The organism is Achromobacter sp. FW305-C-30-7, from assembly GCF_058783105.1.
Genome location: NZ_JBYSYI010000012.1, coordinates 108,954 through 165,046, shown reverse-complemented (window position 1 = coordinate 165,046; position 56,093 = coordinate 108,954). Strand labels below are relative to the sequence as shown.

General features: G+C 66.6%; 53 protein-coding genes and 1 pseudogene (1 of these 54 only partly in view). 35 read left to right on the top strand and 19 right to left on the bottom strand.

Going from position 1 to position 56,093, the window contains the following annotated elements; genetic code table 11:
• A protein-coding gene (locus AC3WOB_RS28630) for a ferritin family protein (protein ID WP_492276887.1) crosses the window boundary here: on the bottom strand, window positions 1–602 show its 5' portion. The gene continues 13 nt to the left of window position 1, outside the view; the window shows 602 of its 615 coding nt (coding positions 1–602); its start codon is at window positions 600–602; its stop codon lies off the left edge, out of view.
• Window positions 603–892: 290 nt separating this feature from the next.
• Here AC3WOB_RS28630 and AC3WOB_RS28625 point away from each other — a divergent pair, with 290 nt between their 5' ends.
• The 8 genes from AC3WOB_RS28625 (at window position 893) to AC3WOB_RS28590 (ending at window position 10,545) form a co-directional block, all read left to right on the top strand.
• Window positions 893–2,500 (top strand): PepSY-associated TM helix domain-containing protein, encoded by a 1,608-nt coding sequence (locus tag AC3WOB_RS28625; RefSeq protein ID WP_492276886.1) that lies wholly within the window; start codon window positions 893–895, stop codon window positions 2,498–2,500.
• Window positions 2,497–2,847, top strand: coding sequence for a DUF3325 domain-containing protein (locus AC3WOB_RS28620; protein WP_492276885.1), 351 nt, complete (start codon window positions 2,497–2,499; stop codon window positions 2,845–2,847). Before AC3WOB_RS28625 ends, AC3WOB_RS28620 begins: the two co-directional genes overlap by 4 nt.
• 120 nt (window positions 2,848–2,967) lie before the next feature.
• Complete coding sequence (locus AC3WOB_RS28615) at window positions 2,968–4,962, top strand: ribonucleoside triphosphate reductase (protein WP_492276884.1); 1,995 nt, start codon at window positions 2,968–2,970, stop codon at window positions 4,960–4,962.
• Between the two features lie 73 nt (window positions 4,963–5,035).
• Window positions 5,036–5,218, top strand: coding sequence for an anaerobic ribonucleoside-triphosphate reductase (gene nrdD, locus AC3WOB_RS28610; protein WP_013393551.1), 183 nt, complete (start codon window positions 5,036–5,038; stop codon window positions 5,216–5,218).
• The gene (locus tag AC3WOB_RS28605; RefSeq protein ID WP_492276883.1) at window positions 5,184–5,996 is read left to right on the top strand and encodes an anaerobic ribonucleoside-triphosphate reductase activating protein; all 813 of its coding nucleotides are present in this window, start codon (window positions 5,184–5,186) and stop codon (window positions 5,994–5,996) included. The genes nrdD and AC3WOB_RS28605 overlap by 35 nt, the downstream gene beginning before the upstream one ends.
• 89 nt (window positions 5,997–6,085) lie before the next feature.
• Window positions 6,086–7,243 (top strand): NAD(P)H-dependent flavin oxidoreductase, encoded by a 1,158-nt coding sequence (locus tag AC3WOB_RS28600; RefSeq protein ID WP_013393549.1) that lies wholly within the window; start codon window positions 6,086–6,088, stop codon window positions 7,241–7,243.
• 81 nt (window positions 7,244–7,324) lie between these two features.
• Window positions 7,325–7,975, top strand: coding sequence for a TetR/AcrR family transcriptional regulator (locus tag AC3WOB_RS28595; RefSeq protein WP_492276882.1), 651 nt, complete (start codon window positions 7,325–7,327; stop codon window positions 7,973–7,975).
• Window positions 7,972–10,545, top strand: coding sequence for a PEP/pyruvate-binding domain-containing protein (locus AC3WOB_RS28590; protein ID WP_492276881.1), 2,574 nt, complete (start codon window positions 7,972–7,974; stop codon window positions 10,543–10,545). Before AC3WOB_RS28595 ends, AC3WOB_RS28590 begins: the two co-directional genes overlap by 4 nt.
• A 46-nt stretch (window positions 10,546–10,591) precedes the next feature.
• Here the strand turns inward: AC3WOB_RS28590 and AC3WOB_RS28585 are convergent, their stop codons facing one another.
• Together AC3WOB_RS28585 and AC3WOB_RS28580 are read right to left on the bottom strand one after the other, a co-directional pair.
• Window positions 10,592–12,064: a sensor histidine kinase gene (locus AC3WOB_RS28585; protein WP_492276880.1), complete on the bottom strand. Its 1,473-nt coding sequence runs from the start codon at window positions 12,062–12,064 to the stop codon at window positions 10,592–10,594.
• On the bottom strand, window positions 12,061–12,789 hold the full coding sequence (locus AC3WOB_RS28580) for a response regulator transcription factor (RefSeq protein WP_492276879.1): 729 nt from the start codon (window positions 12,787–12,789) through the stop codon (window positions 12,061–12,063). The genes AC3WOB_RS28585 and AC3WOB_RS28580 overlap by 4 nt, the downstream gene beginning before the upstream one ends.
• A 150-nt stretch (window positions 12,790–12,939) precedes the next feature.
• Here AC3WOB_RS28580 and AC3WOB_RS28575 point away from each other — a divergent pair, with 150 nt between their 5' ends.
• The 5 genes from AC3WOB_RS28575 to msrA are packed head-to-tail and all read left to right on the top strand — an operon-like array spanning window position 12,940 to window position 16,066.
• The gene (locus AC3WOB_RS28575; RefSeq protein ID WP_492276878.1) at window positions 12,940–13,572 is read left to right on the top strand and encodes a cytochrome b/b6 domain-containing protein; all 633 of its coding nucleotides are present in this window, start codon (window positions 12,940–12,942) and stop codon (window positions 13,570–13,572) included.
• A gap of 10 nt (window positions 13,573–13,582) precedes the next feature.
• Complete coding sequence (locus AC3WOB_RS28570) at window positions 13,583–14,374, top strand: molybdopterin-dependent oxidoreductase (RefSeq protein ID WP_492276877.1); 792 nt, start codon at window positions 13,583–13,585, stop codon at window positions 14,372–14,374.
• 34 nt (window positions 14,375–14,408) lie between these two features.
• Window positions 14,409–14,783: a pentapeptide MXKDX repeat protein gene (locus AC3WOB_RS28565; RefSeq protein WP_492276876.1), complete on the top strand. Its 375-nt coding sequence runs from the start codon at window positions 14,409–14,411 to the stop codon at window positions 14,781–14,783.
• Between the two features lie 34 nt (window positions 14,784–14,817).
• Window positions 14,818–15,318, top strand: coding sequence for a peptide-methionine (R)-S-oxide reductase MsrB (gene msrB, locus AC3WOB_RS28560; protein ID WP_207467615.1), 501 nt, complete (start codon window positions 14,818–14,820; stop codon window positions 15,316–15,318).
• Window positions 15,319–15,361: 43 nt separating this feature from the next.
• A complete protein-coding gene (msrA, locus tag AC3WOB_RS28555; RefSeq protein ID WP_492276875.1) occupies window positions 15,362–16,066 on the top strand; it encodes a peptide-methionine (S)-S-oxide reductase MsrA in 705 nt (234 codons plus the stop codon).
• 54 nt (window positions 16,067–16,120) lie between these two features.
• Here msrA and AC3WOB_RS28550 read toward each other — a convergent pair whose 3' ends face one another.
• Window positions 16,121–16,858, bottom strand: a complete 738-nt coding sequence (locus AC3WOB_RS28550; RefSeq protein WP_492276874.1) for a TrmB family transcriptional regulator — start codon at window positions 16,856–16,858, stop codon at window positions 16,121–16,123.
• Window positions 16,859–17,223: 365 nt separating this feature from the next.
• Between AC3WOB_RS28550 and AC3WOB_RS28545 the strand changes: the two genes are divergently transcribed.
• The 9 genes from AC3WOB_RS28545 to AC3WOB_RS28505 all read left to right on the top strand — a co-directional run bounded on the left by AC3WOB_RS28545 (window position 17,224) and on the right by AC3WOB_RS28505 (window position 25,314).
• Window positions 17,224–18,507 (top strand): ABC transporter substrate-binding protein, encoded by a 1,284-nt coding sequence (locus AC3WOB_RS28545; protein ID WP_492276873.1) that lies wholly within the window; start codon window positions 17,224–17,226, stop codon window positions 18,505–18,507.
• Window positions 18,508–18,518: 11 nt separating this feature from the next.
• Window positions 18,519–19,418, top strand: coding sequence for a branched-chain amino acid ABC transporter permease (locus tag AC3WOB_RS28540; protein WP_492276872.1), 900 nt, complete (start codon window positions 18,519–18,521; stop codon window positions 19,416–19,418).
• Between the two features lie 2 nt (window positions 19,419–19,420).
• Window positions 19,421–20,371 carry a branched-chain amino acid ABC transporter permease gene (locus tag AC3WOB_RS28535; protein ID WP_492276871.1) on the top strand — a complete coding sequence of 317 codons (951 nt, stop codon included), beginning with the start codon at window positions 19,421–19,423 and terminating at the stop codon, window positions 20,369–20,371.
• On the top strand, window positions 20,368–21,117 hold the full coding sequence (locus AC3WOB_RS28530) for an ABC transporter ATP-binding protein (RefSeq protein WP_492276870.1): 750 nt from the start codon (window positions 20,368–20,370) through the stop codon (window positions 21,115–21,117). Before AC3WOB_RS28535 ends, AC3WOB_RS28530 begins: the two co-directional genes overlap by 4 nt.
• Window positions 21,114–21,785 (top strand): ABC transporter ATP-binding protein, encoded by a 672-nt coding sequence (locus AC3WOB_RS28525; RefSeq protein ID WP_492276869.1) that lies wholly within the window; start codon window positions 21,114–21,116, stop codon window positions 21,783–21,785. Before AC3WOB_RS28530 ends, AC3WOB_RS28525 begins: the two co-directional genes overlap by 4 nt.
• Window positions 21,782–22,714: a carbon-nitrogen hydrolase family protein gene (locus AC3WOB_RS28520; RefSeq protein ID WP_492276868.1), complete on the top strand. Its 933-nt coding sequence runs from the start codon at window positions 21,782–21,784 to the stop codon at window positions 22,712–22,714. Before AC3WOB_RS28525 ends, AC3WOB_RS28520 begins: the two co-directional genes overlap by 4 nt.
• Before the next feature lie 81 nt (window positions 22,715–22,795).
• Window positions 22,796–23,992, top strand: coding sequence for an MFS transporter (locus AC3WOB_RS28515; RefSeq protein WP_492276867.1), 1,197 nt, complete (start codon window positions 22,796–22,798; stop codon window positions 23,990–23,992).
• 46 nt (window positions 23,993–24,038) lie between these two features.
• Window positions 24,039–24,662 (top strand): LysE family translocator, encoded by a 624-nt coding sequence (locus tag AC3WOB_RS28510; RefSeq protein ID WP_013393538.1) that lies wholly within the window; start codon window positions 24,039–24,041, stop codon window positions 24,660–24,662.
• A 151-nt stretch (window positions 24,663–24,813) separates the two neighbouring features.
• Window positions 24,814–25,314 carry a hypothetical protein gene (locus AC3WOB_RS28505; RefSeq protein ID WP_013393537.1) on the top strand — a complete coding sequence of 167 codons (501 nt, stop codon included), beginning with the start codon at window positions 24,814–24,816 and terminating at the stop codon, window positions 25,312–25,314.
• Window positions 25,315–25,363: 49 nt separating this feature from the next.
• Here the strand turns inward: AC3WOB_RS28505 and AC3WOB_RS28500 are convergent, their stop codons facing one another.
• Window positions 25,364–25,915 (bottom strand): Dps family protein, encoded by a 552-nt coding sequence (locus AC3WOB_RS28500; protein WP_013393536.1) that lies wholly within the window; start codon window positions 25,913–25,915, stop codon window positions 25,364–25,366.
• A gap of 225 nt (window positions 25,916–26,140) precedes the next feature.
• Here AC3WOB_RS28500 and AC3WOB_RS28495 point away from each other — a divergent pair, with 225 nt between their 5' ends.
• On the top strand, window positions 26,141–27,328 hold the full coding sequence (locus AC3WOB_RS28495; protein ID WP_013393535.1) for an MFS transporter: 1,188 nt from the start codon (window positions 26,141–26,143) through the stop codon (window positions 27,326–27,328).
• Between the two features lie 45 nt (window positions 27,329–27,373).
• Here AC3WOB_RS28495 and AC3WOB_RS28490 read toward each other — a convergent pair whose 3' ends face one another.
• Window positions 27,374–27,586, bottom strand: a complete 213-nt coding sequence (locus AC3WOB_RS28490; protein ID WP_013393534.1) for a YbdD/YjiX family protein — start codon at window positions 27,584–27,586, stop codon at window positions 27,374–27,376.
• A gap of 18 nt (window positions 27,587–27,604) precedes the next feature.
• The gene (locus AC3WOB_RS28485; RefSeq protein ID WP_013393533.1) at window positions 27,605–29,686 is read right to left on the bottom strand and encodes a carbon starvation CstA family protein; all 2,082 of its coding nucleotides are present in this window, start codon (window positions 29,684–29,686) and stop codon (window positions 27,605–27,607) included.
• Window positions 29,687–29,998: 312 nt separating this feature from the next.
• On the opposite strand from AC3WOB_RS28485, the gene AC3WOB_RS28480 reads away from it, so the two are divergent.
• From AC3WOB_RS28480 to pdxR, 7 genes are all read left to right on the top strand, one after another.
• Entirely contained in the window at window positions 29,999–31,417 is a 1,419-nt protein-coding gene (locus AC3WOB_RS28480) for a cache domain-containing protein (RefSeq protein ID WP_013393532.1), read from the top strand.
• The gene (locus AC3WOB_RS28475; RefSeq protein ID WP_013393531.1) at window positions 31,414–32,061 is read left to right on the top strand and encodes a response regulator; all 648 of its coding nucleotides are present in this window, start codon (window positions 31,414–31,416) and stop codon (window positions 32,059–32,061) included. The genes AC3WOB_RS28480 and AC3WOB_RS28475 overlap by 4 nt, the downstream gene beginning before the upstream one ends.
• 112 nt (window positions 32,062–32,173) lie before the next feature.
• A complete protein-coding gene (gene folE / locus AC3WOB_RS28470) occupies window positions 32,174–32,719 on the top strand; it encodes a GTP cyclohydrolase I FolE (protein WP_013393530.1) in 546 nt (181 codons plus the stop codon).
• A gap of 223 nt (window positions 32,720–32,942) precedes the next feature.
• Complete coding sequence (gene tauA / locus AC3WOB_RS28465) at window positions 32,943–33,971, top strand: taurine ABC transporter substrate-binding protein (protein ID WP_013393529.1); 1,029 nt, start codon at window positions 32,943–32,945, stop codon at window positions 33,969–33,971.
• Window positions 33,972–34,061: 90 nt separating this feature from the next.
• On the top strand, window positions 34,062–34,895 hold the full coding sequence (locus tag AC3WOB_RS28460) for a taurine ABC transporter ATP-binding protein (protein WP_013393528.1): 834 nt from the start codon (window positions 34,062–34,064) through the stop codon (window positions 34,893–34,895).
• Window positions 34,888–35,715, top strand: coding sequence for an ABC transporter permease subunit (locus AC3WOB_RS28455; protein ID WP_013393527.1), 828 nt, complete (start codon window positions 34,888–34,890; stop codon window positions 35,713–35,715). Before AC3WOB_RS28460 ends, AC3WOB_RS28455 begins: the two co-directional genes overlap by 8 nt.
• Window positions 35,716–35,823: 108 nt before the next feature.
• Complete coding sequence (gene pdxR, locus AC3WOB_RS28450) at window positions 35,824–37,401, top strand: MocR-like pyridoxine biosynthesis transcription factor PdxR (RefSeq protein ID WP_013393526.1); 1,578 nt, start codon at window positions 35,824–35,826, stop codon at window positions 37,399–37,401.
• Here the strand turns inward: pdxR and AC3WOB_RS28445 are convergent.
• The 12 genes and pseudogenes from AC3WOB_RS28445 to xsc form a co-directional block, all read right to left on the bottom strand.
• Window positions 37,381–38,784 (bottom strand): NAD(P)/FAD-dependent oxidoreductase, encoded by a 1,404-nt coding sequence (locus AC3WOB_RS28445; RefSeq protein ID WP_202798617.1) that lies wholly within the window; start codon window positions 38,782–38,784, stop codon window positions 37,381–37,383. The genes pdxR and AC3WOB_RS28445 overlap by 21 nt on opposite strands.
• Window positions 38,785–38,830: 46 nt before the next feature.
• Window positions 38,831–39,223, bottom strand: a complete 393-nt coding sequence (locus AC3WOB_RS28440; RefSeq protein WP_013393524.1) for a nuclear transport factor 2 family protein — start codon at window positions 39,221–39,223, stop codon at window positions 38,831–38,833.
• 196 nt (window positions 39,224–39,419) lie between these two features.
• On the bottom strand, window positions 39,420–40,160 hold the full coding sequence (locus AC3WOB_RS28435; RefSeq protein ID WP_013393523.1) for an SDR family NAD(P)-dependent oxidoreductase: 741 nt from the start codon (window positions 40,158–40,160) through the stop codon (window positions 39,420–39,422).
• Between the two features lie 151 nt (window positions 40,161–40,311).
• Window positions 40,312–41,283 (bottom strand): CobW family GTP-binding protein, encoded by a 972-nt coding sequence (locus AC3WOB_RS28430; RefSeq protein WP_013393522.1) that lies wholly within the window; start codon window positions 41,281–41,283, stop codon window positions 40,312–40,314.
• Between the two features lies 1 nt (window position 41,284).
• Window positions 41,285–42,940: an amidohydrolase gene (locus tag AC3WOB_RS28425; protein ID WP_013393521.1), complete on the bottom strand. Its 1,656-nt coding sequence runs from the start codon at window positions 42,938–42,940 to the stop codon at window positions 41,285–41,287.
• A 28-nt stretch (window positions 42,941–42,968) separates the two neighbouring features.
• A complete protein-coding gene (locus AC3WOB_RS28420) occupies window positions 42,969–43,991 on the bottom strand; it encodes an ABC transporter ATP-binding protein (protein WP_013393520.1) in 1,023 nt (340 codons plus the stop codon).
• Complete coding sequence (locus tag AC3WOB_RS28415) at window positions 43,988–44,977, bottom strand: ABC transporter ATP-binding protein (RefSeq protein ID WP_013393519.1); 990 nt, start codon at window positions 44,975–44,977, stop codon at window positions 43,988–43,990. The genes AC3WOB_RS28420 and AC3WOB_RS28415 overlap by 4 nt, the downstream gene beginning before the upstream one ends.
• A complete protein-coding gene (locus tag AC3WOB_RS28410; protein WP_013393518.1) occupies window positions 44,974–45,876 on the bottom strand; it encodes an ABC transporter permease in 903 nt (300 codons plus the stop codon). Before AC3WOB_RS28410 ends, AC3WOB_RS28415 begins: the two co-directional genes overlap by 4 nt.
• Complete coding sequence (locus AC3WOB_RS28405; protein ID WP_013393517.1) at window positions 45,873–46,841, bottom strand: ABC transporter permease; 969 nt, start codon at window positions 46,839–46,841, stop codon at window positions 45,873–45,875. Before AC3WOB_RS28405 ends, AC3WOB_RS28410 begins: the two co-directional genes overlap by 4 nt.
• Window positions 46,842–46,853: 12 nt before the next feature.
• A complete protein-coding gene (locus tag AC3WOB_RS28400) occupies window positions 46,854–48,431 on the bottom strand; it encodes an ABC transporter substrate-binding protein (RefSeq protein WP_492276866.1) in 1,578 nt (525 codons plus the stop codon).
• Window positions 48,432–48,564: 133 nt separating this feature from the next.
• Window positions 48,565–49,518 (bottom strand): annotated as a pseudogene (locus AC3WOB_RS28395) (bifunctional enoyl-CoA hydratase/phosphate acetyltransferase); the annotation flags it as partial.
• A gap of 53 nt (window positions 49,519–49,571) precedes the next feature.
• On the bottom strand, window positions 49,572–51,383 hold the full coding sequence (gene xsc, locus AC3WOB_RS28390; RefSeq protein ID WP_492276865.1) for a sulfoacetaldehyde acetyltransferase: 1,812 nt from the start codon (window positions 51,381–51,383) through the stop codon (window positions 49,572–49,574).
• A 160-nt stretch (window positions 51,384–51,543) separates the two neighbouring features.
• Between xsc and AC3WOB_RS28385 the strand changes: the two genes are divergently transcribed.
• The 5 genes from AC3WOB_RS28385 to AC3WOB_RS28365 form a co-directional block, all read left to right on the top strand.
• The gene (locus AC3WOB_RS28385; protein ID WP_013393513.1) at window positions 51,544–52,302 is read left to right on the top strand and encodes an IclR family transcriptional regulator; all 759 of its coding nucleotides are present in this window, start codon (window positions 51,544–51,546) and stop codon (window positions 52,300–52,302) included.
• Between the two features lie 189 nt (window positions 52,303–52,491).
• On the top strand, window positions 52,492–53,880 hold the full coding sequence (gene dbpA, locus AC3WOB_RS28380) for an ATP-dependent RNA helicase DbpA (RefSeq protein ID WP_492276864.1): 1,389 nt from the start codon (window positions 52,492–52,494) through the stop codon (window positions 53,878–53,880).
• Window positions 53,881–54,047: 167 nt separating this feature from the next.
• Window positions 54,048–54,455 (top strand): DoxX family protein, encoded by a 408-nt coding sequence (locus AC3WOB_RS28375; RefSeq protein ID WP_492276863.1) that lies wholly within the window; start codon window positions 54,048–54,050, stop codon window positions 54,453–54,455.
• A gap of 230 nt (window positions 54,456–54,685) precedes the next feature.
• Entirely contained in the window at window positions 54,686–54,850 is a 165-nt protein-coding gene (locus AC3WOB_RS28370) for a hypothetical protein (RefSeq protein WP_013393510.1), read from the top strand.
• A 31-nt stretch (window positions 54,851–54,881) separates the two neighbouring features.
• The coding region (locus tag AC3WOB_RS28365) for an adenylate cyclase (protein ID WP_492276862.1) at window positions 54,882–56,093 on the top strand (1,212 nt) is incomplete at its 3' end.

The window sequence follows — 56,093 nt, the reverse complement described above, 5'->3', positions numbered from 1 at the left end:
ATCTTGCCGCGCGCCTGCTCGGCCCGAGACGCGCCAATGGCGCTCTCTACCTGCTTGACCTCTTCGGGAGGCGGCAGCACCGCAGGGAATCCCAGGGACTGGATCCACAACTCGCGCGACCAGCCTTGCGTGTGATAGAGGTGATGGTCCTCGTCCGTGGCGACGGCGTCGTACGCCTGCTTGAGCACCTTGGCCTGGTCGCCGCTGTGCTGTTCGGCAATCACGCCGATCAGGGACCAGTTGGCGTGGTCCTTGGTCTCGGCCAGCACCACGCATTCGGTGGCCACCAGTTGGGCCGCGTCCGGGTCGCCGGCGTTGATCGCCATCTTCATGGCCTTGACCAGCGATTCGCCGATATGGCGCACCACCTGCCTGCCCGGGGGTTGCGCCTCCGGATCCAGGCGCAACTGCTCGAATACGGTCAACAGTACGCGGCGATGGGTGCGCGTTTCTTCCAGGTAGCCAAGCCATTCCTTCTTCAGATCCTCATTCACCGCGCAGGTCACGGCGGTTTCATAGACGGCCAGGCCGCCTATCTCGGTCTCCAGGGCCTGGTACAACAATTCCTCGATTTGCGAGGTATTTCCGGCTTTGCGTTTCATTGGGCGCTCCTCTTTCGTTCACATGGGGCATCCGCGCATGCCCGCGGCGGATATGCGGATGGAGCGCCTACCCAGCAATTGCCATGCCCGGTCCGTGCTCGCTCGCGCTATGTCCAGGGCGCCCCGCGCCGGTTACCGCCTGCGGCACGGAAAATACAAGGCGACGACGCGGTCTGCCTCGTCCCCATTTAGACTAGAATTGGAACTATTCTCAATAAAATCAGACCGTCCGGCTCGCGGCGGCACCAACAAGAAAGAGGCTCGTCCTGAAATCCGGTTTCCGCCTGTCCATGGCCTGGCTCCACACCTGGGTCGGCCTGTGGTTTTCCTGGCTGCTGTTCACCGTCTTCCTGACGGGCTCGCTGGCCGTTTTCTCCGAACCCATCACGCACTGGATGACCCCCGAGCACCAGGAGGCGGAAGCACGGGCCGCGCAAAAGGAAAGCGTCCCGGTAGACCGCGCCCGCCGGCTGGAACTGGCCGTGGACTACATGGCGCGCAACCATGCGGGCGCGGGCATGTGGGAAATCTGGCCGGTCGACCGCTTTCACAACAACGGGCTGACCGCCTATTGGTTCGACAAGAACGGCCAGTATGCCGACGCCGAACTGGACCCCGACACCGGCGCGGAACTTGACGACCACCACGAGGCCGAAGCCCGCGCAACGCAGGGCGGCTCGCATTTCGTGGATTTCCACTACACCTTGCACGACGCCGGCCTGGGCCTGTGGATTGTTGCCTTCGCCAGCATGGCCATGCTGGTCGCCCTGATTTCGGGCGTGGTCACGCACAAGCGCATCTTCAAGGACTTCTTCACCTTCCGCGCGAAGAAGGGCCAGCGCTCCTGGCTGGACGCGCACAACGCGGTGGCGGTCCTGACACTGCCTTTCCAGTTCATGATTGCCTACACCGGCATCGTGATATCGAGCGCGATATTGATGCCCGCCCCCGTCGCGGCAACCTATGGCGCCGATCCGCGGGCCAGCCGCCTGTTCCTGGCCGAACTGTCCGGCGAGGACCGGCCGGCGCGCACCGGCGTGGCTCAGGGCATGCCGGCGCTGGAACCCATCGTGGCCCGCGGCGAGCAACTGATCGGGCAGACGGCGCGCGCCATCGTCATCAACAACCCCGAAGACAGCTCCATGCGCATCGGCGTCTATGGCTGGAATGAAGCCACCGACGACGCCAGGAACCTCAGCGCCACCACCGGCATGGCCGAGTTTTCCGCCAGCGGCGAACTGCTGCGCGTACGGCCCCCAGGCGGGGTCCACGGCGGCGCGCCTTCCCTGACATTCCAGGTGATGAGCGGTCTGCATATGGTCAAGTTCGGCGGCCTGGCCATGAAATGGCTGTACTTCATCTGCGGCCTGGCCGGCGCGGCCATGATGGGCACGGGCGCGCTGTTGTTCATGGTCAAGCGCCGCGCGAAACATGGCGGCGAATTCGGCAGCGCGACGGCGCGCGTGTACCGGTTGATAGAAGGCTTGAACGTGGCCGCGCTGGCCGGACTGGCCATCGCCTGCATCGGCTACTTCTGGGCCAACCGCCTGCTGCCCGTAGCGCTGGAAAACCGCGCGCTGTGGGAGCTGCGTTGCTTCTTCGCGATATGGGCGCTGACCCTGGCGCATGCCTGGCTGTGCAGCCCGCGCCGCGCCTGGATCTCGCAACTGGCCCTGCTGTCGGCGCTGTGCCTGCTGCTGCCGGCGCTGTCGCTCGTCACCCTGGGCGACCATCCCCTGGCGCAGATCGCCCGCGGCGACTGGGAAAGCGCGGGCGTCGAACTGACGTCCGTCGCGTTCGGCGTACTATCGGGCTGGGCGGCCCTGTTGTTGTGGCGACGGCCCGCAAGCGCGCCCGCCCGGCGCAATCCCCGCAGTGACGCAGAGGCGGCCGCATGAACATCAACGACCTGTACGCAATTTCCATGGCGCTGCTGCTGACCTACTCGGGCATGGCTTGCCTGAGCCTGGCCATGCCGCGCCATTACGACCAGATCTGGGGACGCGATCCGTCCGCCGGCCACACCCGCGTGCTGCGCGGCGCCGGCGTGCTGCTGCTGGCGCTGGCCTTGCTGCCCTGCGTCGGGCTGTGGGGCAATACCGTGGGCGTGGTGGCATGGCTGGGCTGGCTCTCGGCCGGCGCCCTGCTCTGGGTCGGCATGCTGTCCTGGGCGCCCCGCCCGGCCGCCGGCACCGCCGCGCTGGCCGTGGCGATATCCCTGGCCGGGGTCGGCATCGGCTTCTGAAGCTTCCGAAGCGCGCGTTTGATGCGCATCAAGCAAGACTGACATCCCAGCCGCGCGAGGCGATACGCGCACCATATGTGGTGGTAGAGTTTTCACACCCTACTACATATGGTGTCAGTCATGCATATTCAGCACATCCTCAAGCGCGACGGCCGGGTCGCGGCGTTCGACCGCGACAAGATCGCCCAAGCCATGGCGGCGGCCGGCCAGAGCACCGGGGAACTGGACTTGGCGGGCGCACAAACGCTGACCGACGGCGTCATCGCCGCGCTGGCCGGCAACCCTTGCCCCGGCGTCGAAACCATCCAGAACCGCGTCGAGGAAGCCCTGGTCCAGGCGGGCCACTGGCGCACCGCGCGCGCCTACATCGTGCACCGCGAACAGCACGCCCGGCTGCGCTCGCTGCGCCACACGCTGGTGGACGTGGAAAGCGCCATGGAGGAATACCTGGACCAGCGCGACTGGCGCGTCAACGCCAACGCCAACCAGGGCTACAGCCTGGGCGGCCTGATCCTGAACGTGGCGGGCAAGGTCACCGCCAACTACTGGCTGTCCAACGTGTTTGCGCCCGAAGCCGGCCGCGCCCACCGCGAAGGCGACATCCACATCCATGACCTGGACATGTTGAGCGGCTATTGCGCCGGCTGGTCGCTGCGCCAACTGCTGACCGAAGGCTTCAACGGCATCCCCGGCAAGGTGGAAGCGACGCCGGCGCGCCACATGTCGGCGGCCATCGGCCAGATCGTCAATTTCCTGGGCACGCTGCAGAACGAATGGGCCGGCGCGCAGGCGTTCAGTTCCTTCGACACCTACATGGCGCCCTTCATCCGCCGCGACGCCATGACGTACGCGGAAGTGAAGCAGTCCATGCAGGAACTCATCTACAACCTCAATGTGCCCAGCCGCTGGGGCACGCAGACGCCCTTCACCAACCTCACGTTCGACTGGACCTGCCCGCCGGACCTGAAGGAGCAGATCCCGTACATCGGCGGCGAGGAAATGCCGTTCTCCTACGGCGAACTGCAGACCGAGATGGACATGATCAACCGCGCCTACATCGAGGTCATGATGGCCGGCGATGCCAAGGGCCGCGTGTTCACCTTCCCCATCCCGACCTACAACATCACGCCCGACTTCGACTGGGACCATCCCAACACCGAGCGCCTGTTCGAGATGACGGCGCGCTACGGCCTGCCCTATTTCCAGAACTTCCTGAACTCGGACCTGGAACCGCACATGGTGCGCTCGATGTGCTGCCGCCTGCAGCTGGACCTGCGCGAATTGCTCAAGCGCGGCAACGGCCTGTTCGGCTCGGCCGAGCAGACCGGCTCGGTCGGCGTGGTCACGGTCAACTGCGCGCGCCTGGGCTATACCTGCCGCGGCGACGAAGCGCGGCTGATGCAGCGCCTGGACCACCTGCTGGAGCTGGGCCGCGATGTGCTGGAAACCAAGCGCAAGGTGGTGCAGCGCTATATCGACCAGGGTCTCTATCCCTATACCCGCCGCTATCTGGGCACTCTGCGCAACCACTTCAGCACGCTGGGTGTGAATGGCATCAACGAGATGGTCCGCAACTTCACGGACGACACCGAGGACATCACCTCTGCGGCGGGACACGCCCTGGCCGTGCGCCTCCTGGACCGCGTGCGCGCCCGCATGACCGAATTCCAGGAAGAGACCGGCCACCTGTACAACCTGGAAGCCACGCCGGCCGAAGGCACCACCTACCGCTTCGCCCGCGAAGACCGCAAGCGCTATCCCGCCATCCTGCAGGCGGGCAGCGAGGCTCAGCCCTACTACACCAACTCCAGCCAGTTGCCGGTGGGCCACACCGACGATCCCTTCCATGCGCTGGAGCTGCAGGAAACGCTGCAAGGCAAGTACACCGGCGGCACCGTGCTGCACCTGTACATGAACGAGGCCGTGTCTTCCGCCGCCGCGTGCAAGCAGCTGGTGCGCCGCGCGCTGTCGAACTTCCGGCTGCCCTACATCACGGTCACGCCGACTTTCTCCATCTGCCCCAACCACGGCTATCTGGCGGGGCACCACGAGTTCTGCCCGAAATGCGATGCCGAGCTGCTGGCCAAGCAATCGGCATGCTGCACCCCGGCCTAGGACCTGGTCACCACGACAGGCCCCGACCGGACCGCCGGGCAGCCGCCCGGCATTCACTCCCTGAGGAACCGCCATGCAAACCTTGATCGCTCCCGAAGTCACCACCGCTCCCGCCCTGCGGCTGGACGACAGCCAGCGCGTGCGCTGCGAAATCTGGACCCGCGTCATGGGCTACCACCGCCCCGTCGCTTCCTTCAACACCGGCAAACAGGGCGAATTCAATGAACGCCGCTTCTTCGTCGAACGCAGCGCCTGAAGGCGCGCCACAAGCCGCCGCGTCCACCCCGGGCTGCGGCCCGGGCACGCGGCGGCTGACGGCGCGGCCGGCCTACCCGGCGCCGCCGCAACCGGTGGCCCAGCCTCTGCCGCGGCATTCGCCCGCGGTCGGCGGGCTGGTGCCTTTTTCCACCGTGGACTGGCCGGGGCAACTGGCCGCGGTCGTGTTCATCGCGGGCTGCCCCTGGCGCTGCCACTACTGCCACAACGTCGAACTGCAGACCCGCGCCGCGCGCTACGACTGGCGCGAGACGCGCGCCTTCCTGGAAACGCGCAAGGGCCTGCTCGACGCCATCGTATTTTCCGGCGGCGAACCCCTGAGCGAGCCGCGCCTGCCGCAGATGATCCGCGACGTCAGGCGCATGGGTTACCGCGTCGGACTGCATACCGCCGGCATCTACCCCCTGCGCCTGGCCGACGTGCTGCGCCACCTCGACTGGGTCGGCCTGGACATCAAGGCCGACGCCCAGGGCTATGACGACATCACCGGCCGGCGCGATTCGCAGCGCCCTGCGCTGGCGTGCCTGGCGCAGCTGCTGGCTGCCGGCATCGACTTCGAATGCCGCATCACCTGGCATCCGGACTGGCTGGACGAAACCCGGCTGCTGGCCCTGGCGCGCGAGCTTGCGCGCCGCGGCGTGCGCCGCTTTGCCGTGCAGGGCGCGCGCCGCTCGCCCGACGCGCCGCCGGTGCGCGCGCTCGGCGCGCCGGCCCTGGCGCTGCTGATGCAATGGTTCGAGGAGTTCGCCTATCGCTGAGCGGGGTGCTGCTCCGCTTGATCCTGCGCAAGGCGACCCGCTCCCCCTTGCTCTAGCCTCTGTCCACTTGAAAAGAGGAAAGACTCATCATGACGTGGTTCAAATCACTCACCCTCGCCGGACGCGAATTGCTGCCCATCGTCCAGGGCGGCATGGGCGTCGGCGTATCCGCCCATCGCCTGGCCGGCGCGGTCGCCAGCCAGAACGCCATGGGCACCATCGCCAGTGTGGATTTGCGCCATCACCATCCCGATCTGATGGAAAAAACCGAGCGCTGCCATGACCGCGACGTCATCGACGGCGCCAACCAGGTAGCCCTGGACCGCGAAATACGCGCGGCGCTGGACACGGCGCAAGGCCGTGGCCTGGTGGCCGTGAACGTGATGAAGGCGGTGCGCGACCATCCCGCCCTGGTGCGCCAGGCCTGCGAAAGCGGCGCCCATGCCATCGTCATGGGCGCCGGCCTGCCGCTGGACCTGCCCGAGATGACGGCCGACTATCCCAAGGTGGCGCTGGTGCCGATCCTGTCCGAGGCGCGCGGCGTGGCCGTGGTGCTGAAGAAATGGATGAAAAAGGGCCGCATGGCCGACGCCGTGGTGATCGAACACCCCGGCCACGCCGGCGGCCATCTGGGCGCAGCCCGCCTGGACGACATCCACAGCGAACGCTTCGACTTCCAGCACGTGCTGGCCGATTGCCACAAACTGTTCCAGGAACTGGCGCTGGGCTCCGACGCGCCGCGCCTGATCGTGGCGGGCGGCGTCGGCAGCCACGAGCAGGTGCGCCATTGGCTGGCCAACGGCGCCGACGGCGTGCAGGTCGGCACGGCCTTTGCCGTCACCCAGGAAGGCGATGCGCACGAGAACTTCAAGCGCGTGCTGATCGACGCCGATCCGGACAAGCTGGCCGAATTCACCAGCGTGGCGGGCCTGCCCGCCCGCGCCGTGGAAACGCCCTGGCTGACGCGTTATCTGCGCCAGGAAAAAACGCTGCAGGCCAACACCCGCTGCGACGCGCGGCGCTGCAGCCAGCGCATGGACTGCCTGACGCAATGCGGGTTGCGCGACGGCCTTTCGCGCTTCGGCCAATTCTGCATCGACCTGAAACTGGCGGCCGCCATGCGCGGCGAAGTCAGCCGCGGGCTGTTCTTCCGCGGCGCCTCCAAGCTGCCCTTCGGCAGCGCCATGCGCTCCGTGCGTGAATTGATGGACTACCTGCTGCACGGCGAGATGCCCGCCACAGCTTGAGACCGACGGCTTTCGGGCGGGCTTCCTGAAAATAATTGAACGACGTACAATATTATTCGTCGTTCAATTATTTCCGCCACCATGGACTCTTCCGCCTTTCCCCACTCCGAATCCACGGCCCCCGAAGCCGGGCGTCGCGAGCGCAAGCGCCAGCAAACCCTGGACCATCTGGCGCAAACCGCCTGGCGGCTGTTCGAAACCCTGGGCTATGACGCGGTCACCATGGAACAGATCGCCGCCCAGGCGGACGTGTCCAAGGGAACGCTCTACAACCATTTTCCCGTCAAGGAAGCCCTGCTCGCGCACCGCTTCCATGAGGAACTGGCCGCCAGTGTCCACGCGCTCCAGCCCGGGCTGCGCGCCCTGCCTTCCCTCGCGCAGCGCCTGACGCGGCTGCTGCATGCCTCGGCGCACTGGTCCGAATCGCACCGCGCCTATCTGGGTCCCTACCTGCGCTACCGGCTGTCGACGCTGCAGCCCGGCACACGCGACGACGACCGCTATCCGCGCAGCGGCATGCAGGCGCTGTACAGCGCGCTGATCGAAGAGGCGCAGGCCGCTGGCCAGGCCCGGACCGATCTTGCCGCCAGTCAACTGGCCCACCAGCTTCAATTCCTGTATCTGGGCGCGATGCTGCGCTGGCTCGACCTGCCCGGCGCCAGCCTGAAGGCGGAGTTCGACGCCGCCATCAGCCTCTTCGTGCGCGGCGTGGCGCCCGCGGCCGCGCCATGACTGCCGCCGTGCTGGATTGGGCCGGCGCAGCGCTGGCCGGCCCCCAGGCCGCGGGCGGCAAGGGCTGGCAGCTGGGCCGCATGGCGCAATTGGGCGTACCTGTGCCGGACGGCTTCGTGCTGCCCGCCACGCTCAGCCTGAACCGCGAGCCGGGCCAGGCGCCGCTGCCCGCCGTGGCCCAGGCTCTGCGCGATGAACTCGCCGCGCGCGGCTGGCTCGAGCGGCCGTTGGCCTTGCGTTCGTCCGCCCCCCAGGAAGACTCGGCGGGCGCTTCGTTCGCGGGCATCCATCTGTCCTGCCTCAACGTGCGCGGCGCCAAAGCAGCAATCGACGCCGTCCGGCAGATCTGGGATTCGCAATGGACGCCGCAGGCCTGCGCCTACCGGCAGAAGCTGGGACTGAACCCCGCCGGCATGGCGGTAGTCGTCATGCCGCTGATCGACGCCGCCGCCTCCGGCATCGCCTTCACCATCGACCCAGTTTCGGGACGGCATGACGAGATACTCATCCACGCCAACTGGGGCTTGGGCGAATCGCTTGTGGACGGCGAGGCAGACGGCGACGAATATCGCCTGCGCGAAGACTATCTGCGCCAGGCATGGCCCCTGGCCGGGCGCCGCATCGGCGCCAAGCGCCACCTCAGCCAGCCCGCCGGCGCCTCGGGCACCGTGCTTGCACCCACGCCCGCCGCGCGTGCGGCCGAGGCCGTGCTGACCGACATGCAGGCTGAAGCCCTGGGCGACATCGTGCGCGACGCAGCGCGCGCCCTGGACTATGCCGGCGGCGGCTACGACATCGAATGGGTCTGGGACGGGCGACGCTTCTGGATCGTGCAGGCCCGCCCAGTCACCGCGGCGGCGCGCCACACCTATCCAGCGCTGCGCGCGCAGCCCGCGTACTGGTCGCGCGGCAATACCCGCGAGGTCCTGCCGCTGGCCCTGTCGGCGCTGGAATGGGATACGGGCCGCGTCATGGCGCAACGCATGCTGACCACGGGTTTTGAACTTAGCGGCTACTCCACCCTGCCAGGCGTGCGGCTGGCGGCGCTGTTCCAGGGCCGGGTCTATCTGGACGCCTCCGTCATCCAGTGGGTCGGCCATGACGCGCTGGGCGTGCCGCCGAAAGCCATGAACGCGCTGCTGGGCGGCCCGCAGCCCGAGATCGCGGTGCCGCCCCTGACGCTGGCGCAACGCCTGCGGCATGGCGCGCGCATCCTGCGCTACCTGCGCCGCGCGGCCCCCTTGCGCAAGCAGGCGGACCTGGACCTGCCGCGACTGGTCGCCCGCGCCCAGGCCTGGCTGGACCAGCCCGCGCCCGCGTCCAACGCCGAGTTGGGCGCCCGTTTGCGGGAGCAGTTCCACACAGTGCTGGCGGCGGACCAACTTTTCTTCCTGCAGGGTTCAGGCGGCGGCGCGCTGCATAAGCTGCTGGAAATGGTCGAGAAAGCCTGCCCGGGCGAAGGCCACGCGCTGACGGCCGCGCTGCTGGCCGGCGGCGAACCCAGCGTGACGGCGGCACAGAGCTACGCCCTGATGGCGCTGGCCAGGCTGGCTGCCGCCGACGCGCAGGCCATGGACTGGCTGCGCGATCCGGCGCGCGACAGCGCCGGCTGGCACAGCGCCTTGCCGGACGGCAGTCCCTTCAAGCAGGCCTTCGCCGACTTCCTGCGCCAATATGGCCACCGCGCCGTTTATGAAACCTATCTGCGCAACCCGCGCTGGCGCGAAAACCCCGCCTACCTGCTGGACAGCGTGCTGCAACTGGCCGACGCCGATCTTGCCGCCTTGCGCGCCCGGCAGGACAGCGCGGCCAGCCAGGCCCGCCAGCGCCTGCGCGCGGCATTGCCTTTCTGGCAACGGCCGCTGGCCGCCAAGCTGCTGACCGCGGCCGGCCTCGAAGGCAGGCAGCGCGAAGCCGCGCGCAGCGTGCTGGTGGCCTATCTGGCGGTGGCCCGCAAGAATGCCCTTGCGCTCGGCCGGCGCTTCGTCCGTCCAGACGGCCTGGCCGCCGCGGACGACGTCTTCCATCTGACCGCCGCCGAACTCGTCGCCCTGGCCGAAGCCAGGCTGGCTCCCGCCGCCGCGGGCCACCGCGCCGCCCTACGCCGCGCGCAGCTGGAGTCGTGGGCCTCGACCCCGGATCGCGACGTCATCGCCGAATACGCCGAGGCCGGCGCGGCCGTACCGACGTCCCCCGCAACTGGCGATTCCGGTTCCGCCGCAGCCTGGCACGGCACCCCCGCCGCTGGCGGCCGCGCGCGGGCAAGCGCCTTCGTGGCCCGCACGCCGTCCGAAGGCCTGGCCATGCCGGCGGGCGGCATCCTCGTCGCCGCGTCCACCGACCCGGCCTGGACGCCGCTGTTCCTGCGAGCGGGCGCGCTGGTCATGGAGGCTGGCGGCTATCTGTCGCACGGCGCCATCGTGGCGCGCGAGTTCGGCATCCCGGCGGTGGTCAATGTGCAGGGCATCATGCAACAGGTCGCCACGGGCGACGTCCTGGAGGTGGACGCATCGCGCGGCACGGTGCGGCGGCTGGTTCGCGCTGCCAACCCCGGCGCTCGCGACGAGTAAATGCAGCCCAGCGCCTTCTGGCGTCCTGTGCCACAGGGCCAGGACGCTAACGCGCCGCAGCCAGATCGAACTGGAACACCGCACCCGGCCCGGCGTTGTCCACCAGCCTGATCTCGCTGTGGTGCAGCTGCAAAATGCGTTGCACGATCACCAGTCCCAGACCGCCGCCATCGCCCGGGCCGCGGTTCAAGGCGCTGGCCCGGGTGAAAAGCCCGGCGCGCAGCGCCTGCGGAATCCCCTCGCCCGTATCGCTGACCTGCACCTGCACCAGGTTCTGCGCGCTGCCCAGCCGCAATTCGATGAGCCCCCCTGGCGGGCTGTGCCGGATGGCGTTGTCCAGCAAGTTGGTCAGCACGCGCTCGATCAAGCCCAGGTCCGCTCGCACCGGCGGCAGCTCCTGCGGAATATCGGTGGTCAGGCGCTGCTGGCGGGCCTCGGCCGCCAGTTCGAACTTCTGGATCACGTCCTGCACCAGTTCCGGCAAGGAAAAGGTTTCGGGCTCCAGCCGCACCAGCCCGGACTCCAGGCGCGCCAGCTCGAAGAGTTCCTGCGCCAGGCGGCCGACCTTGCGGCTTTGCGCCAAGGCAATGTCCAGATAGCGGCGGCGTTCGTCCGGATCCAGCGACTGGTCCTTCAGCCTCAGCGTTTCCAGATAGCCGTGCAGCGAAGTCAGCGGCGTGCGCAGATCGTGCGAGATGTTGGCGACCAGGTCGCGCCGCTGTTGGTCCTGGCGCGTCAATTCGCGCCACTGGTCCGAGATGCGCTTGCCCATCTGCACGAAGCTGCGCCGCAGCACCGCGATCTCGTCGCCATTGCGGTCCGAGGCGTCGCCCGGACGCTCCAGCGCGGCTAGGGCCTGCCCGTCGTCGCCGTCGAAGGCGCGCACAGCCCGCGTCAGGCCGCGCAGCGGGCGCGTGATCAAGGCGAAGGCCGCCAGGCCGGCAACCAGCCCCAGCAGCGCGACCAGTGCGATGGACCACAGCGTCGTGCGCAGCACGGAGCTGCGCGACACCGCCATCGCCAGCGCGTCGTGCGCCTGGCCTTGCAGCACCACGTAGACGTAGCCCTTCTCCTGCCCGCCCACGCGCACCGGCGCGGCGCTGAAGACCTTGCGCGCGTCCAGGCTGCGCGGGTCGTCGCCCGTGATGGGCAGCATCCCCCCCGCCAGCAGGCGCTGGACGGGTCCGAGGTCGACGCGGTCGCGCTTGATCTGGCCGGCGGGCGCGGCATCGCCCACGATGCGGCCGTCGTTGGACAGCAGATAGACCTCCACCGCAGGGTTCACCGCCATCAGCATATCGAACAGCGAGCGCACCGCGGCCGGCTTCCAGCCGTTGGTGTCCATCAATTCGTTGGCGCCGGCGATGTGCTGCGCCAGGCCGCTGGACAGGCGCTGCACCACCTCTTGCTCGTAGCGGGAATTGGCCGCGATCTGCAGCCACGCCGAAGCGCCGCAGCAGGCCAGCAGCAGCAAGGCGAATACGGCGGACAGCCGTTGGGTGAGCGTGAACCGCTTCATGATGCGCCTCCCGCGCCGGCCGGTCCTGCGGCGAATTTGTAGCCCTTGCCCCAGACCGTCAGAATGCGTTGCGGATCGGACGGGTCCGCCTCGATCTTGGTGCGCAGCCGGTTGATGTGGGTATTGACCGTGTGTTCATAGCCTTCGTGCTGGTAGCCCCATACCTGGTTCAGCAGATCCATGCGCGAGTAGACCTTGTCCGGATGCCGCGCGAAGAAATGCAGCAGGTCGAACTCGCGCGGCGTCAGGTCCAGCCGGCGGCCGTCCACCTCGGCCGTGCGCGCCACCGGATCGATGGACACGCCATGCAGGGCCAGGCTGCCCGCATCGATGCGCGCATTGCGCTCCAAGGCCTCGCTGCGGCGCAGCAGCGCCCGCACCCGCGCCACCAGCTCCAGCATGGAGAACGGCTTGGCCAGGTAGTCGTCCGCGCCCAGCTCCAGGCCCAGGATGCGGTGCACCTCGCTGGAACGCGCGCTGGTGATGATGATGGGGGTGTAACGCGCCATGGCGCGGGCCCGCTTGCAGATCTCCAGGCCGTCGATACCGGGCAGCATCAGGTCCAGCACCAGGGCGTCCCAGCTGCCTTCCTCCAGCCGCCGCATGCCTTCGTTGCCGTCGGCGGCATGCTCGACCGCATAGCCTTCGTCCCGCAGATGCAGGCGCAGCAATTCGGCGATGTGGGCGTCGTCTTCGACGATGAGTACGCGTCGGGGCGTGTCCATGGGCGGGAAACTCTATAGAGGGGCTATGCGCCTATTGTCGCCAATCCGCGCCGCCGAGTTATCACAATTAATTTAAGTTTGCGTGAGGACTTCGGTATCGGCCCCGGAGAAGAATGGCTCCAACGACAACAAGCCCTCCGGAGCCCCGCCATGCTGGCCACTCCCGCAAGCCACGACGCGCCGTCCATGCCGCCGGCAAACGCTCCCATCCATCCGGGCTGGCTGCGCATCATGCACTGGCTCAATGCCCTGGCCGTGGTCATCATGGTCACCAGCGGCTGGCGCATCTACAACGCCTCGCCCCTGTTCGACTTCGTGTTCCCCCGACAGATCACGCTGGGCGGCTGGCTGGGCGGCGCCCTGCAATGGCACTTCGCCGGCATGTGGCTGCTGTTCTTCAACGGCGTCCTGTACCTGGCCATGAATCTGGCCACCGGCCGCCTCTGGCGCAAGTTCTTCCCCTTGAGCATCCGCGGCCTGGCCGCCGACCTGGGCGCGGCGTTGCGCGGCAAGCTCGCCCACGCCGACCCGCGCCGCTACAACCAGGTGCAGCGCCTGGCCTACCTGTTCGTGATGGCCGATATCGCCGTGCTAGTCCTGTCCGGACTGGTGCTGTGGAAGTCGGTGCAGTTCGACCTGCTGCGCGAACTGATGGGCGGATACGAAGCCGCGCGCCGCGTGCATTTTATCGCCATGGCCTTGCTGACGGCGTTCGTGGCGGTCCACCTGGTGATGGTGGCGCTGGTGCCGCGCAGCCTGATCGCCATGATCCGCGGCAAATAAGGAGCCCACCGTGAGCCAGCACAAACGCCCCTCCCTGCCCGGCCTGGACGGCCCGGCCGTTCTCAAGGAAGCCGGAAAGATCCTGGAAAAGCGGATCGAACAACCCTCGCGCCGCGCCTTCCTGCGCAGCAGCCTGACCCTGGGCGGGCTGGCCATGCTGTCCGGCTGCTCGCTATCGGACGACGAAAGCGTGGAAAAGGCGCTGACCGCTGTTTCGCGCTTCAACGACCGGGTGCAGGGCTGGATCTTCGACCCCAACAAGCTGGCGCCGACCTATGCCGAATCCATGATCACTCGACCCTTCCCGTTCAACGCCTATTACGGCATCGACGAGGTGCGGCATGTGGACGAGGAATCGTTCCGGCTGGAAGTCAGCGGCCTGGTCGCCGACAAGCACCGCTGGCGGCTGGAAGAACTGCGCGCCATGGCGCAGATCGACCAGGTGACGCGGCACATCTGCGTGGAAGGCTGGAGCGCCATCGGCAAATGGGGCGGCGTGCCGTTTGCCGCCTTCCTCAAGCGCGTGGGCGCGGACCTGAACGCCAAGTACGTCGGTTTCAAGTGCGCCGACGACTACTACACCAGCATCGACATGCCCACCGCGCTGCATCCCCAGACCATCCTGGCGCTGACCTACGACGGCCAGACGCTGCCACCCGAGTACGGCTTCCCCATGAAGCTGCGCATGCCCACCAAGCTTGGCTACAAGAACCCCAAGCACATACAGGCAATTTTCATCACCAACACCTACCCAGGCGGTTACTGGGAGGACCAGGGCTACAACTGGTTCGGCGGCAGCTAGGTGGAATCTTTCATACTCCATAAAGGAACGCATCATGAAGAAAATCGCTACCACCGCCGCGCTGTCCCTGTGCCTGGCCTTCGGCGCCACGGCCGTCCACGCCGCCGACAACATGAGCAAGGACGCCGCGGGCGGCGGCTCGATGTCCAAGGATTCCATGTCCAAGGACGGCATGTCGAAGGGCGGCATGTCCAAGGATTCGATGTCCAAGGACGGCATGTCGAAAGACGGCATGTCCAAGGGTTCCATGTCCAAGGAAGGCATGTCGAAAGACGGGATGTCCAAGGATTCAATGTCCAAGGACGGTATGTCGAAAGACGGCATGTCCAAGGATTCCATGTCCAAGGACGGCATGTCGAAAGGCGGCATGTCCAAGGATTCCATGTCCAAGGACGGCATGAGCAAATAACACCCACCCGAGCAGCCCTGATCCGGAGCATGTCATGAGACTACACCGCAGGCAGTTCCTGGGCCTGGGTGGCGCGGCGGCCATCGCCGCCGGCCTGGCCCCGGTCCTGGCCGCGCGCGGCGGCCCGGCCGCCGCCGCCCAGACCTTTCCCTACACGCTGAGCGACGCGCAATGGCGCGAACGGCTGTCGCGCGAGCAATATGACGTTCTGCGCCGCGAAGCGACCGAGCGGCCCTACTCCAGCCCGCTGGACAAGGAGTATCGCAAGGGCGCCTACGCCTGCGCCGGCTGCGCCCACCCGCTGTTCTCCTCTTCCACCAAGTTCGACAGCGGCACCGGCTGGCCCAGCTTCTGGCAACCGCTGGACGGCGCCGTCGGCGAGACCAAGGACCGCAGCTTCGGCATGACGCGCGTCGCCGTGCATTGCGCCAACTGCGGCGGCCACCTGGGCCATGTCTTCGATGACGGCCCGCGCCCGACCGGACTACGCTATTGCATGAATGGCGTGGCCCTGGCGTTCACTCCGCAAGCCTGAATATCTGGCCCCACCTTCCGGCCTTCCGCCACCAGGAGACATCATGTCCGCCACCCGCCTGCCCCACAAACTCTGCGCCGCGCTGGCCGCCGCCTGCGGCCTGCTGGGATCCGCTGCGGCCAGCGCCGCCGAACAGGCCTTCATCATTCCGCCCCCGGCGCTGGACCAGCCCGCGGCTGCCGCGCCACAGAAAGCCGTCATCGCCGGCGGCTGCTTCTGGGGCGTGCAGGCCGTGTTCCAGCACGTCAAGGGCGTGACCTCGGCCGTCTCCGGCTATGCCGGCGGCCAGGCATCCACCGCCAACTACGACACCGTCAGCGGCGGCCGCAGCGGTCACGCTGAAGCCGTGGAGATCACCTACGACCCCGCCCAGGTCAGCTACGGCCAGCTACTGCAGATTTATTTCTCGGTGGCCCACGACCCGACCCAGCTCAACCGCCAGGGTCCCGACAGCGGCACCCAGTACCGGTCCGCGGTCTTCCCCGCCGACGACAGCCAGCGCAAGGTCGCCGAAGCCTACATCGCGCAGTTGAACAAGGCCGGCGCCTATCCCAAGACGCTGGCCACGACGATAGAGCCGCTGAAGGCCTTCTACCCCGCCGAGGACTACCACCAGGACTATCTCGTGCGCCATCCGTACAGCATGTACATCATGGTCAACGACGTGCCCAAGGTCGAGAACCTGGCCAAGACCTTTCCGCAGCAGTACCGGGACAAGCCGGTGCTGGTGATGAAAACGGAGAAGTGAGTCCGTGACGCCCAAGCAAGATCGCAGCGGGCCGCCCGCGCCGCTCGATCCTGCTCAGGCCGCTGGCTGGCATGAGGCCCAGAAGGCATCGAACAGCATGCTCTGGTGCTGGGCGTGTTCTTCGCTTTCGATGATGAGGCCGTAGTTTTCACGCTTGGATGAAATCATGGCGACGCAATTGCCGTAGATTAGGGTGGTCATTGCCACGCTGGCCTCGGCTGGCGCCCATCGCAATTCGCGCAGTTCGGCTTGGCTGGCGGGCCAGATGTCGTCGGTGTCGCGGCTGCGCGAACGGATCACGCGCATGCTTATGCCTTTGGCGATGCGCGCATCGCGGTAGCGATTGATTTCTTCCAGGCCCGGGACTTCACGCAGTTCGGACATCGAGAAAGTGGCCCGCAGGGAAACCGATGCGTTCAGGCTGTCCCACAGCACGGTGCGGATACCCTCGGCGCCTTCGTAGAAGCGCGTCTTGGGCTTGCCTTTGGCCTGGTTATACATGGACCTGAGTTCGGGCATCATTTCCGTGACCATGACGCGCCTGGCTGCCACGTATTCGAGCAGTACGGAAGGGTCGTGCGCCACCACGTGGCGCTTGCGGTCGGCGCCTTCGATCCTCAGCAAGCCTTCCTCTTCCAGTCTCAGCACCGCGTCGTAGGTCGTGGTGCGCGGCAGGCCGGCGCTCGCCGCCAGTTCGGATACCGGTACTTCGCCCAACTCAATGGCGGCCCTGTACACCCGGTAGAGATTGCCGCTAATACCCAGCCGCCCGAGCTTCTCTTCCAGATCCATCCCTGACGCGTCTCCTTTTGGTGGGCCGACGGGCGCGTGGCCCGTGGGCGGTATGTCTGAAGCGGCTAGACAGTATCAAACGGCGCCCCGGGTGTCCATGAATTTTAATGTCGGATTTTTCCGACAACAAACCCCTTAAATAGCTAAAACTGTCGAAATTCAGAAGGTTTGTTTTTAAAAACTCACGTAAAAACATATATATATTAGATCTATAGGGTTAACCCGCCGCCAGATTTAATTGACGGTCAAAACCGTTATAAATACACTTTCCGCTCGCCAGGCTGGACCGCGTCGAGGAGCCGCATCCGCATCGCGCAGGTCGCGCGCCTGCAGACGAAACTTGTGCATACGAACGAGGGGAAGCAATGAAATTGATAGACAAGAGCCTGTTTTCAGCTGTCCTGGGTGCTGCTTTCGCGTTATGGCAACCCGCCCAGGCGGCTGAGCCCATACGCATCGGCGTGTCCACCTATCTGTCGGGCGCCGGGGCCGTTTTCGGCGTGCCTGCCCAGCAGGCCGCCCGTTTGCAGGTGGAAAAGATCAACAGCGCCGGCGGCATCAAGGGCGCGCCCATCGAGCTGGTCTTCATCGACGAGAACCACGGCGTGGACAACGTCGTCGTGGAGTACCGCAGCCTGGTCGAGTCGGGCAAGGTGGATGCGATGATCATCGGGCTGTCGAGTTCGATCTGCCTGGCGGTCGCGCCGGTCGCCGAGCAATTGAAAATGCCCACCATGCTGTGGGACTGCGGCACGGAGCGGATCTACACCGACGCCAGGTACGAGTATGTGTACCGGACGTCCGACTACACCCCGTCGAACAACGTGGCGACGGCGCTGTACATGCTCAAGCTGATGCCGGAAGTCAAGACCATCGCCGGCATCAATCAGGATTACGCTTTCGGCCGCGATAACTGGGCCGCCTTCCGGGGCGCGGTCCAAGCCCTGCGCCCGGACGTGAAGATCGTCGCCGAAATGTTCCCGAAACTCGGGACTTCGGACTACTCGACCGAGATTTCCCGCCTGTCGGCCCTGCGTCCGGACGTCATCTTCACGACGCTGTGGGGCGGAGACATGAATACTTTCGTCAAACAGGCCTCGTCACGCGCGCTGTTCCGCAATTCCCGCCTGGTGGCAGCCAACGGCGAGAGTTCCATGCAGCAGTTGGGTAAGGCCTTCCCGGAAGGGGCGATCGTGGGCATGCGCGGCGACAGCTGGGCATTCAATCCCGTCATGGCCGGCAACGCCGGGCACCAGGCCTTCGTGACGGATTTCGAGAAGAGCACGGGTGCCTATCCGAGTTTCCCGTCCTACCACATGGCGCAGGCCGTGCGCGCCGTCCAGCAGTCGCTCGAGACGTCCTGGGATGGCGATCGCAAATCGCTGCAAGCCGCGCTGCTCAAGGGTTGGAAGGGGCTGGAGCTCAATGATTTCACCGGCCAGCTGAAAATCCGGGAAGACAACCAGGCAATGGAAGGCCAACTGCTGGGCGTCGCCACGGAGAAAAGCGGGCAGAACTTCAAGACACTCAAGCAGCTGCTGGTGATTCCTCCCGAGCTGACCTCTCCGCCCGTGGGCGTGAAGAGCGACGACTGGTTCAAGACGCTCTCGCCGGAAGTCATGCAGCGGGTCGGCACTCCTTCAGAATAAGCGGCTTCATCATGCAACAAACGCTTCTACTGGCCACGCTGGACGGGTTGGCGCAGGCCTCGGTGCTGTTCATGGTGGCGGTGGGCCTGAGCCTGATCTTCGGCATCATGCGCATCCTGAATGTCGCTCACGGCAGCTTCTACGCGCTCGGCGCCTATGGCGCCGTGACCCTGGGGCTCTGGCTGGCGGGCCCCGATGGGGGCGTCTGGACCTATCCGGCCCTGCTGCTGGCGGCGGTCGCCATCGGCGTGACCCTGGGTCCGCTCGTCGAACGCTTTCTTCTGCGCCGCATCTATGGCAAGGAGCACGCGCTGCAGCTCCTGCTTACTTTCGGGGTCTTCATGATCCTGGAGGACGTGCAGAAGATGATGTTCGGGGTGGAACCGATGTTCAATGACGCGCCGCTTGCCATGCTGGGGATGGTCGAGGTGGGCGGCATCTACTACACCGCCTACCAGCTGTTCGTCCTGCCGCTATCGGCGATTGCGGTAATGCTTGCCTTGACCTTCTATTTCAACAAGACGCGGCAAGGGAAGCTGATCGCGACGGTCATCGAGGACTACGAGGTGGCGCGCGTGCTGGGCATCAATGCCAAGCGGGTCTACACGATCACTTTCATGCTGGGCACCGCGCTGGCCGCCCTGGGCGGGGCGCTGGCCTCGCCCACGACTTCGCTGGTGCCGGGAATAGGCGCCGATTCCATCGTAATTTCCTTTGCCATCGTGGCCACCGCCGGACTCGGCCATTTCCAGGGCACGGCGGTGACCGCCGTGATCGTCGGACTGGTGCAGGCCTTGTGTGTGCATCTGCTTCCCGCCCTGTCCTCCGTTGTGCCGTATCTGGTCATGACCGCCATCTTGCTGGTCAAGCCTTACGGCCTTTTCGGCAAGCCCCAAGTCCGTCGGATCTGAAGATGAAAACCTATTTCAAAACGACGGCGCTCGCCTGCCTGCCGTTGCTCCTGCTTGTGGCCTTGCCGCTGATCGCGCCGTCGCTGCGGCCGCTGGCGACCATGGCCATGGCGATATCGTTCTGCGCGCTGGGGCTGTTGCTGCTGCTGCGCGCCGGCCAGGTCTCTTTTGGCCACGCGCTGTATTTCGCCTGCGGCGCCTATGCAACCGCCTTCGGCTCGCGCCACTTGAGCGCCGACGCGCTGGCGGTCATCGTCATGGCGGTGCTGTCGAGCGCGGCGCTGGGCGCCATCCTGGGCCTGATCCTGTCGCGCTATCGCGACATCTTCTACGCCATGCTGAATCTGGCCTTTTCCATGGTGGGATTTACGCTGGTGCTCAAGCTGTATGGCCTGACCGGAGGGAGCGATGGCCTGCCGGTGCGGATTCAGACGCTGGCCGGTGTGCCTCTGGAGGTCGAGGTTTTCGGCTGGGCCTTGTTCTACACCGCCCTGGTCATGCTGGCCGTCGCGCTTTTCGCCGTGACGCGCTACCTGAATTCGCCGCCAGGCCAAGCGTTGGCGGCCCTCAAGACCAACGAGACGCGCCTGGAGTACCTGGGCATCTCGGGGCGCCAGGTGCTTTATGTCGGGCACGTCTTTTCTGCCGCGCTCGCGGGCTTGGGCGGCGCCATCGCGGCGATGGGAACGGGCCACGTCACGCCGGAAATGGCCTATTGGAGCCGTTCGGCCGAGTTCGTCTTTATCGCGGTGCTGGGAGGCATAGGCAATGTGCTGGGCGCCTTGCTGGGCGCCGTGTCCTTTGAGGCGCTGCGCAGTACCGCGAGCGCCTATGCGGCCAATTCGTGGCAGATGATCATGGGAGTGGTGCTGGTGGCGATCGTATTGTTTGCGCCGACGGGATTGTTCGGCCTGGGCCTGCGCCTGCTTGGCCGTAAGGAGGCCCGCCAATGAAAGGGCAGGCCATCATCAGTTCCAAGGATCTGCATGTCGAGTTCGGCGGCGTCAAGGCAGCCAACGGCGTGAACCTGCACATCTACCGCGGACAGATCGCGTCCATCATCGGGCCCAACGGCTCGGGCAAGACCACTTTCCTGAATCTGTGCACGGGTTACGTGCGGCCCACGCAGGGCAGCGTGCTATTCGGCGACCAGGACCTTACCCGGCTGAAGCCCCGCGCCATCACGCGCCTGGGCATCGCGCGGACCTTCCAATTGCCGCAGCTGTTTTCGGAGCAGTCCGTGCTCGAGAACCTGCTGCTGGCGCTGGCGGCCCGTGACGGTTTCTGGACGCTGTCCTCCCTGCATCGCAAAGCGGCCCGCGACGAGGCTGAAGAGCTGCTGGCCATTTTCGGCTTGCTCGGGCAGGCGGGGCGACAGATCGGCTCCTTGCCCGAAGGCGTGCGCAAGCTGGTGGACATAGCCGTGGCGCTGGCCTTGTCGCCCAGCCTGTTATTGATGGACGAGCCTACCAGCGGGGTCAGCTCCCAGGAGAAGTTCGAGATCATGGATATGTTGATGCCGGTTTTGCGGCAGCGGGATATCGCGGCATTGCTGGTCGAACACGATATGGAATTGGTCGAGCGCTACATGGATCGCGTCATCGTCTGGAATGCCGGCCAGGTCGCCGCGGATGGTCCGCCTGCCGAGATTCTTCAGAACGAGGATGTCTTGCGCAATGTGATCGGAGACGCCCAATGATGTTGCAGGCAAGCAAGCTGGTCGCGTATATCGAGGGCGCGAAGGTGCTGCGCGAGGTCGATCTTGATATACGCGCCGGAGAAACCGTGGCCTTGATCGGGCGCAACGGGGCAGGCAAGACTTCGCTTCTACGCGGCATCATGGGTACCCTGCCGCTGGCCCAGGGAAGGCTTCTATTCCAGGGGCAGAGCCTCGCAACGCGGGAGGCCCACGCGCGCGCCGGCCTGGGAATCGGATTTGCGCCCGAAGAGCGCCGCCTGATCGGCAAGTTCACGGTCATCGAGAACATGATGGTGCCCGCCTGGGCCTGCAAGCTCAGCGCGGTCCAGATTCGTGAAAGGCTGGATCTGATCTATTCCGTGGCGCCGGAACTCGCGCAGCTCAATCATCGCCTGGGAGGCCTGCTGTCGGGCGGGCAGCAAAAGATAGTGGCGCTGGGCCGCGCGCTGATGGCCGGCGAAAACCTGGTGCTGCTGGACGAGCCCTTCCAGGGCCTGGCGCCCGCGCTGGCCCTGCGCTATGCCGACAGCCTGAAGACCCTGCGCGCGCGCAAGCCCGATCTTGCCGTGCTCATTACCGAATCCAATCCCAAGCTGCTGCAGCCGATGGCGGACCGTATTGTCACCATTGAACGCGGCGAAATCATCTCTGAGGAGTCCTCGCAATGACATTCAAGGCGGCGGTCGTTCAGACCGCATCGATCCCGTTCAACAAACAGGCCACGGTGGAGAAAGTGGTCGCTAAGATCCGCGAGGCGGCCGAACTGGGCGCCAAGCTGATCGTGTTTCCGGAAGCCACCATCTCCGGCTATCCGAAAGGCAGCGATTTCGGCGCGCGTGTGGGCGGCCGGTTGCCCCGGGGACGGGAAGAGTTTCTGCGCTACTTCAACGGCGCGATCGCGGTGCCGGGGCCCGAGGTGGACGAAATCGCCGCGGCCGCCCGCGAGGCCCAGGCCTACGTCGTGGTCGGCGTCATGGAGCGGGAGATCGGCACGCTCTATTGCACCGCGCTGCACTTCTCGCCCAGCGGCGAAATGATCGGCAAGCACCGCAAGCTGATGCCGACCGCCGTGGAGCGCCTGATCTGGGGTTACGGCGACGGCTCCACCTTGCCCGTGTTCAATACGCCGCACGGGAAAATGGGCACCGTGATCTGCTGGGAAAACTACATGCCGCTGCTGCGCATGGCGATGTATGGCAAAGGCATCCAGCTCTATTGCGCCCCGACGGCGGACGACCGCGACGAGTGGATCACCAGCATGCGGCACATCGCCATGGAAGGCCGCTGTTTCGTCTTCTCCGCCTGCCAATACATCAAACGGGGCGATTTCCCCGAGGACTACGATGCCATCCAGGGAAATTCGGCCGATACCGTCCTGATGCGCGGCGGCAGCGCCATCATCAGCCCCGCCGGGCAGTTGCTGGCCGGCCCGGACTACGAGGGCGAATGCATACTCACGGCCGACATCGATCTGGATGACGTCACGCGCGGCAAGTATGACTTCGATGTGGTCGGGCACTACGCCCGCCCCGACATCTTCAAGCTCATCGTCGATGAAACGCCCAAGCCGCCCGTGGTGACCATCGGTCAGGCTTGAGCGAGGGGCGGCCGCCTATGTCTACCGGCTCGTGCCTTATAGTCAGCGAGTCCCGCTCACACAGGCGCAGCCCCCGCCCCGATGCCCCCCCGCTCCCACATACCTCCATCGCAAGCCTGGCTCGCCATCATCGTGCTGGGCCTGGCGTCCTTCAGCATGGTCACGACCGAGTTCGCGCCCATCGGCCTGTTGACCCAGATGTCTGCCGATCTGGACCACAGCGAGGCCGAACTGGGCCTGACCGTAACGCTATTCGCCTGGATCGGCGCGGGCAGCGGGCTGCTGGCCGCGGGCCGCCTGGGCCGCGTCCCGCGCAAACCCCTGTTGATCTGGCTGATGGTGCTGATGGTGGCGGCCAACGCAGCCACGATGGCGTCCCAGACCTATGCCGCGCTGCTCGGCGCACGGGCGCTGGGCGCCGTCGCCAACGGCCTGTTCTGGGCTTTGGCCGCTGCCACCGCCACGCGCATCGCGCCGCCCGGACGCGCCGGCCTGGCCACCGCCATCATTTTTGGCGGCATATCGGTCGCCACCGTCGCCGGCGTGCCGCTGGCCAACCTGATCGGCCACGCCACCAACTGGCGCGCCGCATTCGGTGCGATCGGCGCCCTCGCCGCTGTGGCCGCGCTGCTCATGCTGATCATGCTGCCGCCCATCCCGGGCGTTTCCGCCGCGGCCCGGCAAGGCCTGGGCGCCGTGCTGCGCGCCGCGCCGCTACGCCGCATCTACTTGGTGACGGCCTGCGCCACCACGGCCCATTTCTGGGCATACACCTTCATCGACCCCTACCTTTCTGCCATTCCCACCCTGCCCCCCACCATGGTCGCCACCCTGTTGCTTGCCTTCGGCGCCGCAGGCGTGCTGGGCAATATCGCGGCCGGCGTGCTGATCGACCGGCATCTGCAAGGGGTGACGCTCACGGCGCTGGCGGCGCTGTGCGCCGCGCTCATCGCGCTCGGAATGCTCGGCCCCGAAGCCGGCCTGACGCCAGTCGCGCTGCTGCTGGCCTGCTGGGGAGCAGCCATCACCGCACTGTTCACCTGCCTGCAGTCATGGATCCTGCGCGCGGCCGGCAACGCGGCCACGTCGGCGGCGGCGGGTCATACCGCGGTGCTCAACGCCGCCATCGGCTGCGGCGCGACGCTGGGCGGTATCATGCTCGCCAGGACCGGTATTGCCGCCACGATGTTATCGGCGGGAGTAGTGGCCACCGTCGCGATGGCCCTTGCGCAATGGCAACGGTTTCCAGCGACAGCCGGAACCTGCGACGCCCCGTAATTCAGCTGACCTTGCCTAGCGACCGACCAAACTGGAAAATCCGAGCATGACTGACACGCTTCTCGTTTTCGCCGTGGTTGCCTTCGTGGGCATTGCGACACCCGGCCCGACGGTTCTGCTGGCACTTGCCAACGGCGCGAATCTCGGGGTTCGCGCGTCGCTGCCCGGCATGATGGGCGCGGTGCTGGCGGATTTCGTACTGATCAGCGCGGTGGCGCTGGGCTTGGGCGCCTTGCTGGCGGCCTCCGAATTCTGGTTCTCGGCCATCAAATGGATTGGTGTCGTCTATCTTGCGTACCTGGGTATCCGGCTATTCCGGTCGTCCGGTTCGGTGACGCTACCCGCCGAGTCTTCCGCGCAAGCGCCCGCCGGCCGCTCGGTCTTTCTACGGAGCTTCCTGGTCGCCGTCACCAATCCCAAGGGCTATCTGTTTTTCTCGGCCTTTCTGCCGCAGTTCATTTCCACGCAGGCGCCCCAGATACCGCAGTACGTCACGCTGGCGACCGTTTTTTCGGCCATTAACCTTCTCGTCATGTTTACCTATGCGTCCGCTGGCGCCAAGGCGATCCGCTTGCTCAAGCGCGACGGCGCCCTCTGGTTGGATCGCGCCTGTGGCGGCGCATTGCTGGCCTTGGCCGGCTCTCTGGCGCTGTATCGCAGGAATCCCTGAGTACACGTTCGGCAAGGTGACTTGCGTATTTTGTGGGCTGAATTCGACGGCGGGTCAGAAAACCGCCCAAGCCACCTGCTATTTTGGCAGGAAGCCGTGATGCGCCACAATCATGGGTTGGCGAGCAAACGAATTCAGGAGAAAACCAGCAGTGAACGACGCCCGCATGCCGGATATTGATGCCCCCGAAGACCGCAAAGAGCAGCTACCCACGCTGTGGCGCGACGACGGCTGGACCGCCCGCATCATCAAGAACGAGGAAGACGACGGCTGGGCCGTGGAAATGACCATGGACGGAGAGGCCGAGCCGGCGCTGGTCGGTCCATGGACCATGGGCCGCGACAAGAAGAACCCCAAGCCGCTCGATTCCCCCGCCTTCATCACCCTGGTCAAGACCGCCAGGGAAGTCCTGCGCCGCCACGAGCAGCAATTGCACGCCACGCTGCACAAGAGCGTGAAAATCGACGCCGCCGCCGGCCGCCTGACCGTCAAGCTGGATATCGTTCCCGATGAAGACGAGCCGTACGCCGTACTGAGCGCCTACGATGAATCCGGCGAGCAACTGGCACAAACCCATGTTGCGCCGACGTACAAGCTGAGCGTACAGCGCGCATCGGAGTGGGCCAGCGGCGGTTTCGGGAAGCACGGCTGAGGCGGGCAAGCCGGCCTGGCAGGACGAGGGCGCCCGGCTGGCTGGCGCCTCAATGCCCCGTCGAATCCCCCTCCCGGCTGGCTTCGAACAGGAACCACGTGCGCCTTTCGGTTTCATCGATCCAGTTTTCGATCAAGCTGGAGCTGGCGATGTCGCGGTGCTCGTCGGTGATGTTGTGCGCTTCGCGCAGCGCCGCGGCCAGGACCTTGTTGTCCTCGCGCAGCTCGGCCAGCATGTCCAGGGGCTGCACATAGTCCGCGTCGTTGTCCGAGATACGCTGCGAGCGTGCGATATGCCCGATGGACCGCAGCGTCGTGCCGCCGATCTTGCGGATGCGTTCCGCGATGGGGTCCGTCATCGCGAACAACTGGTCGCCCTGCTCGTCCAGCAACAGATGGTAGTCGCGGAAATGGGGCCCGCTGACATGCCAGTGGAAGTTCTTGGTCTTGAGATACAGCGCGAACACGTCGGCCAGTATCTGGTTCAGCGCGGCGGAAATATCCCTGGTGGCCGCCGACGCCAGGTCGGTCGGCGTCGCCAGCGGGCGCTTGCGCCGCTCTTTCAGGGCTTTGGTGGTCTTCTCATCCAGTTTCTTGGCCATGGGTCGCAACTCCTAGGAATGATGGTGAAAACGCACGCGCGGCGCAGCTCATACACGCCACGACTACGCTAGCGTAATTCCGCCCGTGCACTTTTGCCAATGTCCTGGATCAAGGCGCGGCCTCTTCTTTGACCATGCCCTGCATCGAGGCTCCGCCGCTTCTGAAATCCAGCCCGGCTAGGAGTATGCTACGCCGCGTCAATTCAGCCGGATCCATTCATCGCTATGCGCGGCAATCCCGACGCCAGGCAAGGCGCCCTCGCCCTGCACGGGTTTTACTTCCTGTATTACGGCCTGCAGGGAGTCAGCATTCCCTTCCTGCCCTTGTGGTTCGCCAGCCGCGGCCTGGATCCCGCCATGATCGGCCTGATCGTCGCCACGTCCTTCCTGCCCAAGATCCTGTCCACGCCGGTCGTCGCGCACGTGGCCGACCAGACCGGCCGCGCGCACGCCTTGATCGCCGCGGCCCTGGCGGCGTCGCTGGTGCTGTTCGTCTGCTACCCGTTCAGCAGCACGCCCGGCTGGCTGCTGGCGATCACCCTGCTGCTCAACGCCGTCTTCCCGGCGGTGCTACCGCTGATGGACCGCATGGCCATCGCCAGCGGCCGCGGCCAGGGCAGCTCCTACACCGTCATGCGCGCCTGCGGCTCGCTGGGCTTCGCCGTGGTCACCGTGGCCGGCGGCTACCTGATCAAGACCTTCGACGCCGACTGGGTGATGTGGCTGTCGATCCTGCTCATCATCGCCTGCCTGGCCTGCGTACGGCTGCTACCCCGCGCGGCGCGCCCCGCCGCCGGTGAAGCGCCCGCGCCTGCGGTGCGCCTGCCCATGCTCGAGGTCCTGCGCGACCGCCCCCTGTTGATGTGCATCGCGGCGGCCTCGCTGGTCCAGGCCAGCAACGGCTTCCTCTATTCCTATTCCACGCTGTACTGGACCGCCAGCGGGCTGTCGACCTCGCTGATTTCGATGCTGTGGGTGGTAGGCGTGGCCAGCGAGGTCCTGTTCTTCTTCCTGGCGCCCCGCATCCTGGCCCGCACAGGCGCGCAGTGGCTGATCCTGGCGTCCGCCGTCATGACGGCGGTTCGCTGGGCCGGACTATCCGCCACCACCGATCCCACGCTGATCGCCGCGCTGCAGCTGCTGCAGTGCTTCACCCTTGCGGGCAACAACGCCGCCATCATGTGGTACATCACGCGCCACGTGCCCGCGGCGATCAAGACCTCGGCCATTGCGCTCTATGCGCTGTTGTCGGGCGGGGTCTTCATGTTCGCCAGCATTCAGCTGGGCGGCGCGCTGTACCGCAGTTATGCGCCGGGGGGATTCCTGGTGATGTCGCTGTGCGCCATTGGGGCGGTGCCCTTGGTGATCTACGCCGAAAAGCTGCGCAGAAAGGCGGAAGCACCCGGCGCCTAGAAGCTGCTGGACGAAAAAAAGGCCTCGCGAGCGAGGCCTTGTCTGTCAGCAGCAGCCGATCCGCTTCTTCCCGCCATAGCGCGCGTCCTGGCGCTCGCGGAAAAATGCTTCGTAAGTCATCGGCTCCTGGTCAGGGTGCGTGCGCCGCATGTGCGCCACATAGGTTTCATAGTCCGGCACGCCGACCATCAGCCGGAGCGTCTGCCCCAGGTAGCGGCCGGCGGCGCCGGCCGCGGAACTCATGTTGGTGAACAGCATGCGTCGTCTCCCCTTTGCTCAGTCCGCGCCGGCAGCGGCCGGCAGCGTTTCGTACGGCATTTCGCGCGAGGTGGGCTTGTTCTCGTTGCGCGCGCGCTGCACCGAACGCAGGCCGAACACCACGATGCTGACCACCACGAAGATGAAGATCGCGCACAGGCCGGCGTTGATGTAGTCGTTGAACACCACGCGCGACATTTCGCCCAGGGACTTGGCCGGAGCCAGGACCTTGCCTTCGGCGATGGCCGCGTTGTACTTGTCGGCGTGCGCCAGGAAGCTGACGCGCGGATCGGCGTGGAACAGCTTCTGCCAGCCGGCGGTCAGCGTGCATGCCAGCAGCCACAAGGTCGGCAGCACCGTGACCCAGGCGTAGCGGTCGCGCTTCATCTTGAACAGCACCACCGTGCCCAGGGTCAGGGCGATCGCGGCCAGCATCTGGTTGGCGATGCCGAACAGCGGCCACAGCGTGTTGATGCCGCCCAGCGGATCGACCACGCCCTGGTACAGGAAGTAGCCCCAGGCCGCCACGCACAGGCCGGTGGCGATCAGGTTGGCGGGCAGCGAGTCGGTGCGCTTGAGCGTCGGGGCGAAAGTGCCCAGCAGGTCCTGCAGCATGAAGCGACCAGCGCGGGTGCCGGCGTCGACCGCCGTCAGGATGAAGAGCGCTTCGAACAGGATGGCGAAGTGGTACCAGAAGGCCATCATGCCCGGGCCGCCGATGGCCTGGTGCAGGATGTGGGCCATGCCCACGGCCAGCGTGGGCGCGCCGCCGGCGCGGGAGATGATGGTGCTTTCGCCCACGTCCTTGGCGGTCTGGATCAGGTCGGCCGGCGTCACCACGAAGCCCCAGCTGGACACCACCTGGGCGACCTGGTCGGGGGTGGTGCCGATCACGGCCGCCGGGCTGTTCATGGCGTAATAGATGCCCGGCTCGATCACGCAAGCCGCCACCAGCGCCATGATGGCGACGAAGGATTCCATCAGCATGCCGCCGTAACCGATGTAGCGGGCCTGGGTTTCGTTCTCGATCAGCTTGGGCGTGGTGCCCGAGGAGATCAGGGCGTGGAAGCCCGACACCGCGCCGCAGGCGATGGTGATGAAGAGGAACGGGAACAGGTTGCCCGACCACACCGGACCGGTGCCGTCGACGAACTGGGTCAGCGCGGGCATTTTCAGCTCGGGCGCCACCACCACGATGCCGATGGCCAGGCCCACGATCGTGCCGATCTTGAGGAAGGTCGACAGGTAGTCGCGCGGGGCCAGCAGCAGCCACACCGGCAGCACCGAGGCGATGAAACCGTAGATGATCAGGATCCAGGTCAGGCCCTTGCCGTCGAAGTCGAACATGGGGCCGATCACCGGGTGCGCGGCCACGTCCTGGCCGAAGGTGATGGCGGCCATCAGGCCGACGAAGCCGATGATGGACACCTCGCCGATCTTGCCCGGACGGATGTAGCGCAGGTACACGCCCATGAACAGCGCGATGGGGATGGTCGCGGCCACCGTGAAGGTGCCCCAGGGCGAGTGCGTCAGCGCCTTGACCACGATCAGCGCCAGCACGGCCAGGATGATGACCATGATCATGAAGGCGCCGAACAGCGCGATCACGCCCGGGATCTTGCCCAGTTCGGACTTGACCAGGTCACCCAGCGAACGGCCGTCGCGGCGGGTCGAGATGAAGAGAATCGTGAAGTCCTGCACGGCGCCGGCGAACACCACGCCGGCCAGGATCCACAGCATGCCCGGCAGATAACCCATCTGCGCGGCCAGCACCGGGCCCACCAGCGGACCGGCGCCGGCGATGGCGGCGAAGTGGTGGCCGAACAGCACGTGCTTGTTGGTGGGCACGTAGTCCAGGCCGTCGTTGTGCTTCCATGCCGGCGTCATGCGCGTCGGATCCAGCTGGAAGACGTTCTTGGCGATGAAGCGGCTGTAGTAACGGTATGCGATCAAATACACGCATACGGCGGCGATCACCACCCATAGCGCATTGATGGTCTCCCCTCTGGCCAGCGCCACGGTGCCCAGCGCGAACGCGCCCAGTACCGCAACCGCCAGCCAGACCAGGTGTTGACCCAGTCCCTTACTGCTGGTTTGCATAAGTGCTCCTCTTGCCTCCCGCCATGCTTTTGGCGTGAAACGCTTTTATCGTCCCGCGGAAGGCAGACTCATTGTTGTGGGGTGGTGGACGCGCGCGTCCACGCAGCGCCGTGTCGACGCGGACGCTAGTATTTCGTTTTGACCACGCAGCAACAAGCGCGAAACTACGCAAGTCCGCTACGTGTTACTACGCAATGCGCCGCAGCATGATTTGGCGGAAATCGTAAAATCCAAGCTGAAATTTCCCGTCCTGATTGCGGGACGCAACATGTTGCACTGCAATATTCGCGTTCGCGCTGATACAAATCCTTCATGAAGCTGCGCCTGAAAATCCTGCTGCTTGCCGCGGTGCCCCTGCTGGTGGCCGTCGCCGCCATTACGGTGGCCGTCTACGTGCAAGGCCTGCAACTCGCGCAGCGCGAAAAACAAGTGGTGGAAAGCGCCTGGCTGGCCAGCAAGGAAGGCGAGCTGCGCCACTACGTCAACCTGGCCTACAGCGCCATCGCGCCGCTGCAGGCGGCGGCCGACGACGACGCCACCCGCCAGCGCGCGCTCGACCTGCTGGCGCAGATGGAATTCGGCCACGACGGCTATTTTTTCGTCTACGACCTGCAGGGCAGGAACCTGATGCACCCGCGCCAACCGGAACTGGTCGGCCAGGACCTCTGGGAACTGCGCGACACCAAGGGCCAGCCGGTCATCCAGAACCTGCTGACGGCCGCCCGGCGCGGCGGCCAGGACGGCGAAGCGGTGCATTACCTGTGGGAAAAGCCGTCCACCCTCCAGACCGAGGAAAAGCTCGGCTATGTGGTGGTGCTGGAGCGTTGGGGCTGGATGCTGGGCACCGGCATCTATCTGGACGACGTGCAGCAAGCGCTGGAACGCATCGACGCCGCCGCGCAGGCCAATATCCGCAGCATGTTCGCCTGGGTGGCAGGCATCGCCGCCGTGTCCATCCTGGGCGTGGCCGCCTGCGGCCTGGCCCTGAACATCAGCGACCACCGCCAGTCCGACGCCAAGCTGCGACTGATGGCGCGGCAGCTGGTGCGCTCGCAGGAAGACGAGCGCGCACGGCTCTCGCGCGAGTTGCATGACGGCATCAGCCAGGTGCTGGTGTCGATCAAGCTGTCCCTGGAAGCGGCGCGCGAACGGCTGCGGCAGGCACTGCCGACGGAGCCGCGCCAGCTAGCCCACATCGATACCCCGCTGGGTGGCGCGCTGGACCGGTTGAACACCGCCGTGGGCGAGGTCCGCCGCATTTCGCACAACTTGCGGCCCACGCTGCTGGACGACCTGGGCCTGCCGGCCGCGCTGGAACACCTGGGCCGGGAGTTCGCCATTCCCAGCCAGGACGGCGCCCCGCCGCTGGCCGTGCGCCTGCATACCGCCGGGCAGCCGGAGAAGCTGCCCGAAGCCTACGCCACCGCCCTTTTCCGCGTCACCCAGGAAGCCCTGACCAACGTCATCCGCCACGCCGGCGCCACCCGCGCCGACCTGACGCTGGCCTATTCTTCGCGCGACCTGCGCCTGACCATTGCCGACGACGGCCGCGGTTTCGACTATGCCGAAGTGCAGCAGGATCCGCGCCGCGGCATCGGCCTGCGCAATATGCGCGAACGCATGAACGCGCTGTCCGGCACGCTGACGTTCCGCTCCACCTCCCACGGCACGGTGCTGCAAGCCTGGCTGCCGCTGCCCGCCGCCCCCGTTCCCGCGAGCCCCGAAGCATGACCGAAGCCATCCGACTGCTGTTGATCGACGACCACCCCCTGGTACGGGACGGGCTGCGCCTGCGCCTGGAAACCGTGCCGCAGCTGCGGGTGGTGGGCGAAGCCGGCAACGCCGCCGCCGCCCAGGCTTTCCTGGCCGCGTGCCTGGCCGAGGATCCGCAGGGCGGCACCTTGCCGCACCTGGCGCTGATGGACCTGAACATGCCGGGCGTGGGCGGACTGGAACTGACCGCCCTGCTGCATGAGCGCTACCCGCAGATCGCGGTGCTGGTGCTGTCCATGCACGACAACCCCGAATACATGGTGCAGGCGGTCAAGGCCGGCGCGCGCGGCTATCTGCTGAAGGACGAGCCGGCGCAGGAGATCGTCACCGCCATCGACGCCGTCATGGCCGGCCGCAGCTATTTCAGCGCCGCGGTGGCAGTGCGCCTGTCGCAGGCCACCGCGCCCGCCACCATGCTGACGCAGCGCGAACGCGACGTGCTGCGCCACATTGCCAGCGGCGAGGCCAACAAGCAGATCGCGCAGGCGCTGGGGCTGTCGGTGCGCACGGTGGAGACCCATCGCCTGAACATCAAGCGCAAGCTGGGCATAGATGGGCAGGCGGAATTGATCAAGTACGCCGTCGAGAACCGGGGAGTCTGATCCGGGCCGGACCCGAACCCCGTCTGATCGTTTTCCCGCGCTGCGGTAGACTTGCAGCACTACGCTACACACAGTAAAGCGCCGCAACCAGCGCCGCCCCCAGGAGTCCCCGATGTCATTGGAAAAGCACTACACCGCCATTCTCGAACAACTAGGGGAAGATCCGTCCCGCGAAGGGCTGGCCGACACGCCGGCGCGCGCGGCCAAGGCCATGCGCCACCTGTGCCGCGGCTACGACCAGAACCTGGACGAAATCGTCAACGGCGCGCTGTTCACCTCCGACACGCGCGAGATTGTGCTGGTCAAGAACATCGAGCTGTACTCGCTCTGTGAGCACCACATGCTGCCCTTCATCGGCAAGGCGCATGTGGCCTACCTGCCCAACGGCAAGGTGCTGGGCCTGTCCAAGGTCGCGCGCATCGTCGAGATGTACGCGCGCCGCCTGCAGATCCAGGAGAACCTCAGCCGCCAGGTGGCAGAGGCCGTGCAGTCCGTGACCGACGCCGCCGGCGTGGCCGTGGTCATCGAAGCGCAGCACATGTGCATGATGATGCGCGGCGTGGAAAAGCAGAATTCGTCCATGGTGACCTCCGTCATGCTGGGCGAATTCCACGACAACCCCTCGACCCGGGCCGAGTTTCTGAGCCTCATCCGCTAGCAGGATCTCCCTCCCCCTTTTGGCGCATGTCGCGGGCCGCCTCGCCGGCCGCATCCCGCCGCGCCGGCCGCGCCAGTCCTGGCGTTGCCGGCGAGGCAGGCGGGCCTGGATCTTTTTGGCTCCTACTGATTAGGGCATCTGGACCTAGCGTTCTGGCCCCATCCGGGCAAACTGGCTTCAGCCGGTCGCGCCGGAGCGCGGCCGTTCCCTCCCGGAGATCTCCATGAACGCGATATTCCGCCTCATCCGCCGCTGCACCCTGGCCGGCCTGGCCGCCGCGCTGCTGGCCGCTCCCGCCTATGCCCAGACCAAGCTGGTGGTGGGCTACCAGCTGATCGTCGGGCCGTTCCTGTCGGCCATCGCCGACGGCAGTTTCGACAAGGCATTGAAGGAGGCCGGCTACCAGGTGGACTGGCGCCAGTTCACCTCCGGCGGCGACATTTCCACTGCCCTGGCTTCCGGCAACGTGCCGGTCGGCGTGCTGGGCTCCACCGGCATCACCGCCGCCGCCACCCGCGGCGTGGACATGGAGCTGTTCTGGATCCTGGACAACATCGGCAAATCCGAGGCGCTGGTGGCGCGCAACGGTTCCGGCATCAACAGCACGGCCGACCTGAAAGGCAAGCGCGTCGCCACGCCCTTCGTGTCCACCTCGCACTTCCATCTGCTGGTGGGGCTGGAACAGGTCTGGAAGATCAATCCGCGCGACGTGCGCATCCTGAACATGCAGCCGCCGCAGATCGTGGCCGCCTGGCAGCGCGGCGACATCGACGCCGCCTACGTCTGGCCGCCCGCGCTGACCGAGATCGCCAAGAGCGGCAAGATCATTGCCGACTCGGAACAGATCGGCAAGGCCAGCGTGCCGACTTTCGACGGCATCGTGGTCGACCGCGCCTGGGCCGCCAAGAATCCCAAGTTCATGGCCGCCTTCACCAGCGTATTGGCCAAGTCCTATGCGGACTACCGCGCCAACAGCGCCAAGTGGACCGCTGACTCGCCCCAGGTCAAGAGCATCGTCAAGCTGATCGGCGGCAAGCCCGAGGACATGGTCGAGGCGCTCCAGCTGCTGGTCTTCCCGACGGTGCAGGAACAGGCCTCCAATGTCTGGCTGGGCGGCGGCAAGGACTCGGGCGCCGCGCGCGCTTTCGCGGCCAGCGCCAAGTTCCTGAAGGACCAGAAGCAGATCGACAAGGCCCTGGCCGACTACAGCCCGCACGTCACGGACAAGTACGCCAAGGCGGCAGAGAAGTAAGCGACGCGCCCGGCCAGGCGGGCCGTCCGGCGCCGCCTGCCTCGCGCCCCGCAGGGCTGCGCGCAGCCCGTCGCAACTAGGGGAGCCGGCATGACCATGCAGTCCACGTCCGCCACGCAGAGCCTGTGCGCGGAGAAAGTCAGCGTCACCTACCCCGGCCTGCACGACAGCGGGCCGGTCATCGCGCTGCAGAACGTCAACCTGACCATCCAGCCCGGCGAGTTCGTCGTCGCGCTGGGCGCCTCGGGCTGCGGCAAGACCACGCTACTCAGCCTGCTGGCCGGGTTCCTGTCGCCGACCGAGGGCGAGATCACGCTGGGCGGCAGGCCCATCGTCGGGCCCGGCGCGGACCGTGGCGTGGTGTTCCAGAAACATGCCCTGCTACCCTGGCTGAACGTGCTGGAGAACACCGAGTTCGGCCTGAAGCTGCAAGGCGTGGACAAGGAAACCCGTCGCGCCCGCGCCCGCCGCAACCTGGAACTGGTGGGCCTGCAGGACTTCCACCGCCACATGATCTACCAACTGTCCGGCGGCATGCAGCAGCGCGTGGGCATTGCGCGCGCGCTGACCTGCAACCCCGCCATGCTGCTGATGGACGAGCCCATGGCGGCGCTGGATGCGCTAACCCGCGAGACCATCCAGGAGCTGCTGCTGGACATCTGGCGGCAGACCAACAAGATGTTCTTCTTCATCACGCACAGCGTGGAAGAAGCGCTGTTTCTGGGTTCGCGGCTGATCGTCATGTCGCCCCGCCCGGGCCGCATCACGCACACCTTCACGCCGGACTTCAACCGGCGCTACCTGGAGACCCGCGATGGCCGCAGCATCAAATCCAGTCCCGACTTCATCGCCATGCGCGAACAAGTCCTTGGCATCATCTATGGCGACGAGCGAGCCTCCTCCCCCCAAGGCTTCCATGGCTAGCAGCCACCCGCGCCACAAGCCCGCGGCGCCAGGCAGGGTCTACGGCGCGCCGGGCGCGGGCTACAGCGGCCACATCAGCCTGATCACCAGCCTGGCGCTCATCGGGTTGTGGTTCCTGGTGACCAGCGCCGGCTGGGTGCGGCCCTTGTTCCTGCCCTCGCCCTTGGCCGTATACGACAAGTTCGTCTCGGCCATGACCGACGGCGTGGCCAATTCGACGCTGACGGAACATGCGCTGGCCAGCCTGTCGCGGGTGTTCGGGGCCTTCTTTCTGGCCTGCGTGACCGCCATTCCGGTCGGCATCCTGATGGGCGTGAACCGCTACGCGCGCGGCATCTTCGATCCGCCCATCGAGTTCTACCGCCCGCTGCCGCCGCTGGCTTATCTGCCGCTCATCATCATCTGGTTCGGCATCGGCGAATTCCCCAAGGTCCTGCTGATCTACCTGGCGATCTTCGCGCCCATGGCGATCGCGGCCCGCGCCGGCGTGCGCTCGGTGTCGATCGAACAGATTCACGCTGCCTACGCGATGGGCGGCACGCCCGCGCAGATCGTCTGGCACGTCATCCTGAAGGCCGCCATGCCGGAAATCTTCACCGGCATGCGCATCGGCATCGGCGTGGGCTGGACCACGCTGGTGGCCGCCGAAATGGTGGCCGCCGACCGCGGCCTGGGCTTCATGGTGCTGAACGCGGCCCAGTTCCTGGCCAGCGACACCGTCATCATGGGCATCATCGTGATCGGCGTGTTCGCCTTCGCCTTCGACCTGCTGGTCCGCTATCTGGAGAAATTCGCCATCCCCTGGAAGGGACGGGTCTGAACGCCGCCCGGGCAATCCCTCATTTCTTCCCCCATCCGGCTCCTCTATCCTCAAGAACGGCGCCTGCGCAGCGGCTACCGGCTGCGCGGGCCTACACAAGGAGCCGTCATGTCCAGCCAGGCCTCGATGCTCAAGCCTGTGTTGTGGGAGCGCCTGTTCGAACGTGAAAGCGCGCCCAATCTCAGCCTGCAGGGCTGCGTGCGCCAGATGCTGGTGTCCGCCATCCTCAGCGGCCACTTGCCGCCCGGCACGCCGGTGCCGTCCAGCCGGCATCTGGCCGACCAGCTGCGCATCGCGCGCAACACCGTCGTGTTTGCGTATCAGCAACTGGTCAGCGAAGGTTATCTGGTGTCGCGCGAACGCAGCGGCCACTTCGTCAGCGACACGGTCATGCGAGGCCATTCCGGACCCACGTCCGACGCCCCGCCCGGCGACGCTGGCGAACCGGACGTGCGCTGGGACGAAAGACTGCGCTTCCGGCCATCCCGCCAGCGCAACATCACCAAGCCGCGCGACTGGCAGAAGCAGCCCTATCCCTTCGTCTACGCCCAGTTCGACCAGGACCTGTTTCCCACCGCGGAATGGCGCGAGTGCTGCATCAAGGCGCTGTCGGTGCTGGACATCCGCAGCTGGGCGCCCGACCTGATCACGCACGACGATCCCGCGCTCATCGAACAGATCCGCACCCAGGTCCTGCCGCGCCGCGGCGTCTGGGCGGACGCCGAGGAAATCGTCATCACCGTGGGCGCGCAGCACGCGCTCTATCTGCTGGCCGACCTGCTGGTCAATGAAGACACCGTGGTCGGCATGGAAGACCCCGGCTACCCCGACGCCCGCAACATCTTCGCCAGCCACACGCGCAATCTCCTGCCCCTGCCGGTGGACGAACAAGGGCTGTGCAGCGGCACCCATCTGCTGGGCTGCGACTACATCTTCGTCACGCCCGGCCACCAATGCCCCACCACGGTGACGCTGTCGCCGGAACGCCGCCAGAACCTGCTGACGCTGGCGCGCCAGGCCGACAGCCTGATCATCGAGGACGACTTCGAAAGCGAGAGCCGCTGGGGCGAAGGCGCGATTCCCGCATTGAAGAGCCTGGATCGCGACGGCCGCGTGATCTACGTGGGCAGCCTGGCCAAGTCCTTCGCCCCAGGCTTGCGCATCGGCTACATCGTGGCCCCGCGCGAGCTCACCGCCGAATTGCGCGCCCTGCGCCGCCTGATGCTGCGCCATCCGTCGGCTTACATCCAGCGCGCGTTTTCGCTGTTCATTTCGCTGGGCCACCACCATTCACTGCTGCGCAGGCAGTCCCAGGCCTACCAGGAACGCGGCACCGAACTGGCCCGCGCGCTGGCGCGGCACCTGCCTGATTTCAAGTCCATCCCCATCACCGGGTCCTCGTTCTGCTGGCTGCAAGGGCCGCCCTGGCTCAATGCGGTCGAGCTGTCGGAGGCGGCGCTGGCCGAAGGCGTGGTGGTCGAGCCGGGCGACGTTTTCTTCATGAACGGCGCCGACGCGCCGCGCAACTTCCTGCGCGTCGGTTTCACCTCGATCCGGCCGGAACACATCGAGCCCGGCATCGCCAGGCTGGCCAAGGTGGTCGAGCGCTACCGCCGTGCCGCCGCCGGCAGTAAAAAGGCCCCTGAGGGCCCGGACCTGCACACGCTAGAGCATTTCGTCTCGTAGGTAGTACCAGCGGTACAGCAGGCCCTGGCCCAGCCTGCGGAACGGCGCGAACATATGGCCCGGCAAGGGCGAGTCGTAGATCGGCAGGTCCCAGGCCACGCCGTCCTGGCCCATCATGCGCTGCGCCAGGCGCTTGCCGGCGTGGGCCGAGAACGCCACGCCGTTGCCGCCATAGCCGAAGGCGTAATAGACCGGCTGCGCCGGATCGGGCTGCGTCACGCGCGGCATCATGTCGTGGCTCACGTCCACCCAGCCCCACCAGGAATAGTCCACGTCCACGCCCGCCAGCGTGGGAAACTTGCGCGCCAAGCCCTCGCGCAGCAGCGCCAGATGGCGCGGATGCTGCGCGTCGGCGCCGCGCAGAGCGCTGCGGCTGCCTATCTGCATGCGGCCATCGGGCAGCAGGCGGTAATAGAAGCGCAAGGTCCGCGTGTCGGTGATGAACACCGTGCTTTTCAGGCCCGCGGCGTCACGCTCCGCCGGGGTCAGCACCCGCGTCACCAGCGAGTTCGACAGCACCGGCATGATGCGGTTGTCCAGCAGGCGGTTGACGCCTTGCGCGGTGTAGCCGCCGGTGGCGAATGCCACGCGGCGCGCGCGTACATAGCCGTTCGGGGTCTGCAGCCGCACGCCGCCGTTCTCCGAACGCCAGCCCAGCACCGGGCTGCCCGGATGGATACGCACGCCCAGCGCCCGCGCCTGGCGCATGTAGCCATAGGCAAGCTTCAAGGGATGCACGCCCACGCCGTCCGGCTCGTGCATCGCGCCCACCGCCTCGCGGTCGTACACGTAGCGTTCGCGCAATTCCTCCCTGCTCAGCATCCTGGCGTCGTAGCCGAACACCTCACGCATCACGCGGGCTTCGTTCTCCAGGAAGGCCATCTTCTTCTGGCGGTGCGCCGTGTAGAGATGACCGCCCGGCTGCGCGTCGCAATCCACCTGGGCCACCAGGCTCTTCCAGTATTCAAAGCCTTCGCGGATCTCGGCGTCCAGGCGCTTGGCGGTCGCCAGGCCCCAGCGCGCTATCCATTGCGAGCGGTACAGGCGCCCGGATGCGTTCTGCCCCTGCCCGCCATTGCGGCTGGTGCAGCCCCACACCGCGCGGTTGGCTTCGAGCACCACGGCCTTTACGCCGAAGTCACGGGCCAGCGTCAGGGCCGCCGACAGGCCGGTAAAGCCGGAGCCCACGATCACCACGTCGGCGTCGATATCGCCTTCGACCGGGCCGTCGTCCTCGGGCGGCTGGCCGGCGGTCGCGACCCAGTAGGTGGGCGCGTAGTCCTGGCCGCGCCCGGGCGGGGACACCAGCGGATCGTAGGCCGGGTTATACGCGCTGATCGCCGTCCGGCCAGCGGGGGCCGGACCTACAGATTGGAAGGACATTTGAGTATCCATGCTGCGTTCCGGTTGCTGGGCGCGAAAGGCGTCCTCAGCCGCGCGCCGGCAAGGCCGGGCGCTGCTTGCGGTAAGCGTTCTTCACGCGGATCTTGCCGTCGTGGAAGGTGAACACGTCCACCATGTCCGCCTCCACGCGGGAGCCGTCGGCGGCGGTGCCTGTAAAAGTGGACTGGGATACGCCGCGGTCGCCCGCGACCCAATGCGTGGCGTTCTGCCACTGCGCATCGGGGAAGTTCGCCCAGGCCGCGGCGAAGGCCGCGCGCACCGCGTCGCGCCCTTCATGGCGCGCGCCCCATCGCTCGGGGCCGGCCACGGTCTCGAACACGCAGTCCTCGCTCATAAAGGACATCAGGGCGTCGATATCGTGGCGGTTCCAGGCCGCCGCGAATTCGGCCAGCATGTCGGCGGTGACGGTCTTCTGCATTGCATACCTCCGATAGACGCCGGCGCGACGCGCGCCAGCATTCAGATCAAAGGTAAGTGAGCCCCCGTGCAGGGTCTAGAACCAGAAGCGGGAAATCGCTTGCACCAGACGGGGGGGGCTGGCGCTCGTGCGGCGGCCGGCGTCAGCCGGGCGTCGATCCCGGCAAGATCGATGCCGCCTCCCGCGCCTGTCGGCGCTACAGCACCATCCCGCCGTCGATCGTCAGGCTCGACCCCGTCATGTATCCCGATTCGGCGCTCGCGAGCCATGCGACCAGCCCTGCGATTTCGTCGGCGCTGCCCGTCCGCTGCAGCGGAATCATCGGACGGACCATGTCGAGATAAGGGGCCGCCAATTCGGTCTCGGTGGGTCCCGGCTGCACGTTGTTAATGGTGATCCCGCGCGGCGCCAAGTCGATGGCGATGCCCTTGACCATCGTGGCCACCGCGGCCTTCGTCATCGAATAGACGCTCGCGGCCGGGCCCCCGATGCGCACGGCCACATTGCTGCCGATCGTGACGATGCGGCCGCCGTGCGCGAGGTGCGCAACGCCTGCCTGGATGGCCAGGAACACGCCTCGCACGTTAATGGCCAGCATCTGGTCAAGATCCGCCAGGCTCACGTCGGCCACCCCGCCCAGCTTCATGATGCCGGCGTTGACCACCACGACGTCAAGCCGCCCGAAACGCTCGACCGCCTGCGCGACGGCCTGCCGGATCGCCTCCGCATTCGCGCTGTCGGCATGGATGGCCAGCGCCTTCGCCCCGCTCGCCTCGATCGCGGCGGCGGTTTCCCGCGCCCGCTCGGGGGCCGAGACGTAGGTGAACGCCACGTCCGCGCCGTCAGCAGCCAGCCGCCGCGCAATGGCGGCGCCAATGCCGCGCGAACCGCCGAATACGATGGCGGCCTTGCGCGCGCCGTTGGTAGTACCTGTCATGATTCACTCCTTTGTAGACTGATTGGGTCGATAGGTCGCCGTAGGAAACGCCGGCAAGTCCCCGGCGCATTCTCCCGGCCACATCGAATCAATCAATCACAAAGATATGAACAGGTAATCCAATTAATTCATGTCTCTCTGGGGCACTCCTTCAGGCCGACGCTTGCGCGAGCCAGGCGTCCATGTTGGCAGGGTCGATGGCGCCGCGCAGGCCAATAAGCACCAGCGACGGCGCGTCCAGATCGGCCGGCGGCCTGGCCTGCGTGTCGTACCGCACCCGCCGCCCGGCCAGTTGGACCAGCACCAGGCCATGCCGGTCGGTACGCACCCAGCCCTTGGCGCGCAGCAGCTGCCTGGGCGCCTCGCGCAGCCTGTTGGCGAACCTGTCGGCGTCGAGCAGCGCAGGCGCGCGCCATAGCCAGCTCTGGAAAGGGTGGTCGGGCTCATCGGACGTTGCGGGGTGGATGTGTCCCGGATGTCCGCAAGCGCCGCTGGCGCATGCACGCGCGAGACCGTGCATCTCGCCCTCGCCCAGCAGGTGACGCAGATCCACGCGCCCTTCCCGCGCCTCGACCATCGCGGCCCCGCGCGTCGCCGCATGCAGCCACTGGCGCAGCGCCGGCAATTCCTCGGCGGACGCGAGGTCGGTCTTGTTCAGCACCAGCAGATCCGCGGCCTTGAGCTGGCGTTCCAGCGTATCGGCCAACAGGGGATCCGCCGCCAGCGCGCGCACGTTCGCGGCGTCGGCCAGGACCACCACGCCCTCCAGCTGCAGCATGGGATCGGCCATGCCGACCTGCGCGATGCGGCCTGGATCCGACACGCCGCTGGCTTCGATCACGATCCATTCGGGCAAGGGGTCCAGCGCCAGGACGCGCGCCAAGGCGTCGTCCAGGCCGCCTGCCATCGAGCAGCAGACACAGCCGTTGGCCAGCCTGATCACCTGGTCGTTGCGCTGCGCGATCAGTCCGGCGTCGATGTCCACCGGCCCGAAGTCATTGACCAGGACCGCCGCGCGGCGGCGAGTGGTGGATAGCACATGATTGAGCAAGGTCGTCTTGCCCGCGCCCAGAAACCCGCCCACAACGGTCAGCGCGATGCGCGCTCCGCCCAACGGCGCCATCTCAGGCCTCCCGCAGCGCCAGCGGCCTGCCGCCGATGACCGTGCCCAGCACGCGCACATCCTTCAGCTGCTCCGGCGCGACCTCCAGCGGATCGTCCTGCAGCACGCAGAAATCGGCATGCTTGCCGATCTCGATGGAACCCACCAGATGGTCCAGATGCAGGGTGTAGGCCGCGCCCAGCGTCACGGCATGCAGGGCCGCCTCCACGTCGATGCGCTCGGATTCGCCCAGCACCTTGCCCGAGGAAGTCTGGCGATTGACCGCGCACCAGGCCGTGAACAGCGGCCCCAGCGGCGTGATGGGCGCGTCCGAGTGGATGGAGAACGGCACGCCGGCGCGCGCCGCCGAGGCGCAAGCGTCCATGCGCTTGGCGCGGTCCGGCCCCATGGTCAGGGCATGGTGTGCATCGCCCCAGTAAAAGATGTGGTTGGCGAAAAGATTGGCACACATGCCCAGGCTGGCCATGCGCCGAAATTGCGCCGCGTCGGCCATCTGGCAATGCTGCAAGGTATGGCGGTGGTCCCGGCGCGGACTGCGGCGCAGGGCGCGGTCGACGGCGTCGATGGCAAGCTCGGTGGCTTCATCGCCATTGGTGTGGATGTGCAGCTGCACGCCGGCATCGTGATACGTCTGGACCATGGCGTCCAGTTCGGCCGGCGCGATCACCCAGATGCCGTTGGGCGCGCCGTTGTAGTAGCCCGGCCAGCGCAGCCTGGCCGTAAAGCCCTGGATCGAGCCGTCCACAACCAGCTTGACCATGCCCAGATGCAGCTTGTCGTTGTTGAGCCGCCGGGCATCCTCCAACTTGGCCAGGCAGCGCGCCGGATCGCCCGCATACGTCAGCGCGGACGCGGCGGGCACGATGCGCACCGGATAGTCCGGTTCAGAGGTGATGCGCGCCAGCGTCGCCAGGCCCTCCTCGCCCAGCTCGTTGACCAGGTCCGTGGCGGTCGTGACGCCTGCCCACTGCGCCACCTTGCCGAACATGCGCAGGCCCTCTTCCGACACGCCCACGGTGCGGAACGGGCTGCCGATCAGGCGCATGACGGGAAACATGGCCGCGAATTCGCAGAGCTCGCCGCTGGGGCGCCCATCGTCCATGCGGGTAATGCCTTCGATATCGGTGTCGCGGTCGATGCCGGCACGCGCCAGCATCGGAGTATTCACGTTCATCAGGTGCATGCTGGCGTGCATCACCACCACGGGCCGCTCGGCGGAAACGGCGTCCAGGTCCTGCACACGCATGCGCGCGCCGTCGAAGAAGATCGGATCGAAGCCCCAGCCGATCAGCGTTTCGCCGGCTGGTAAGGCACGCTCGGCCTCGCTCAGCCGGGCAGCCACCGCGTCGAAGCTCTTCAGGCCTTCCCAAAGCCGGCCGTCCGGCCCGCGCCGGTCGTAATAACCCACGTACACGAACTTCCACATGCCGCCTTCCGGCAGGTGGCAATGCCCTTCCACCAGGCCGGGCATGAGCACCTTGTCCGCATAGCGCTCGTCGAGGTCGGCGGGGCCCCAGCCCGCCAGGTCTTCGCGGCTGCCCACGCCCAGGATGCGGCCTTCGCGCACCGCCACATGGGTGGCGCGCGGCTGCATCGGATTCATGGTCAGGATGCTGCGCGCGGCATAGATGGTGGTTCGGGCGCGGGTCTGGCTCATCGGTCTGTCCTTCTATCGGAGGGTGGATTCATCCCTGCAGCGGCGACACCAGGACGCCATCGCGGGAGTCGACGAAATGGCAGGCCACGCGGTGGCCTGGCGCGACTTCGCGCAGAGCGGGCTCGCGCGTGGTGCAGAGCGACTGCGCGGCCGGGCAACGGCCGGCGAAGCGGCAGCCGGGCGGCGGATCGACCGGGCTAGGCGGATCCCCCGCCAGCCGCACCCGGCGGGCGGCAAGTTCGCGCCCGCCTTTCACGGTTGGCACCGCCGACATCAGTGCGACGCTGTAGGGATGCAAGGGACGCGTGAAGAAAGCGTTGCGCGAGGCCTGCTCGATGATCTTGCCCAGATACATGACGGCGATGTCGTCGCAGATGTGCTCCACCACCGCCATGTCGTGCGAGATAAACAGGAATGACTGCCCCTGCTCGCGCTGGATGCGCCGCAGCAGGTTCAGGATCTGCGCGCGAATGGCGATGTCCAGGGCGGACACCGGTTCGTCGCAGACGATCAGATCCGGCGCGCTGGCCAGGGCCCTGGCCACGTTCAGCCGCTGCCGCTGTCCGCCGGAGAACTGATGCGGAAACAGCTGCCGCTGTTCCGGCCGCAAGCCCACCAGTTCGAACATGCGGGCCACCCGTGCCTCGCGTCCGCCCGGCGGATCGATGCCCATCAGGTCCAGCGGCGACCGCACGATATCGCCCGCGCGCTGGCGCGGATTGAGAGAGGAATACGGATCCTGGAACACCAGCTGCACGCGGCGGCGCATGCGGCGCAGGGCCGAACCGCTCAACGCCGTCATGTCGGTGCCGTCGAAATGGATGGAACCCGCGGTCGGATCCGCCAGGCGCAGCACCGACAAGGCGGTAGTGGTCTTGCCCGACCCGGACTCGCCCACGATCGCCAGGGTGCGGCCGCGCTGCAGCTCGAAGGACACGCCGTCCACGGCCTTCACGACGACGGGCTTGCCATCGCGTCCGCGTCCGCCAATGGGGAAATGCACGGCAAGATCGCGCACGGACAGCAAGGCGGGAGATTGCGGTGACGTCATCGCGCGGCCTCCGGATACAGCCAACAGGCCACTTCCTGGCCCTCGCCCACTTGGACCAACGGTGGAAATGCGTCGCGGCAACGGGCCATGGCCTGCCCACAGCGCTCCATGAACGGACAGCCCGCGCCGCGCTCCCAGATCGAAGGCACCACGCCGGGAATCTCCGGCAGGTCCGGGCGGATGTCGTCGGGCTCGCGGTCCAGTTCCGGCAGACAGGCGATCAAGCCCTGGGTATAGGGATGGCGCGGCTGCGCCAGGATTTCGCGCACGCCGCCCTGCTCCACTACCCGCCCGCCGTACATGACCACCACGCGGTCCGCCATTTCCGACACCGCGCCCATGTCGTGCGTGATCAGCAGCACCGCGGTGCCGCGCCGGGCCTGTTGCTCGCGCAGCAGGTCGAAGATCTGCGCCTGCACCGTCACGTCCAGCGCGGTGGTGGGCTCGTCGGCGATCAGCACGTCCGGATCGCAGGCCAGCGCGATCGCGATCATCACGCGCTGCCGCATGCCGCCGGACATCTGGTGCGGATAGTCGTCCACGCGCCGCTCGGGCAAGGGGATACCCACCGACTTCAGCATGTCGATGGCGCGCTCACGGGCCTGGCTCTTGCTCAGGCCCTGATGCAGGCGCAAGGGCTCCGCGATCTGGTCGCCGACCGTGTACACGGGATTGAGCGCCGTCATGGGCTCCTGGAAGATCATTGATATCTTGTTGCCGCGCACCCGGCGCATGGCCTCTTCGTCATGGCCGGCCAGGTCATCGCCACGCAGGCGCACGCTGCCCCCGCCTATGCGCCCCGGCGCGGGAATCAGCCGCATGATGGCCAGCGCCGTCATGCTCTTGCCGCAGCCGGATTCGCCCACCAGGCACAGGGTCTCGCCAGGGTTCAGGGCGAAGCTCACCGCGCTCAGCACCTCGGCCGCGCGCCCGCGCGCCTGGAACTCCAGGCTCAGGCTATCCACTTCCAGCACCGGGGCGTTCATGCCCGCCCCCGCGAGTTGGGATTCAACGCATCGTTCAGACCGTCGCCGATCAGGCTGACAGCCAGCACAGTCACGAAGATGGCGGCGCCCGGCAGAGTCACGGCCCACCACGCGGTCAGGATGTAGGGGCGGTTGCTGCCTATCATCAGGCCCCAGCTCATGATGTTGGGATCGCCCAGGCCCAGGAACGACAGGCCGGCCTCGAACAGGATGGCCATGCCTATCGCCAGCGTCGCGGACACGATCAGCGGCGCCAAGGCATTGGGCAGGATCACCCGCCAGATGATGCGGGCGTCGCCCGCGCCTATCACTCGTTCCGCCAGCACGTACTCGCGGCGCTTCAGGCGCAGGAATTCGCCGCGCGCCAGCCGCGCCGTGCCTGTCCAGCTGACCACGCCGATCGCCACCGCGATAGTCACGAGCGAAGGCGAGAACAGCGTCACCAGCACCATGGCGAACAGCAAGGTGGGCAGCACCTGGAAGAACTCGGTGATGCGCATCAGGGTTTCGTCGATCCAGCCGCCGTAGTAGCCCGCCAGCGCCCCCACCGTCAGCCCGATGGCCATGGACAGCACCGCCGCCACCACGCCCACCAGCAGCGTGGCGCGGCCGCCGTAGACCATGCCGGTCAGCACGTCGCGGCCCAGGTAGTCCGTGCCCATCAAGGCGTCCGCGCCCGGCGGCGTCATCGGCGCGCCGGCGATCTCGAACGGGTCCGCCTGCATGACCATGGGGCCGAAGATCGTCACCGCCAGGATGACGGCCAGCAGCAGCACGCCGGCCAGCGCCGAGGGATTGCGCGCAAACACCCGTAGGGCCTCGTAGGACGGGCGGGCCGGCGGCCGCGCCGCCTGGGCCTGCAAGGCGGCAACGGGAACGGCGGAAGGAGTCTGGCTCATGAGGTCTTGATCCTGGGATCGATCAGGCGGTAGGCCAGATCGGTAAGCTGATTCATCACCACCACCAGCAGCGAAGCGAACAGCAGGATGCCCAGCAGCGTGGGATAGTCGCGCCTGAGCACGGAGTCGAATGCCAGCCGGCCCAGCCCCGGCCAGTTGAAGACCGTCTCGACCAGGATCGCGCCCGCCAGCACATTGCCGAACTGCAGGCCCAGCATGGTCACCACCGGCAACACGCCGTTGCGCAGCGCGTGCTTGTACAGCACGGTGCGTTCCGGCAGGCCCTTGGCGCGCGCGGTGCGGATATAGTCGGCCGACAGGGCCTCCATGACGCTGGCGCGCGCCAGCCGGCTGTACTGCGCCAGGTAGACAAACGCCAAGGTGAAGGCCGGCAACACCAGGTGGTGCAGCACGTCCAGTACGCCGGCCCAGCCGTCCTGCGGGCCGCCGGCAGAGCGCATGTCGGACACGGGAAAGATCGGCAACACCGAGGCGAACAGGATGATGAGGATGATGCCGGTCCAGAACACCGGCGCGGAATAGCCCACCACCGACAGCAGCGTGATGCCTTGCGACAGCGGCCCATTGGGTTTGCGCGCGGCCAGCGTGCCCAGCAGCGTGCCCGCCAGGAAGGCGCTCAGCACCGAAGTCACCACCAGCAGCAGCGTGGCCGGCACGCGGTCCCAGATCAGCTGCGCCACCGGCACGTTGAAGAAGTAGGAATAGCCCAGGTCGCCGCGCAGCACCTGCATCAGGTAGATGCCCAGCTGCGTCAGGAAGGGTTTATCCAGCCCGTACTGCGTGCGCAACTGCGCCCGCAGTTCTTCGCTGATGCCGCCCATGGAGCCCGCGATGGTCTCGACCGGATCGCCCGGCGAGATGTGGATCAGCAGGAAGTTCAGCGTCACCACGGCCAGCAGCAGCACCAGCGCATAGGCCAGCCGACGCAGGAGATAGCGCGTCATGGCGGCTCCCCCTTACTGCAAGTAGGTATCGTCCATGGGCGAGATGACGCCCCAGATCCCGTCCGGCAAGCCGTGCACCTTCTTCGAGGACAAGGTGTGGTACGGAATGACCGTGAGGAAGTCGATGGGTACGTCCGCGGTGACCAGGCGCTGGAATTCGGCATACAGCGCGCGGCGCTTGTCGGCGTCGGTCTCCGTGCCAGCCTGTTCCAACAGCTCGTCCACCTTGGGATTTGCGTAGGACTGCGTATTGGTCCAGATGATGTCGCGGATGTTGCTGGACAGATAGGTGCGGTGCACGCCGATCACCGGATCGCCCCAGTTGAAGACGATGTCGGTGGTCATGTCGAAATCCTTGCTGGCGATGCGCTTGGCCCAGGTCGGGAAGTCCGGCGAGGCGCGCACCTGCACCGCGATGCCAACCTTCTTCAGCTGGCTACGCAAGTACTCCGCCACGTTCTTGCCCTGCACGTCGGAACCCGGCATGTAGTCCACGGTCAGCGACAGGCGTTCGCCCTTGGCGTCCTTTTTGAAGCCCGCTTCTTCCAGCAGCTGTTCGGACTTCTTCAGGTCCAGCGGATACTTGGCGACGTCCTGCGTGGCGAACGGACTGGTGCCAATGATGGGACCGTCGGCAGGCTTGGCGAAGCCGGCGTTCAGCGCCTTGGTGATGAAACCCTTGTCGGTGGCGTAGGCGATGGCCTGCCGCACCCGCACGTCGTTCAGCGGCTTGCGCGCAGTGTTGAAGGCCAGCCAGCTCAGCGCGCCTATGCCTTCGTAGCCCTTGCTGGTCATGACGGTGGCGGGATTGTCCTTGGCGCGCCGCAGGATGGTGGGCTCGGTCATGAACGGCAACACGCCGATGTCGCCACGTTCCAATCCGATCAGCAAATTGGTGGCGTCCGGATTGATCTTCACCACGATCCGGTCCAGGTAGGGCTTGCCGGGCAGGAAGAATTTGTCGAATTTCTCCAGCACGATTTCCTGGCCGGGCTTGAACTCCTTGAACTTGAACGGACCCGACCCGACCACGTCGGCCGAGTTGCGCGGATGGTTCTTCAGGTCCTGGCCGTCGTCATAGATGTGTTTGGGCAACACCGGCATCAAGGCCGGCGACAGCGCCAGCAGGATGGCCGGATGCGGCTTGTTCATTCGCAACACCACCGTGTAGGGGTCCGGCGTGTCCACGGCCTCCACCGGCGCGAACATGGTCTGGAACGGGTGGTTCTTCTTGACCGCCATGATGGAGAACGCCACGTCGGCCGAGGTCACCGGCTTGCCGTCATGGAACAGCGCGTCCTTGCGCAGATGCAGGGTCAGCGACTTGCCGTCCGGCGCCAATTCCCAGGACTGCGCCAGATAAGGTTGCGGCTTCCAATCGGCGTCATAGCGCAGCAGGCTGGCGAACAGCTGGGTGCTGGGCAAGGCGGTGGCGATGCCCGACTGCACCGCGCCGTTCAGGTGACGCGGCACTTGCGTCGAACCGATCACCAGCGTGCCGCCCGGCTTGGGCGCGTCCGCGGCCATGGCTCCGCCCGCCAGGGCCAGCGCCGTCAGAATCGTGGTCAGGCATTTTTTTGCGCTGCGCATGTTCTACCCCTTGATCTTGTGTGTCGCGAACCATTCAACGGATGGCCTTGGGGGTAGCGTATCCAGCCTGAGGGTCCAGGCTTAGTACCAAACCGCCGGACTTTTTGGAGCCAGTCGCGTCGACGGCCGGAATTCAGACGGCCCGCGCCCGCGCATACAACGAGGCCACCGCGCAGCTGTTGACGCGGGCTTGCATGGAATCGGAGCGGCTGGTCAGCAGCACGGGCACGCGCGTGCCCAGCACCAGCCCGGCCGTGCCGGCGCCGGCCAGCCAGGTCAGTTCCTTGTAGAGCATGTTGCCGGCCTCGATATCGGGCACCAGCAGGATGTCGGCATCGCCCGCCACACGCGACACGATGCCCTTCTGGTCGGCCGCCTCGCGCGAGATGGCGTTGTCGAAGGCCAGCGGGCCGTCGATATCGCCGCCGCGGATCTGCTGGCGGTCCGCCATCTTCGACAGGGCCGCCGCATCCAGCGTGGCGGGCATGGCAGGATTGACGGACTCGGTGGCGCACAGCACCGCGAGCTTGGGCCGTTCCACGCCCAGCGCGCGCGCCAGGTCGATGGCGTTCTGCGCGATATCGGCCTTTTCCTGCAGGGTCGGCGCGATGTTGACGGCCGCGTCGGTCAGGATGAAGAGCTTGGGATAGGCCGCCACCGCCATCACGAAGGCATGGCTGATGCGCCTGTCGGTGCGCAGGCCGGCATCGCGCGCCACCACGGCCGCCATGAAGTGGTCGGTATGCAGGCTGCCCTTCATCAGCATGCGCACGGCGCCGTCGCGCGCCAGCGCTGCCGCGGCGCGCGCAGCCTGCACTTCGTCGTCGGGCGTGTCGAACACTTCCAGTTCGCCTGCGCGCAGCCCCAACTCCGCCATCAAGGCCCGCAACCTGTCCGCCGGGCCGACCAGCACCGGTTCGATATAGCCCGCGTCGCGCGCTTGCACAGCCGCGCCCAGGCTGGTCGGACACAAGGGATACGCTACCGCGGTACGCAAGCGTCCGGCTGACAGCGCGGCATTGCGCAGCGGCTCGAACAAGCTATCACTTTCCATTTCGGTCTGCTCCTGCCGCGGAGTCCGCGGCGCCTGGCGGGAGAAGTCCGGCGTGGCCGCCGCCGCGCCGGACGAACGCTACGCGGTCAGCGCTTGGCGGGATCGATCGACAACGGCACCTCGCCCGGATGGAACGGCTGGTTCACGTACTGCTTGTACTTGTCCAGGAAGCGCACCGGCTGCTTGAGGGCGTCGCGGCGGAACGGGTCGCCCAGTTCCTGGCTGACCATCATCTCCAGCACGGTGGTCTTGCCTTCGGACTGGGCCTTGCAGGCGGCCTGCAGAGCGGCGCCCACCTGGTCGGCGTGCTCCACCCGTATGCCTTCCGCGCCCATGGCCCGCGCCAGTTCGGCGAAGTTCGGGTTCAGCAGGTTGCTGCCGACGAAGCGGCGGCCGTAGAAGTCCACCTGGTTCTTCTTTTCCGCGCCCCATTGGCCGTTATGGAACACCACCGCGGTCACCGGTATCTTCTCGCGCACGCAAGTCAGCAGTTCCTGGAAGCTCATGCACCAGGCGCCGTCGCCGACGTAGGCCACGGCCGGCCGGTCGGGCCTGCCCAGCTTGGCGCCGATCAACGCCGGCAAGGCGTAGCCGCAATTGCCGAAGCTCATGGCGGCCAGCATGGAATCCGGCTCGTCGAAGCGCAGGTAGCTGTTGGACACCGAGCAGATATTGCCGATGTCGGTGGACACCATCACGTGCTTGGGCATGGCGCGTTCCAGCTCGCGCAGCATGCGGCGCGGATGCATGCGGCCGCCGCCGTGCTCGATGATGTCCAGGCTCCAGTCGTCGCGTTCATGCGACCAGCTGTCCAGTTCCTTCTCCCATTCGGCCTTCTGCGCCGCGATCTGTTCGCCGCGTCCCGCCTTGGTGGCGGCGCAGGCGACCTCGCGCCCTTGCAGCTTGGCGGCCAGCGCCGCCGCAGCGGGCTTGGCATCGCCGCAGATGCCGACCGACACCGGGCGCACCAGGCCCAGCATGCGGTGGTCGGCGTCCACCTGGATGATGCGCGCGCCCTGCGGCCAGTAGTCCAGCCCGTGCTGCGGCAAAGTACCGAAGGGTCCGAGGCGCGTACCCAGCGCCAGCACCACGTCGGCCTGCGACAGCAGCTTCATGCCGGCCTTGGCGCCCTGGTAGCCGAGCGGGCCGCACCACAGCGGATGGCTGGCCGGGAAGGCGTCGTTGTGCAGGTAGCTGGTGACCACCGGCGCGCCCAGCAATTCGGCCAAGGCCACGCATTCGGCCTGGCCCTCCGAGAACAGCACGCCGCCGCCCGCCACGATGACGGGGAACTTGGCTTGCGCCAGCATCTGCGCTGCCGCCTCCAGATCCTCTTCCGAGCCCGGACCGCGGCGGATGCGGCGCGGCTCGGGGATGGCCACGTCGATCTCGCCATAGAAGTAGTCGCGCGGAATGTTCAGCTGCGTAGGGCCGCGCTCGGCCAGCGCGTTGTCGAAAGCCTTGGCGGTGAACTCGGCCATGCGGTCAGGCCGATTCACGTGCGCCTGGTACTTGGTGATGCGCGAGAAAATGGGCAGCTGTTCGGTTTCCTGGAAGCCCCCCAGCCCCATGCCCGCGGTGCCGGTTTCGGGCGTGATCGCCACCACCGGGCTGTGCGCCCAATAGGCGGCCGCTACGCCGGTCACGAAATTGGTGATGCCCGGGCCGTTCTGCGCGATGCAGACACCGTGACGGCCGGTCACGCGCGAATAGCCGTCGGCCATGTGCGCGGCGCCCTGTTCGTGCACCGTGGGAACGAAGCGGATGCCCGCCGCCGGAAACAGGTCCAGCGCGTCCATGAAGGCCGAGCCGACGATGCCGAATACGTCCTTGACGCCCTGGGCGACCAGCGTTTCCACAAACGCTTCGCTAGGGGTCATGTGTTGCTTGCTGCTCATGGTCTCTCTCCTGGCAGGCCGGCGGTGTCGGATTGCATCTGGGCCGGCATGATCCGATACTGCAGCAGAAACCTCGCCGCTCACACCCCGCTGCGTTCCATTTTCTGCAAAATCCGTGCAAAGATGGGAGGCAAACCGCCGAATCTTCAATTATTGAAAGATGAAAGACGAATCCTCCGCAGCGCTGCGCGCGCTGACCCTGCTGGAACAGGTGGCCCGCTCCGGGCAGCCGGTATCGTTGGCCGCGCTGACGGACGCCACCGGCCTGCCCAAGCCCTCGGTGCTGCGCATCCTGTCGCGCCTGGTCGACGCCGGCATGCTGCTGCGCGAGCCCGCTGGCAAGAGCTACGTCAGCGGCCCGCGCCTGAGCGCGCTGGCGCGCGACACGCTGCTGAACTCGCCCTTGCGCGGCGAGCGCCACCGCATCCTGGACAGCCTGGTCGACGAAATCGGCGAGACCTGCAACTGCACCATGCTGGACGGCGACGAGGTCATCTACCTGGACCGCGTCGAAACCGCCTGGCCGCTGCGGGTCAACCTGCAATCGGGTTCGCGCGTGCCACTGCACTGCTCGGCCAGCGGCAAGTTGTTCCTGGCCCATATGCGGCGCGAGGCGCGCCAGCGCCTGCTGGCCGCGGCGCCGCTGCCGCGCTACACGCCCAACACGCTGTGCGACGTGGCCGCGCTGGAGCAGGAACTGCGCACCATCAAGAAGGAAGGCGCCAGCTTCGACCGCGAAGAATTCCTGCTGGGGATCGTCTGCATGGCGGTGCCCATTCTGCATGGCACACGCGCCATTGCCGCGGTCGCCTTGCACGCGCCCGTGGCGCGGCTTTCGATCGACGGTGCGCGAGCCTGGCTGCCGCGCATGCAGGAAGCCGCCCGCGCGCTGGCCGGCACCTACGAATCCGAGGCCTGACGCCGCCCCGCGCCTGTTTCCGCACCACCCGGGGCTCTCATTCCCGGCTGCCGTATTCCCGGCTCTTGTTTCAGGGTCCATCGGCCGCAGGCATTACACTCTTGGGCGTATGCGGTTCACGCAACCGCCCCCTTTCCTTTGCCGCCGGGCCGCCCCCCCCGGGGGCAGAAAGCGACTATCCCTCTTATCGTGACCGACACCTCCTTTACCTCCCTGCCCCTGCTGCCCGCCCTGCTCGACAATCTGAAGAGCCTGGGTTTCGAGCAGATGACGCCCATCCAGGCGCAAAGTCTGCCGCTGATCCTGGAAGGCCGCGACCTCATCGCGCAGGCCAAGACCGGCAGCGGCAAGACCGCGGCCTTCGGCCTGGGCGTGCTGCAAAAGCTCGATCCCACGCGCCTGACGCCGCAGGCGCTGCTGGTGTGCCCCACGCGCGAACTGGCCGACCAGGTTGCGCAGGAACTGCGGCGGCTGGCGCGCCAGATCGCCAACGTCAAGATCCTGACCCTGTGCGGCGGCGCCGCCGCCCGTCCCCAGGCCGAATCGCTGGCGCGCGGCACCCATCTGGTGGTGGGCACACCCGGACGCATTCAGGACCACCTGGAACGCGGCAGCCTGGACCTGTCGGGTCTGAACACCCTGGTGCTGGACGAGGCCGACCGCATGGTCGATATGGGCTTCTATGACGATATCGTGGCCATTGCCTCGCACTGTCCCACCAAGCGCCAGACGCTGCTGTTCTCGGCGACCTATCCCGACAACATCCGCAAGCTCAGCGCCCGCTTCCTGCGCAATCCCGCCGAGGTCAAGGTCGAGGCGCAGCACGACGCCAGCCGCATCGAGCAGATCTTCTACGAAATCGATGACAAGGACCGGCTCGACGCGGTGACGCGCCTGCTGGCGCATTTCCGTCCGGAGTCCACCCTGGCCTTCTGCAACACCAAGATCCGCAGCCACGACCTGGTCGAACGCCTGCAAGCCGAGGGCATCAGCGCCCAGGCGCTCAACGGCGACCTGGAACAACGCGAACGCGACGAGATCCTGATCCAGTTCGCCAACCGCAGCTGCGCCGTGCTGGTGGCCACCGACGTGGCCGCGCGCGGCCTGGACATCCAGAACCTGGGAGCCGTCATCAACGTCGACGTCACCAAGGACACCGAGGTCCACGTGCACCGTATCGGCCGCAGCGGCCGCGGCGAACAAAAGGGGCTGGCGCTGAGCCTGTGCTCGCCCGAGGAAATGCGCTGGGCCAACCTGATCGAGCAATATCAGGGCGCGCCGCTCGTGTGGGGCGACATCAAGACGCTGCGGCCCAAGGCGGACCGCCCCTTGCGCGCGCCCATGATCACCCTGTGCATCCAGGGCGGCAAGAAGGACAAGCTGCGTCCGGGCGACCTGCTGGGCGCCCTGACCGGCGACGGCGGCCTGACGTTCGAGCAGGTCGGCAAGATCAACATCACCGAGTTCAACTCCTACGTGGCGCTGGACCGCCAGATCGCCCAACAGGCGTTCTCGCGCCTGTCCAACAGCAATATCAAGGGTCGGCGCTTCCGCATGCGCTATCTGGAAGAGTTCTGAGTGTCGTCAGGCGACAAAAACTTGATGATTTCGCTCGGGTTTTGCAATAATGGCGCGGCCTGCCCTGGCGGCCGCCCTGCCCGCGATCATCGGGGCGCGGAACCAACGGCTCGCAACTTGTTCCAACGGCCGCGGTCCCCTTTCAACCAATAGAAGAGAAACTCACCATGATCAAATCCGACGACACCGGCAAGCTGATCCTGCGCCTGACCCTCGGTATTCTGATTCTGCTGCATGGCCTGTTCAAACTGACCGGCGGCGGCGTCGGCGGCATCAGCGGGATGCTGTCCTCGCACGGCTTGCCCGGTTTCCTCGCCTATGGCGCCTACGTCGGCGAAATCCTCGCTCCCGTCCTGCTCATCGTCGGCATCTACACCCGCCTGGGCGGCCTGCTGATTGCCATCAACATGCTGGTCGCGATCCTGCTGGCCCACTCCGGCCAGATCAGCAGCCTGACCAACAACGGCGGCTGGGCGCTGGAACTGCAAGGCATGTTCCTGTTCACCGCGCTGGCCATCGCCTTCATGGGCGCAGGCCGCTTCAGCCTCGCCGGCAACGGCGGCCGCTGGAACTGATAGCCGTAACACGGCGATACGCGCTACACAGGGGTCGCCGAGGCGGCCCCTCTTCATTTGCGCGGACATTGATACGAACGACATCGACGGTCACGCAGCCGCAAACATCCGTCACCGGAAAGCTGTTTCGGAACGATTACAGTGCAGAACCCCGGGGCCTGCCCTGTGGCCTAATCCTGACGAGCGCAACAAAGGCGTGAGCCACGCCAGGCGCTCGGCAGGAGTCGCAAATGAAGAAGAGTCTGTTGCTGATGCTGGCCATGTCCAGCGCCTTGACTGGATGCGTGGTCGTACCCGCAAGGCCGGCGTACTACCGTCCGGCGCCGGTGTATTACACGCCGCATTATTACTACCCGGCATATCCAGCCCCTCATTACTACTATCGTGGCTATTGATCCGCGCGCCCATTGCGCAAAGGAAAAGACCATGAACATCTACTCCCGGATCCTCCGCCCGCGCCCCCTGGCCGCGGCCGTTATGCTGGCCGCCTGTGCCAGCGCCACGGCGCAGACCTATGCGCCGCCGCCCGCGCCCGCCGCGCCCGTCTATGACGATGGCGATCCGGCCAACGCCAATCTGGCGCTGGTGGACCGCAGTCCCGAACCGCCGCCTGCGCTGCCCGTGTATGTGCAGCCGGCCGCGCCCGCAGACGGCTATATGTGGGTACCCGGCTACTGGAGCCGCAATCGCTACGGCTTCTTCTGGGTCCCCGGCGCGTGGGTGCTGGCGCCCTATCCCGGCGCCCTCTGGACACCGGGATACTGGGGCTTCGTGAACGGCGTGTACCTGTGGAACGCGGGCTACTGGGGCCCCCACGTGGGCTTCTATGGCGGCATCAACTACGGCTTCGGCTACACCGGCCTGGGCTACGTGGGCGGCTACTGGAAACGCGACCGCTTCTACTACAACCGCTCGGTCACGAACGTGAACATCACCCGCGTGACCAATGTCTACAACCACACGGTGGTCGTGAACAACGTCGACAACCGCCGGGTCAGCTACCACGGCGGCCCGTCAGGCATCCGGCGCGACGCGGACCCGCGCGAACTCGCCGCACGCAAGGACCGGCATTCCCAGCAGACCGACACGCAGCGCGGCTATGTGCGCGACGCCGGCAACAACCGGGCGCAGTTCTATGACCACAACAAGGGCCGTCCGCCCCAGGCGTACGTGGACCATCAATCCAACGGCAGGCCGCCTGAAGGCCAGCGTCCGGGGAATGGTCGCGACGGCCGGGATAACAACGGGCGCGACAACCGTGGTGGCGCCGACCGCAACAACCCGGACCGCGGGGATATGCAGCGCGGACGCGATATGACGCCCGGGCAGCAAGGCCGCCCACAGCCGCCGCAGGCACAACAGGTGCGCGAGCAACAGCAACGCGAGCAACAGCAACGCGATCAACAGGCTCAGCAGCAGACGCGTCAGCAACAGCAGCGTGATCAACAGGCCCAGCAGCAGGCGCGTCAGCAACAGCAGCGTGATCAACAGGCACAGCAGCAGGCGCGTCAGCAACAGCAGCGTGATCAACAGGCACAGCAGCAGGCGCGTCAGCAACAGCAACGCGATCAACAGGCACAGCAGCAGGCGCGTCAGCAACAGCAGCAGCAGCAGCAGCAGCGCGACCAGCAGGCACAG

Bases quoted from the DNA above. Each gene is read 5' to 3' on its own strand.
- AC3WOB_RS28405 (WP_013393517.1), bottom strand. From the start codon at position 46,841: ATGACGCGCTATCTCCTGCGTCGGCTGGCCTATGCGCTGGTGCTGCTG.
- msrB (WP_207467615.1), top strand. From the start codon at position 14,818: ATGAGACTACACCGCAGGCAGTTCCTGGGCCTGGGTGGCGCGGCGGCC.
- AC3WOB_RS28615 (WP_492276884.1), top strand. From the start codon at position 2,968: ATGCATATTCAGCACATCCTCAAGCGCGACGGCCGGGTCGCGGCGTTC.
- AC3WOB_RS28415 (WP_013393519.1), bottom strand. From the start codon at position 44,977: ATGAACGCCCCGGTGCTGGAAGTGGATAGCCTGAGCCTGGAGTTCCAG.
- tauA (WP_013393529.1), top strand. From the start codon at position 32,943: ATGAACGCGATATTCCGCCTCATCCGCCGCTGCACCCTGGCCGGCCTG.
- AC3WOB_RS28385 (WP_013393513.1), top strand. From the start codon at position 51,544: ATGAAAGACGAATCCTCCGCAGCGCTGCGCGCGCTGACCCTGCTGGAA.
- AC3WOB_RS28595 (WP_492276882.1), top strand. From the start codon at position 7,325: ATGGACTCTTCCGCCTTTCCCCACTCCGAATCCACGGCCCCCGAAGCC.
- AC3WOB_RS28520 (WP_492276868.1), top strand. From the start codon at position 21,782: ATGACATTCAAGGCGGCGGTCGTTCAGACCGCATCGATCCCGTTCAAC.
- folE (WP_013393530.1), top strand. From the start codon at position 32,174: ATGTCATTGGAAAAGCACTACACCGCCATTCTCGAACAACTAGGGGAA.
- AC3WOB_RS28590 (WP_492276881.1), top strand. From the start codon at position 7,972: ATGACTGCCGCCGTGCTGGATTGGGCCGGCGCAGCGCTGGCCGGCCCC.
- AC3WOB_RS28545 (WP_492276873.1), top strand. From the start codon at position 17,224: ATGAAATTGATAGACAAGAGCCTGTTTTCAGCTGTCCTGGGTGCTGCT.
- AC3WOB_RS28500 (WP_013393536.1), bottom strand. From the start codon at position 25,915: ATGGCCAAGAAACTGGATGAGAAGACCACCAAAGCCCTGAAAGAGCGG.
- AC3WOB_RS28510 (WP_013393538.1), top strand. From the start codon at position 24,039: ATGACTGACACGCTTCTCGTTTTCGCCGTGGTTGCCTTCGTGGGCATT.
- msrA (WP_492276875.1), top strand. From the start codon at position 15,362: ATGTCCGCCACCCGCCTGCCCCACAAACTCTGCGCCGCGCTGGCCGCC.
- AC3WOB_RS28490 (WP_013393534.1), bottom strand. From the start codon at position 27,586: ATGCTGTTCACCAACATGAGTTCCGCGGCCGGCGCCGCCGGCCGCTAC.
- AC3WOB_RS28535 (WP_492276871.1), top strand. From the start codon at position 19,421: ATGAAAACCTATTTCAAAACGACGGCGCTCGCCTGCCTGCCGTTGCTC.
- AC3WOB_RS28460 (WP_013393528.1), top strand. From the start codon at position 34,062: ATGACCATGCAGTCCACGTCCGCCACGCAGAGCCTGTGCGCGGAGAAA.
- AC3WOB_RS28580 (WP_492276879.1), bottom strand. From the start codon at position 12,789: ATGGACACGCCCCGACGCGTACTCATCGTCGAAGACGACGCCCACATC.
- AC3WOB_RS28370 (WP_013393510.1), top strand. From the start codon at position 54,686: ATGAAGAAGAGTCTGTTGCTGATGCTGGCCATGTCCAGCGCCTTGACT.
- pdxR (WP_013393526.1), top strand. From the start codon at position 35,824: ATGTCCAGCCAGGCCTCGATGCTCAAGCCTGTGTTGTGGGAGCGCCTG.
- AC3WOB_RS28550 (WP_492276874.1), bottom strand. From the start codon at position 16,858: ATGGATCTGGAAGAGAAGCTCGGGCGGCTGGGTATTAGCGGCAATCTC.
- AC3WOB_RS28575 (WP_492276878.1), top strand. From the start codon at position 12,940: ATGCTGGCCACTCCCGCAAGCCACGACGCGCCGTCCATGCCGCCGGCA.
- AC3WOB_RS28525 (WP_492276869.1), top strand. From the start codon at position 21,114: ATGATGTTGCAGGCAAGCAAGCTGGTCGCGTATATCGAGGGCGCGAAG.
- AC3WOB_RS28565 (WP_492276876.1), top strand. From the start codon at position 14,409: ATGAAGAAAATCGCTACCACCGCCGCGCTGTCCCTGTGCCTGGCCTTC.
- nrdD (WP_013393551.1), top strand. From the start codon at position 5,036: ATGCAAACCTTGATCGCTCCCGAAGTCACCACCGCTCCCGCCCTGCGG.
- AC3WOB_RS28515 (WP_492276867.1), top strand. From the start codon at position 22,796: ATGCCCCCCCGCTCCCACATACCTCCATCGCAAGCCTGGCTCGCCATC.
- AC3WOB_RS28585 (WP_492276880.1), bottom strand. From the start codon at position 12,064: ATGAAGCGGTTCACGCTCACCCAACGGCTGTCCGCCGTATTCGCCTTG.
- AC3WOB_RS28625 (WP_492276886.1), top strand. From the start codon at position 893: ATGGCCTGGCTCCACACCTGGGTCGGCCTGTGGTTTTCCTGGCTGCTG.
- AC3WOB_RS28425 (WP_013393521.1), bottom strand. From the start codon at position 42,940: ATGAGCCAGACCCGCGCCCGAACCACCATCTATGCCGCGCGCAGCATC.
- AC3WOB_RS28600 (WP_013393549.1), top strand. From the start codon at position 6,086: ATGACGTGGTTCAAATCACTCACCCTCGCCGGACGCGAATTGCTGCCC.
- AC3WOB_RS28495 (WP_013393535.1), top strand. From the start codon at position 26,141: ATGCGCGGCAATCCCGACGCCAGGCAAGGCGCCCTCGCCCTGCACGGG.
- AC3WOB_RS28620 (WP_492276885.1), top strand. From the start codon at position 2,497: ATGAACATCAACGACCTGTACGCAATTTCCATGGCGCTGCTGCTGACC.
- AC3WOB_RS28540 (WP_492276872.1), top strand. From the start codon at position 18,519: ATGCAACAAACGCTTCTACTGGCCACGCTGGACGGGTTGGCGCAGGCC.
- AC3WOB_RS28410 (WP_013393518.1), bottom strand. From the start codon at position 45,876: ATGAGCCAGACTCCTTCCGCCGTTCCCGTTGCCGCCTTGCAGGCCCAG.
- AC3WOB_RS28400 (WP_492276866.1), bottom strand. From the start codon at position 48,431: ATGCGCAGCGCAAAAAAATGCCTGACCACGATTCTGACGGCGCTGGCC.
- AC3WOB_RS28480 (WP_013393532.1), top strand. From the start codon at position 29,999: ATGAAGCTGCGCCTGAAAATCCTGCTGCTTGCCGCGGTGCCCCTGCTG.
- AC3WOB_RS28485 (WP_013393533.1), bottom strand. From the start codon at position 29,686: ATGCAAACCAGCAGTAAGGGACTGGGTCAACACCTGGTCTGGCTGGCG.
- AC3WOB_RS28435 (WP_013393523.1), bottom strand. From the start codon at position 40,160: ATGACAGGTACTACCAACGGCGCGCGCAAGGCCGCCATCGTATTCGGC.
- AC3WOB_RS28420 (WP_013393520.1), bottom strand. From the start codon at position 43,991: ATGACGTCACCGCAATCTCCCGCCTTGCTGTCCGTGCGCGATCTTGCC.
- AC3WOB_RS28445 (WP_202798617.1), bottom strand. From the start codon at position 38,784: ATGTCCTTCCAATCTGTAGGTCCGGCCCCCGCTGGCCGGACGGCGATC.
- AC3WOB_RS28530 (WP_492276870.1), top strand. From the start codon at position 20,368: ATGAAAGGGCAGGCCATCATCAGTTCCAAGGATCTGCATGTCGAGTTC.
- AC3WOB_RS28440 (WP_013393524.1), bottom strand. From the start codon at position 39,223: ATGCAGAAGACCGTCACCGCCGACATGCTGGCCGAATTCGCGGCGGCC.
- AC3WOB_RS28475 (WP_013393531.1), top strand. From the start codon at position 31,414: ATGACCGAAGCCATCCGACTGCTGTTGATCGACGACCACCCCCTGGTA.
- AC3WOB_RS28605 (WP_492276883.1), top strand. From the start codon at position 5,184: ATGAACGCCGCTTCTTCGTCGAACGCAGCGCCTGAAGGCGCGCCACAA.
- AC3WOB_RS28430 (WP_013393522.1), bottom strand. From the start codon at position 41,283: ATGGCGCCGTTGGGCGGAGCGCGCATCGCGCTGACCGTTGTGGGCGGG.
- AC3WOB_RS28455 (WP_013393527.1), top strand. From the start codon at position 34,888: ATGGCTAGCAGCCACCCGCGCCACAAGCCCGCGGCGCCAGGCAGGGTC.
- AC3WOB_RS28375 (WP_492276863.1), top strand. From the start codon at position 54,048: ATGATCAAATCCGACGACACCGGCAAGCTGATCCTGCGCCTGACCCTC.
- xsc (WP_492276865.1), bottom strand. From the start codon at position 51,383: ATGAGCAGCAAGCAACACATGACCCCTAGCGAAGCGTTTGTGGAAACG.